The sequence below is a fragment of the Paracoccus wurundjeri genome (assembly GCF_030678915.1).
GTDB classification, from domain to species: domain Bacteria; phylum Pseudomonadota; class Alphaproteobacteria; order Rhodobacterales; family Rhodobacteraceae; genus Paracoccus; species Paracoccus onubensis_A.
Genome location: NZ_JAUUTZ010000002.1, coordinates 115,344 through 173,014, shown reverse-complemented (window position 1 = coordinate 173,014; position 57,671 = coordinate 115,344). Strand labels below are relative to the sequence as shown.

Annotated in this window: 48 protein-coding genes (2 of these 48 cut by a window edge); 20 read left to right on the top strand and 28 right to left on the bottom strand. The window is 59.4% G+C overall.

Annotation, left to right across the window (positions count from 1 at the left end; translation table 11 throughout):
* The 8 genes from Q0601_RS03150 to Q0601_RS03115 all read right to left on the bottom strand — a co-directional run.
* Positions 1–192 carry the 5' end (the start) of an ABC transporter ATP-binding protein gene (locus Q0601_RS03150; protein ID WP_305287042.1) on the bottom strand. Its footprint begins 1,644 nt before the window's first position, so the window shows 192 of its 1,836 coding nt (coding positions 1–192); its start codon is at positions 190–192; its stop codon lies off the left edge, out of view.
* A 41-nt stretch (positions 193–233) separates the two neighbouring features.
* The gene (locus Q0601_RS03145; protein WP_305287040.1) at positions 234–1,565 is read right to left on the bottom strand and encodes a M20/M25/M40 family metallo-hydrolase; all 1,332 of its coding nucleotides are present in this window, start codon (positions 1,563–1,565) and stop codon (positions 234–236) included.
* Positions 1,562–2,443, bottom strand: coding sequence for an ABC transporter permease (locus Q0601_RS03140; protein WP_305287038.1), 882 nt, complete (start codon positions 2,441–2,443; stop codon positions 1,562–1,564). Before Q0601_RS03140 ends, Q0601_RS03145 begins: the two co-directional genes overlap by 4 nt.
* Positions 2,436–3,356, bottom strand: coding sequence for an ABC transporter permease (locus Q0601_RS03135; RefSeq protein WP_305287036.1), 921 nt, complete (start codon positions 3,354–3,356; stop codon positions 2,436–2,438). The genes Q0601_RS03140 and Q0601_RS03135 overlap by 8 nt, the downstream gene beginning before the upstream one ends.
* Positions 3,357–3,407: 51 nt before the next feature.
* Positions 3,408–4,931: an ABC transporter substrate-binding protein gene (locus Q0601_RS03130; protein WP_305287034.1), complete on the bottom strand. Its 1,524-nt coding sequence runs from the start codon at positions 4,929–4,931 to the stop codon at positions 3,408–3,410.
* 37 nt (positions 4,932–4,968) lie between these two features.
* Positions 4,969–6,327, bottom strand: a complete 1,359-nt coding sequence (locus tag Q0601_RS03125; protein ID WP_305287032.1) for a M20/M25/M40 family metallo-hydrolase — start codon at positions 6,325–6,327, stop codon at positions 4,969–4,971.
* A gap of 232 nt (positions 6,328–6,559) precedes the next feature.
* Positions 6,560–7,516 carry a LysR family transcriptional regulator gene (locus Q0601_RS03120; protein WP_305287030.1) on the bottom strand — a complete coding sequence of 319 codons (957 nt, stop codon included), beginning with the start codon at positions 7,514–7,516 and terminating at the stop codon, positions 6,560–6,562.
* A gap of 191 nt (positions 7,517–7,707) precedes the next feature.
* Positions 7,708–8,646 (bottom strand): alpha/beta fold hydrolase, encoded by a 939-nt coding sequence (locus Q0601_RS03115; RefSeq protein WP_305287027.1) that lies wholly within the window; start codon positions 8,644–8,646, stop codon positions 7,708–7,710.
* 185 nt (positions 8,647–8,831) lie between these two features.
* On the opposite strand from Q0601_RS03115, the gene Q0601_RS03110 reads away from it, so the two are divergent.
* Positions 8,832–9,869: a PdxA family dehydrogenase gene (locus Q0601_RS03110; RefSeq protein ID WP_305287025.1), complete on the top strand. Its 1,038-nt coding sequence runs from the start codon at positions 8,832–8,834 to the stop codon at positions 9,867–9,869.
* 56 nt (positions 9,870–9,925) lie between these two features.
* Here the strand turns inward: Q0601_RS03110 and Q0601_RS03105 are convergent, their stop codons facing one another.
* From Q0601_RS03105 to Q0601_RS03085, 5 genes are all read right to left on the bottom strand, one after another.
* Positions 9,926–10,618, bottom strand: coding sequence for an FCD domain-containing protein (locus tag Q0601_RS03105; RefSeq protein ID WP_305287023.1), 693 nt, complete (start codon positions 10,616–10,618; stop codon positions 9,926–9,928).
* A 117-nt stretch (positions 10,619–10,735) separates the two neighbouring features.
* Positions 10,736–12,472, bottom strand: a complete 1,737-nt coding sequence (locus Q0601_RS03100) for an ABC transporter permease (RefSeq protein ID WP_305287021.1) — start codon at positions 12,470–12,472, stop codon at positions 10,736–10,738.
* A 12-nt stretch (positions 12,473–12,484) separates the two neighbouring features.
* The gene (locus Q0601_RS03095) at positions 12,485–13,528 is read right to left on the bottom strand and encodes an extracellular solute-binding protein (protein ID WP_305287018.1); all 1,044 of its coding nucleotides are present in this window, start codon (positions 13,526–13,528) and stop codon (positions 12,485–12,487) included.
* Positions 13,529–13,572: 44 nt separating this feature from the next.
* Positions 13,573–14,634, bottom strand: a complete 1,062-nt coding sequence (locus Q0601_RS03090) for an ABC transporter ATP-binding protein (RefSeq protein WP_305287016.1) — start codon at positions 14,632–14,634, stop codon at positions 13,573–13,575.
* Positions 14,635–14,722: 88 nt separating this feature from the next.
* Positions 14,723–15,469 carry an SDR family NAD(P)-dependent oxidoreductase gene (locus tag Q0601_RS03085; protein ID WP_305287014.1) on the bottom strand — a complete coding sequence of 249 codons (747 nt, stop codon included), beginning with the start codon at positions 15,467–15,469 and terminating at the stop codon, positions 14,723–14,725.
* A 178-nt stretch (positions 15,470–15,647) separates the two neighbouring features.
* On the opposite strand from Q0601_RS03085, the gene Q0601_RS03080 reads away from it, so the two are divergent.
* From Q0601_RS03080 to Q0601_RS03070, 3 genes are all read left to right on the top strand, one after another.
* Positions 15,648–17,063, top strand: coding sequence for an MmgE/PrpD family protein (locus tag Q0601_RS03080; protein ID WP_305287011.1), 1,416 nt, complete (start codon positions 15,648–15,650; stop codon positions 17,061–17,063).
* A gap of 131 nt (positions 17,064–17,194) precedes the next feature.
* On the top strand, positions 17,195–18,538 hold the full coding sequence (locus Q0601_RS03075; RefSeq protein ID WP_305287009.1) for an MmgE/PrpD family protein: 1,344 nt from the start codon (positions 17,195–17,197) through the stop codon (positions 18,536–18,538).
* A 16-nt stretch (positions 18,539–18,554) separates the two neighbouring features.
* A complete protein-coding gene (locus Q0601_RS03070) occupies positions 18,555–19,643 on the top strand; it encodes an isocitrate/isopropylmalate dehydrogenase family protein (RefSeq protein ID WP_305287007.1) in 1,089 nt (362 codons plus the stop codon).
* Between the two features lie 20 nt (positions 19,644–19,663).
* Here Q0601_RS03070 and Q0601_RS03065 read toward each other — a convergent pair whose 3' ends face one another.
* From Q0601_RS03065 to Q0601_RS03040, 6 genes are read right to left on the bottom strand one after another with little or no spacing between them, the layout of a single operon-like run.
* Positions 19,664–20,902, bottom strand: a complete 1,239-nt coding sequence (locus tag Q0601_RS03065) for a four-carbon acid sugar kinase family protein (RefSeq protein ID WP_305287005.1) — start codon at positions 20,900–20,902, stop codon at positions 19,664–19,666.
* Positions 20,903–20,907: 5 nt separating this feature from the next.
* Positions 20,908–22,164, bottom strand: a complete 1,257-nt coding sequence (locus Q0601_RS03060) for a RuBisCO large subunit C-terminal-like domain-containing protein (protein ID WP_305287003.1) — start codon at positions 22,162–22,164, stop codon at positions 20,908–20,910.
* 4 nt (positions 22,165–22,168) lie between these two features.
* Complete coding sequence (locus tag Q0601_RS03055) at positions 22,169–22,708, bottom strand: VOC family protein (protein ID WP_305287001.1); 540 nt, start codon at positions 22,706–22,708, stop codon at positions 22,169–22,171.
* Between the two features lie 3 nt (positions 22,709–22,711).
* Positions 22,712–23,989, bottom strand: coding sequence for a TRAP transporter large permease (locus Q0601_RS03050; protein ID WP_305286999.1), 1,278 nt, complete (start codon positions 23,987–23,989; stop codon positions 22,712–22,714).
* Entirely contained in the window at positions 23,986–24,498 is a 513-nt protein-coding gene (locus Q0601_RS03045) for a TRAP transporter small permease (RefSeq protein WP_305286997.1), read from the bottom strand. The genes Q0601_RS03050 and Q0601_RS03045 overlap by 4 nt, the downstream gene beginning before the upstream one ends.
* Before the next feature lies 1 nt (position 24,499).
* Positions 24,500–25,513, bottom strand: a complete 1,014-nt coding sequence (locus Q0601_RS03040; protein ID WP_305286995.1) for a TRAP transporter substrate-binding protein — start codon at positions 25,511–25,513, stop codon at positions 24,500–24,502.
* A gap of 109 nt (positions 25,514–25,622) precedes the next feature.
* Between Q0601_RS03040 and Q0601_RS03035 the strand changes: the two genes are divergently transcribed.
* The 14 genes from Q0601_RS03035 to Q0601_RS02970 all read left to right on the top strand — a co-directional run bounded on the left by Q0601_RS03035 (position 25,623) and on the right by Q0601_RS02970 (position 45,330).
* Entirely contained in the window at positions 25,623–26,639 is a 1,017-nt protein-coding gene (locus tag Q0601_RS03035) for a LacI family DNA-binding transcriptional regulator (RefSeq protein WP_305286993.1), read from the top strand.
* 319 nt (positions 26,640–26,958) lie between these two features.
* Positions 26,959–27,879 (top strand): LysR family transcriptional regulator, encoded by a 921-nt coding sequence (locus Q0601_RS03030; protein WP_305286991.1) that lies wholly within the window; start codon positions 26,959–26,961, stop codon positions 27,877–27,879.
* Between the two features lie 278 nt (positions 27,880–28,157).
* Entirely contained in the window at positions 28,158–29,786 is a 1,629-nt protein-coding gene (locus tag Q0601_RS03025) for an amidohydrolase (protein ID WP_305286989.1), read from the top strand.
* Entirely contained in the window at positions 29,783–30,724 is a 942-nt protein-coding gene (locus Q0601_RS03020) for an ABC transporter permease (RefSeq protein WP_305286987.1), read from the top strand. The genes Q0601_RS03025 and Q0601_RS03020 overlap by 4 nt, the downstream gene beginning before the upstream one ends.
* A complete protein-coding gene (locus Q0601_RS03015; RefSeq protein WP_305286985.1) occupies positions 30,721–31,629 on the top strand; it encodes an ABC transporter permease in 909 nt (302 codons plus the stop codon). The genes Q0601_RS03020 and Q0601_RS03015 overlap by 4 nt, the downstream gene beginning before the upstream one ends.
* 18 nt (positions 31,630–31,647) lie before the next feature.
* Positions 31,648–33,219 carry an ABC transporter substrate-binding protein gene (locus Q0601_RS03010; RefSeq protein WP_305286983.1) on the top strand — a complete coding sequence of 524 codons (1,572 nt, stop codon included), beginning with the start codon at positions 31,648–31,650 and terminating at the stop codon, positions 33,217–33,219.
* Positions 33,220–33,272: 53 nt separating this feature from the next.
* A complete protein-coding gene (locus tag Q0601_RS03005; protein WP_305286981.1) occupies positions 33,273–34,721 on the top strand; it encodes an amidohydrolase family protein in 1,449 nt (482 codons plus the stop codon).
* Positions 34,714–35,715 carry an ABC transporter ATP-binding protein gene (locus Q0601_RS03000; protein WP_305286979.1) on the top strand — a complete coding sequence of 334 codons (1,002 nt, stop codon included), beginning with the start codon at positions 34,714–34,716 and terminating at the stop codon, positions 35,713–35,715. Before Q0601_RS03005 ends, Q0601_RS03000 begins: the two co-directional genes overlap by 8 nt.
* Entirely contained in the window at positions 35,712–36,770 is a 1,059-nt protein-coding gene (locus Q0601_RS02995) for an ABC transporter ATP-binding protein (protein WP_305286977.1), read from the top strand. The genes Q0601_RS03000 and Q0601_RS02995 overlap by 4 nt, the downstream gene beginning before the upstream one ends.
* Entirely contained in the window at positions 36,767–38,320 is a 1,554-nt protein-coding gene (locus tag Q0601_RS02990) for an acetolactate synthase large subunit (RefSeq protein ID WP_305286975.1), read from the top strand. Before Q0601_RS02995 ends, Q0601_RS02990 begins: the two co-directional genes overlap by 4 nt.
* Complete coding sequence (locus tag Q0601_RS02985) at positions 38,317–39,909, top strand: gamma-glutamyltransferase family protein (RefSeq protein WP_370656086.1); 1,593 nt, start codon at positions 38,317–38,319, stop codon at positions 39,907–39,909. The genes Q0601_RS02990 and Q0601_RS02985 overlap by 4 nt, the downstream gene beginning before the upstream one ends.
* 538 nt (positions 39,910–40,447) lie before the next feature.
* Entirely contained in the window at positions 40,448–42,202 is a 1,755-nt protein-coding gene (oxc, locus tag Q0601_RS02980) for an oxalyl-CoA decarboxylase (protein ID WP_305286973.1), read from the top strand.
* Positions 42,199–43,473, top strand: coding sequence for a formyl-CoA transferase (gene frc, locus Q0601_RS02975; protein ID WP_305286971.1), 1,275 nt, complete (start codon positions 42,199–42,201; stop codon positions 43,471–43,473). The genes oxc and frc overlap by 4 nt, the downstream gene beginning before the upstream one ends.
* A 120-nt stretch (positions 43,474–43,593) precedes the next feature.
* The gene (locus Q0601_RS02970) at positions 43,594–45,330 is read left to right on the top strand and encodes a DEAD/DEAH box helicase family protein (RefSeq protein WP_305286969.1); all 1,737 of its coding nucleotides are present in this window, start codon (positions 43,594–43,596) and stop codon (positions 45,328–45,330) included.
* A gap of 612 nt (positions 45,331–45,942) precedes the next feature.
* Here the strand turns inward: Q0601_RS02970 and Q0601_RS02965 are convergent.
* The 4 genes from Q0601_RS02965 to Q0601_RS02945 all read right to left on the bottom strand — a co-directional run bounded on the left by Q0601_RS02965 (position 45,943) and on the right by Q0601_RS02945 (position 49,657).
* Positions 45,943–46,641 (bottom strand): TerC family protein, encoded by a 699-nt coding sequence (locus Q0601_RS02965; RefSeq protein ID WP_305286967.1) that lies wholly within the window; start codon positions 46,639–46,641, stop codon positions 45,943–45,945.
* A 185-nt stretch (positions 46,642–46,826) separates the two neighbouring features.
* Complete coding sequence (locus Q0601_RS02960) at positions 46,827–47,345, bottom strand: hypothetical protein (RefSeq protein WP_305286965.1); 519 nt, start codon at positions 47,343–47,345, stop codon at positions 46,827–46,829.
* 11 nt (positions 47,346–47,356) lie between these two features.
* Entirely contained in the window at positions 47,357–48,862 is a 1,506-nt protein-coding gene (locus Q0601_RS02955; RefSeq protein ID WP_305286963.1) for an Nramp family divalent metal transporter, read from the bottom strand.
* Positions 48,863–49,306: 444 nt separating this feature from the next.
* Entirely contained in the window at positions 49,307–49,657 is a 351-nt protein-coding gene (locus tag Q0601_RS02945) for a hypothetical protein (protein WP_305287408.1), read from the bottom strand.
* Positions 49,658–50,050: 393 nt separating this feature from the next.
* Here Q0601_RS02945 and Q0601_RS02940 point away from each other — a divergent pair, with 393 nt between their 5' ends.
* On the top strand, positions 50,051–50,488 hold the full coding sequence (locus Q0601_RS02940; protein WP_370656085.1) for a ketopantoate reductase family protein: 438 nt from the start codon (positions 50,051–50,053) through the stop codon (positions 50,486–50,488).
* The gene (locus tag Q0601_RS24680; protein ID WP_370656084.1) at positions 50,437–50,781 is read left to right on the top strand and encodes a ketopantoate reductase C-terminal domain-containing protein; all 345 of its coding nucleotides are present in this window, start codon (positions 50,437–50,439) and stop codon (positions 50,779–50,781) included. The genes Q0601_RS02940 and Q0601_RS24680 overlap by 52 nt, the downstream gene beginning before the upstream one ends.
* Here the strand turns inward: Q0601_RS24680 and Q0601_RS02935 are convergent.
* From Q0601_RS02935 to Q0601_RS02915, 5 genes are all read right to left on the bottom strand, one after another.
* Positions 50,669–51,403 (bottom strand): GntR family transcriptional regulator, encoded by a 735-nt coding sequence (locus Q0601_RS02935; protein ID WP_305286961.1) that lies wholly within the window; start codon positions 51,401–51,403, stop codon positions 50,669–50,671. The genes Q0601_RS24680 and Q0601_RS02935 overlap by 113 nt on opposite strands.
* A gap of 169 nt (positions 51,404–51,572) precedes the next feature.
* A complete protein-coding gene (gene sucD, locus Q0601_RS02930; RefSeq protein ID WP_305286959.1) occupies positions 51,573–52,490 on the bottom strand; it encodes a succinate--CoA ligase subunit alpha in 918 nt (305 codons plus the stop codon).
* Positions 52,490–53,689, bottom strand: a complete 1,200-nt coding sequence (gene sucC / locus Q0601_RS02925; protein ID WP_305286957.1) for an ADP-forming succinate--CoA ligase subunit beta — start codon at positions 53,687–53,689, stop codon at positions 52,490–52,492. The genes sucD and sucC overlap by 1 nt, the downstream gene beginning before the upstream one ends.
* Positions 53,690–53,773: 84 nt before the next feature.
* The gene (locus Q0601_RS02920) at positions 53,774–55,900 is read right to left on the bottom strand and encodes an acetate--CoA ligase family protein (protein ID WP_305286955.1); all 2,127 of its coding nucleotides are present in this window, start codon (positions 55,898–55,900) and stop codon (positions 53,774–53,776) included.
* 331 nt (positions 55,901–56,231) lie between these two features.
* A protein-coding gene (locus Q0601_RS02915) for an SLC13 family permease (protein ID WP_305286953.1) crosses the window boundary here: on the bottom strand, positions 56,232–57,671 show its 3' portion. The gene runs 162 nt beyond the window's last position; 1,440 of the gene's 1,602 nt are visible here — the last part of the coding sequence; the start codon falls outside the window, past its right edge; its stop codon occupies positions 56,232–56,234.

Here is a 57,671-nt window from a genome sequence, read left to right as displayed (position 1 = left end):
GATCGAAAGCGCGGTGACGCTTTTTCCCGAACCGGATTCACCAACGATCGCAAGCGTTTCCTTTGGAGCGATATCGAAAGTGATGTCGTCGATGATCGTATGGAAACCGCCATCCCGCTGACGCAGGGCAGTTGTGAGATTCGCGACCGACAAGACGGGTCTAGCTGAGGCGGGGCTGTGGGTTTCGGGCATCTCGTTATCCTTGGGAAATTCTTGACCGCTCGCCATCGTCATCACGATAGCCCGACACGGCTGGCGTGGGTGCGCAGAAACTCTTGCATCAGGGAGATATTCTGCTGGAAATGCGCGATCCTGATATTCTCGTTGGCGGCATGGTCGTTGGAGCCTGCCCAACTGCAACCGGGATCCTGCACCAGATTGAACCCCAGATGCCGCCGGAAAAGGTATCGCGGACCTGAACCCGCTCCCATGGGGTGCAGACAGCATTCATCATGCACCCGCAACGCGGCTTCATGCAGGGATTGAACAACCGGATCGCCAAGATCGCATTTATCGGGTTCACTGCCGCCGCTTGCTTCGATCCCGACATCGGCAAAACCCGCATTGGCAAGATGCGTGCGGATCATCTGCTCGACCTGCGCCGGGGTTTGGCCCGGCACCAGACGCAAATCCAGCATCGCCGACGCATTGCCGGGCAGGACGGTTTCCCCACCCGGCCCACTGCGCAACCAGGCGATATTGAAGGTCGGCTCGAACATCAGGAGCCGCAGGGGATCGGCCACGATATCGCCACGCAAACCTTCATATCCCGACGAAGCCAGAAAGGCATTCGTATCGAAATCCAATTTGCCCAGCGCGGCCTCATCCGCCGCATTCGGGCCGACGCAGGCATCCCTGTAACCTTCGACAAGAACCTGCCCGCGCTTGCCGTCATAAAGCGTGGCAAGCGCCGCAATGAGCCGCCAGGCGGAATTTTGCAAAAGTCCCGCCCATTTGGAATGATTGTCACGCGGCGACAGCGCCACCGTCAGTTTCAGGCCGATCCTGCCCTTGCAGCCAGCGCGGATCACCGGCTGACCGGATTCGGTGCGTGCGCCCCCCGAATACAACCCGCCCCCGGCCCGCAGCAGGTCGCGATTTCGGATGATGATCCCCTTCAGCGAGGTGCTGCCCTGCTCTTCCTCTCCTTCGACAAGAAAGCTGATGCCCAGAGGCATGGCATTTTCCGATTGCAGGCGACGGATCGCCTCTAGCCGCGCGATGAAGGTCGCCTTGTGATCCGATGTCCCGCGCCCGTGCAATGTCCCGTCCACGACCTTGCCTGAGAAGGGCGGATGATCCCACGCGGCAGGATCGCCCGGGGCGACAACATCGTAATGGCTGTAGAACAAGAGCCGGTTCGGCGCGTCGGGATTGAGCGTGGCAATCACTGCGGGCGCCTTTGCCGGGCCATCGAATTTCACGGTGAATCCTGCGGCTTCCAACAATGCCCCGCAATATCGGGCGGCCTCGGTCTTGGCATCAGCGGTGCCCGCATGGCTGGGGATGCGGACCCATTCGATCAACTCGGCAAGCGCGCGATCCGGTACATCATTTACGCTCACTGATCGCTCCTTGTGTCCAGCCTGTCGCGCAGCCAATCGCCCAGGAAGATCAGGGAAAGTGTCAGCAGCGTAATCATCACCCCGGGCAGTGCCGCCAGCCACCATGCGGTCGCGACATAGTCGCGGCCATCCGCGAGCATGCGCCCCCAGGTGACGGTAGGCGGCTGGACGCCAAGGCCCAGAAAGCTGAGCGTCGCCTCGAGAATGATCAGCATTGCGACATTCATCGTTGCGATCACGATGATCGGGCCCAGCACATTCGGCAGGATATGGCGGATCATGGTGACGATGGGACGTTGCCCGATGGCGCGGCTTGCCTCGATGAATTCGCGCTGCTTGATGCTGAGAACCTCGCCCCGGACGACGCGGGCGAAGGTGGTCCAGTTGATGCAGCCGATGACAATGATCAAAAGTGTGAGGCTTTGTCCGAAAACCGCCAGAACGGTGATGTAAAGCAGCGTATTCGGCACAGCGAGAAGCGTGTTGACCACCGCCATCAGGACCGAGTCCACAGCACCGCCGACAAAGCCCGCGATAAGGCCGATTGCCGTTCCGATCAGGGATGCGACGATCACGCCAAAGAAGCCGACAAGCAGTGCGATCCTGGAACCGTAGACCAGACGCGAAAGCATGTCCCGCCCCAGATGATCGGTGCCGAGGATATGGGCCATGGTGCCGCCCTCGTTCCACACCGGTGGCGCGAGGCGGGCGCGAAGATCGGGCAGCGACGGTTCATAGGGCGCAATGAAAGCGGCGAAAATCGCCATCAATATGAAGATGGTAAGAATGCCGATGCAGACGATCGCTACCCCGGAAAGGCGCAGATCCGCCAGCCGGCTTGATGCCCGCCCGGTGGCAAGAATGTGAATGTCAGCCATGCTGGATCCTCGGATCGATAAGCGAATACAGGATGTCCACGATCAGGCTGGTCATCATCACGATGATTGCCGACAGGATGATCACTGCCTGCACCACGGCCATGTCGCGAAAATTGATCGCCTGGATCACCAGCAGACCGATGCCCGGCCAGGCGAAGACCTGCTCGGTTACCACGGCCCCGGCCATCAGTGCCGCGGTCTCCAGCCCGATCACGGTCAGATAGGACAGGATCGAATTCCGCAGGACGTGGCGAAAGATGATCGTTCGGGGGTGCAGGCCCTTGGCGCGGGCGGTCCGGATGAAATCCTGATTCATCACTTCAAGCAGGGAAGAGCGCAGCAGCCGCGTCAATACGCCCGCAAGGCTGGCCCCCAGGGCAAGGCCGGGCAGGATTACCGCGCCGGGCTGATCCTGCCCGGAAACCGGCAGCCATGACAAGGTGATGCCGAAGATGAGGATCAGCATGATCCCGAACCAGAAACTGGGCATTGCCTGCCCCAGAACCGACAGGAACGAGGCGATGTAATCCGGGATACGCCCACGCCAATAGGCCGCGATGATTGCAGCAGGCAGCGAGATGACAATCGCGACGAAAAGCGCCATTCCCGCCAATTGTGCCGTGGCCGGAAGCCGCTCCAGCACGACCTGCAGGGCCGGCTGGTTATTGTAGCGGATCGAGGTGCCGAAATCCCCACGCAGCAGGTCCGACATATAAGAGATGTACTGGACGTGAAGCGGCCGATCGAGGCCCATCGCGGCGCGCAGCTGGGCAACCTGTTCCGCCGTCGCATCCTCGCCCAGCATCAGCTGGACGGGATCGCCTGACACGCGCAGCAAGAGAAATACCAGCAGCGTGACCCCGAACAGTACCGGGATCATCTGCAGGATTCGCCGGATGATATAGTTTGTCATGGGGCAATATGCCTTTCTCTGGCACGACGCGGGCCAGACGCTTGCAGGTGCTTATTGCGGCTGCGCGTCATACATCCAGAGCTGCTCATCCGGAGAAGGTGACCAATCGACAGAGGTGCTGACGCCGATCAGGTTCTCGACCTGGAACAGATGCAGCACGGTATTCGATTCGACGAACAGATCGAAAGCGTCGGATATTTGCTGCGCGCGTTCCTTGGGGTCCACCGTGGCGGCGGATTGTTCGATCAGCTTATCGAATTCCTCGTCGCACCATCCGGTTTTCAGGCTGAATTCAAACCCGCAACGCGCGCGCTGGACCGCGTGATAGCCATCCTGCAATGAGTTTGCGTGACCGATCAACGCAATCCCGTCAATCGTGTTCGGAGTCCAGACGCGGCTTTCATACGCGCTCCATTCCAGGGTTTCGATATCTGTCTGGATACCGACCGCATTCAGCATCACCGCGACGATTTCCAGCGTCTCGACATCCAGCGGATATCGTCCGGCAGGGCCTTGCAGCTTGAGTTGCAGCTCGTTAGGGCCGTAACCCGCTTCTTCCAGAAGCTGCACGGCACGTTCGGGATCGAAATTGTAGGTGTCGTAATACGCCATCGGAACGGCACTGAGACCGGGGGTGACCGCGGCGCGCACCGGGGTTCCAAGGCCGTTCGTCACCGTATCGATCAGCATCTGATTGTCGATCGCCAGATCGATCGCCTCGCGCACCTTCGGATCGGCCAGCGGCGAGTCGTCCTTGGTGTTGAGGAACAGCTGCATGACACGAAAGGACGGCCACGGAACGGCATGAGCGATGCCCGAGCCCTCTACGCGGTCACGATCCTGACTGGGGATGTTGGTCGCGATATCGACGCCGCCGCTGATCAGTTCGCCCACCCGGGTGGACGCTTCCGGTATCGTGCGGTGGATCAGACGGTCCCAGGCCGGGGCGCCACGCCAATGCTCGTCAAAGCCTTCCATGATGATCCGGTCATCGCGCAGCCATTCAACCACTTTGAAAGGGCCGGTGCCGATGGGCTTTTGGGAAAAACCCTCCCAGCCCACCTCATCCACATATGCCTTGGGCACGATGCCCGATCCGATGCGGCTGATCCGGTTCAGAAGAATGGGATCGGGGCCATCGGTATGGATGATGATCTCGTGATCGTTCACGACTTCGACCTCGGTAATCGTGTCGTAGAAAGAGTGCTGCAGCACGGCAGGATCAAGCGCCGGCCGTTCCAGCGAGAATTTCACATCCTCGGCGGTCATCGTGGTTCCGTCATGGAACAGTACCCCCTCGCGCAGATGAAAACGCATCGCGCTATCGCTCACCTGTTCCCAGTCGGTCGCAAGTGCGGGCTGAAGCTCTCCGGCCTGATCACGCATCACCAGATAGTCGAAGATGTTGACATGGATCGCCTCGACGGCAGAGGTCGAATGATTGTGGATGTCGAAGCCCGGCGTATCGATGCCCTGAGCGATGACCAGTTCCCGGTCCTGCGCAAGCGCACCGCCGGTCATCAGTGCGGCAAAGACAGCGCCGAGCAGCATCCGCTTTGGGTTCAGTCTCGACATGATGTTCTCCTTGTTGGAATGAAGGCTTTCCGGGGACTTACGCCCCGGTTTCGGCCCAGTCGCGCAGGATTTGCGCCACATGTTTGGTGGTGAGGTGCTGATCTTCGACTGCGATGTTTTCGTCAGGCGCATGGGCACGGCTATTGGCATGGCCCACACCCAATGCTGCAATCGGCATTTGCGGCTGGTACCTGAAGACGAAGCGGGGACCGGTTCCCGGTGAACTGGGCAGGATGACGATATCCTTGTCATATACCTTGGCTGCGGCACCGGCGACCGTTTTGACGAAGGCATCGTCCGGCGCGGTATAGCTTGGCCATGCGCCTGCCTTTTGGCTGACAACCTCGATATCGTCATAGCCACGAGAGGCAAGATGTTTTTGGATCATGCGCTCTACCTCATCCGGATCCTGGTTCTTGACCAGCCGGCATTCCAGGCGTGCCAATGCTGTTGACGGATTGACCGTCTTGTGGCCTGGCCCCGTATAGCCGCCTTCGATCCCCTGAATGTTCAGCGAAGGCGTATAGAACAGCGCCTTGTTGACCGCGAAATCGTCATTGCCGGGCAGTAATGTTTCCAGTCCCAGTTTGCGCGCCTGCTGCGGACCGTTGGCGGGGGTGTTGCGACAGATTTCCGCCTCGGCCTCCGTCAGATCGCCCACCGCGTCCATCAGGCCATCTATGGCGATGCTGCCATCGGCGGCTTTCATGCTGGACAGGGCCATCACCAGTCGCCAGATCGCGTTGGGGTAAATATTTGCTTTGCCGGAATGGGAATCGGCGCTTGCCGTGCGGACCCTGAGCTCGAACGAGAACATGCCCTTGTTGCCCAATGTCGTGGTGGGATTCCCGGCGTCGTCGCGCCGCGCATTCTCCCAGATACAGGCATCGGCGCGCAACAGATCGCGATATTGCTGAACCGTTGCCGGCAGGCTGGCGGAACCGGATTCCTCTTCGCCCTCGAACAGGAATTTCACCGTCACCGGCAACGAGCCCCGTTCTTTCAATACAGCCTCGACCGCGTGGATTCGCGAGATGAGTGAGCCCTTGTTGTCGTCGGCGCCGCGGCCAAAAAGGATACCATCGCGGATTTCAGGTTCGAATGGATCCGAGCTCCATGCCTCCAAAGGCTCGACCGGCTGTACGTCATAATGGTTGTAGAACAGAACGGATTTGTCACTGTCCCCCTTGATTTCGCCGTAAACGATTGGGAAGCCGGTGCTGTCCAGCAGCTGCGTCTTGGCGCCCAATCCCTGAAGCCGCTTCATCAGCCAATAAGCGGCATCCTGCATCGGTTTCATCTCGCCCCGGGCCGAGACGGTGGGCATGCGAAGAAATTCGATCAGTTCCTTGATATTGCGATCGCGCACGTCCTCACGGTCAAGATAAGCGTTCATCTCTCGTCCCTCTTTTGAAAGCTGTGTCCGGAGCTTGATGCGTCCGGCTACTCGTCATCGCGAACTGCCGACAATTCACAATAACATTGCCTGGATGAGAAGACAGAGCGGGGCGTTATGTCAAATTGTTTCTAATCACGGAAATTTATTACTAATTCGCATAGATGAACATTTCGCCAGATATGCCAAACGCCGCAGCTCATATATATTCGCCGCCACTCATCCCCTGATTTCACAGATCGTCCGCGCTCGCGTTTGTGGTGGTTTCGCGGCTTTCAAACTGGCCGATCTTAAGCCCCTGCTCCACACAATTCTTAAGCTCCTGAGCGGCTGGCGTAAGCGTTCGGTCCCGATGCCGCATCATCGACAGCTTCGAACTCATGCATGGTTCGACCAGGGGCCGGGTTTCGATCATCGGGCCAAGATGAGAATCGACCGACAGGCTGCTTTGGATCGCGATACCCTGCCCGCTTTGAACCAAATCGAAGATGGTGCCGATAGTGTTGACCGTAACCGCATGATTCAGCCGAAACCCCTTTCGCGCGGCGGCGGCATCAAAAATGCTCCGCACGATCGAGGTGGGAGGTAAGGATATCATCGACTCGCCCTGCAATTCCGACAGGCTGACTTTGGCCATCCGGGCGAAACGGTGGTGATGGTGGAAAACGACATGATAATGCACGTCATACAGATCTTCGATCAACATGTCCTCGTTGCTTTCCATGAAAGAGCCAAGGGCAAAATCAACGGTGCCGTGCCTTACCTGCTGAATGACCGCACTGCGCAAAGCTTCCCGTATTTCTATCGTGACTCGCGGATGGCTTTGCCGGAATTGCTTGATAATGCCGGAAAGCATGCGATTGGCTACAGCAAGCGGGCAGGCCATGATGACATGCCCGGACTGATCTGACTGCATTGACGCAAGATGAGCCACCGACAAATCCATTTCAGCTAAAATGCGGTGGATGGTCGGCAGGAAGATAAGCCCTTCCTGTGTCGGCATGACATGGCGCGTACTGCGATGGAATAACCGGACACCAAGGCTTTCCTCGACGCCCCGCACAAGCCGCGAGACACCGGGTTGCGACATATGCAGCTCGACCGCCGCCGCAAGAAAGCTTGAATAGCGCGCGACCGCCTGAACAGCGCGAAGCTGTTTCAGCGACAGGTTGTAAATAGCGTCGTTCATGCGCGATCCCCATCATCAACAGAAAGCTTGCTCAACGCAGCCGTGGCAAGCTTAGTCGTGGTGGCGCCGATGACGAAACCCCAGCTTGCGAAGAACCGCGATTATGCATCACAATGCCGAATAATGACGGAACCGCCCTGCGACGCTGTGCATGCGTCGCAAGCATAATTGCATTTTCCTGATCGCTGTTGTCAGGCGGCCTCTGCCGGTTGCGGTTCGATGCCGGAAAAGAAGCTGCGAAACGGCGCCAACACCACTTCGGGACGTTCCTCGGCGGGATAGTGCCCGGTCGGAATCGCCCAGCCTCTCAGATCGGGCGCCCATGGCGCCCAGCCGTCCAGCGGGTGGTAATGACGGCCGCAATGACTGTTCGAGCCCCACAGAACCAGCACCGGGCATTCTATATGACGATGCCCGAAGTCGGCTTGATCCATTGCGAAATCCAGCGAGACCGTCGCGCGGTAATCCTCGCAGACCGCATGGATCTGTTCGGGGGTGGTGCAGCGCTTGTATTCGGCCATCGCGCGGGCATCGAAAATCGACAGACCAACGCCCTTCTTGTTCAGTTTATAATCAATATAATAATCAAGATCGGCACACAGCAGTTTTTCGGGGAAAGGTGCTTTCTGGGCCATGAAGAACCAGTGATAGGCTTCAAGCCCCCAGCCAAGGCTTACATTGGTCAGGGCGTGATAGGTCGGCACGATGTCAAGCGCGGCCAGCCGCCTGACCCGCTGCGGCGCGTCCAGCGCCATGCGGAACGCGACGCGCGCACCGCGATCATGTCCCGCCACCTGAAACTCCTTGAAATCCAGAACGCTCATCACTTCCAGATTGTCCTGCGCCATGGCGCGGAAACTGTAGCCCGCGTGATCCTCGCCGCCATCCGGCTTGGAACTGTCGCCATAGCCGCGCAGATCCGGCAAGATCACCGTGAAATCCTTTGCGAGCATCGGGGCCACGCGATGCCAGCTGATATGAGTAAGCGGATTGCCGTGCAGCAGAAGCAAAGGCGTACCCGTGCCGCCTACCGCAACGTTTATCTCGGCGCCGGTTGTCTTGATCCGCCGATAACTGAAGCCCGGCAGCAGCGGCGCAGAATCCTGTTCTGAAGCGATATCTGCTTGCATTTTTCCCCTCCTCATCATGTGCAGGCAGTAATCCTCGTATTTGGATTATTGTCAACAGTATCTCGTTGACAATAAGATCTGATTCAGTCATCACGGCGAAGCATCTGGCCGGGAACGATCGGAAGATTGCCAGTATTGCCGGTGCCGGGATCGGTAAGGAAGTTATGCGCGAAGGGATGATTGCCATGAATCATGACATTGACCAGAACCGCCCGATCATTGCTCTGACATCAGGTGATTGCACGGGTATCGGCCCCGAACTCACCGCCAAGCTCCTTGCCAATTCCGCGCTGCGGGAGGTCGCCCGCTTTCTGGTGATCGGAGATCGCCGCGTGATCGAGCAAGGCATGGAACAGGCCGGGACATCTTTCCCGGTCGCATTCTGCGCGACGCCCGCCGATGCGGACTGGAAAAGCGATGCCGTGCAGATGATCGATCTTGGCAATACCGATCCGGCGAAACTTCCGATTGGCGCGATCAGTGCCGAATCCGGTTTTCGCACCGGCGAGACGTTGGCCAAGGCAATCGAATTCGCGAAGACCGGGCAGGTGGATGCGATCAGCTTCGCCCCGCTCAATAAGCGCGCGATGTTCGATGGCGGCTGGAAATTCCCCGATGAGCACAAGATGTTCGCCAAGCTGCTTGGCCACAAGGGCTATTTCAGCGAGATGAATGTGCTGCACGGTCAATGGATGTCGCGGGTCACCAGCCATGTCTCACTGCGCGAAGCGCTTGAGCAGATCAACGAGACCTCGATTGCGGATGCGATCACGCTTGCGCATGAAACCATGCAGAGGGCAGGTATCGGAAGCCCGCGCATTGCTGTCGCCGCTCTTAACCCCCATGCGGGCGAGAACGGGTTATTCGGCCGCGAGGAAATCGACCTGATCGGCCCTGTTGTTCAGAGGATGGCCGCCGCAGGTTACGACTGTAAAGGTCCTTTCCCTGCCGACACCATCTATCTGAATGCCTTCGCCGGGGATTATGACAGCGTGGTTGCCATGTATCACGATCAGGGCCAGATCGCGACCAAGCTGCGCGGGTTTAATCAGGGCGTGACGGTGACGGCCGGCCTTGACGTCGTATTCACTACACCGGCGCATGGCACGGCCTATGATATCGTGGGTACCGGCACGGCTTCGCCAGAGGCATTCGAGACGGCAATTCGCCTGGCCGCGCAACTTGTCGTCAGCAAATCGGCGCAAGCCGCGACATCCGTCTGAAAGGAAACCTGCCGGATCCACAGGGGATCGGCCGGTTTTACCTCTCCGTCAAACGGTCACGGCTCTCCGGCCTTGCGGGTACGCTCGATCCCGTTGCGGATGTGATCGCGCCCGGCAAGGAAAGCGGCGACCGGATCACGATCCTTAAGTGCTGTGACGATCGCACGATGTTCGAGATTCGAAACTGCCAGCGTATCCGGGCTGGACAAAGCGCGATATCGCTGGATATGCAATTCGCGCACAAAGCTTTGATAGGTCGCTTCCAGCCGGTTGTTGCCCGCCATCTGTCCGATCTGGCGGTGGAATTCCAGATTCACCGGATAATAGTCATGCACGTCGCCGGTGGTGTTGACGATATCGTCCATCTTGTCCAGCAAAGCCTCGAGCATGGCAATCTGCTTGTCGGTAACATGTTCGGCCAGCATCGAGGCCATGCAGGCGAAAACGCTGGCACGCGCGACGGAGAGGTCAAGAGCCTCGTCATTGGTCAATGCTTTGATGAAGAAGCCGCGATTGGGAACGATCTCGATCAGTCCGATCGCGGCCAATCCGCTGCAAGCCTCGCGGATCGGACCACGGCTGACGCCCAGCCGCTGTGAAAGCCCGTTCTCGTTGATCCGCTCATTCGGCTTCAATTCGCCATCGATGATCATCCGTTCGATTTCCGCCTGTACGACATTCGTCAGGGATCGTGTTCGCAGGAAATCGATAGCTGCAAGGCCTTGAGTCTCTTCCGGGGGTTTTGACATGCGCGACCATTCCATTGGTAAACGATAGGCCCACAAGGGGCATCTGTAGAGGATTAACCGTAGACAGTCGGTTTGACCACCCGTTATTGGGGTGGTCAATGTTTTGGCACGGGCTGCTCATCCGCGCGGCACGACGTTTCTGGCCCTGCCCAATACCGGGATATTGTTGGCAATACAGACCACGGTGAAGGATACGGCCAGCAGGATGATGCCCAGCACACAGATCGCGCCCAGATCGCCGCTTTCGTTCAGATCGTAGATGATGACCGAGACGAGTTTGGTGTTGGCTGTCGTCAGCAGGATCGTTGCGGATAGCTCGCGGATCGTGCCGACGAAGACGAAACACCATGCGGCGATGATGCTGGTGCGCAGAAGCGGCGCGGTGATGTCCCAAAGTGTCCGCAGCCGCGAAGCGCCCATGATCCGTCCGGCGTCCTCGAGTTCCGGATGTATCCCGGCGAAAGAGGACGACATCTGCTGATATCCCGCAGGAAGCTCGATCGTCATGAACGCGATCAGCAGGATCCAGAGCGTACCGTAAAGCTGAAAGGTCGGGTTGGCGTAGCTTAAAAACAGCCCCACCCCCAGCACGATCCCGGGCACGGCGACCGGTGCAGTGGCCAATATACCCAGATAACCAGCGCCGCGGATCGATCGGCGGGTTACCAGATAGGCGGTCACCACGGCGATGGCGGTCACCGCGGTTGCGGTCACGATGCCAAGGAAGAACGTATTCTTCAGTGCAAGCTGCGTCGCCGAAAACTCGAACAATACGAAATTCCAGTGCCGCAGGGTGAAATTCTCCCAGTTCAGCCCGGCGCCGGGTGTCTGCATGAAGGCCGTCTTCAGGATCGCGCCATAGGGCAAAAAGATCGTCAGTGACAGGATGAAGAGAACAAAGGCCATCGACGGCCATTTCCACCGGCCCAGTTCCGTAATACGTGGCGTGCCGCTTTTGCCGCCCATCACCGTATAGCCCTTGCGCCCCAGAATTGCCTTTTGGGCGCGCAGCAGCATCACAGTTATGACCAGCAAAGGAATTGCCGCGGCTGCGGCGCCGCCCCGCCGCGGCGGAAACTGGAACAGGCTCCAGATCTTGGTGGTAATGACGTGAAAGCCTGCCGGCAGCGCCAGGATCGCAGGCGATCCGAACATCGTCAGTGCCTGAAGAATGGCGATCAGTGTCCCCGCCAGCATCGCAGGCAAGACCAGCGGTAATGTCACCTTGCGTACGGTTGTTAACGCCTTGCCGCCAAGAATGGCAGAGGCGTCTTCAAGATCGGACGGAACCCGGTCCAGCGCATTGGAAACCAGCGTGAATACATATGGAAAGGTGAAGCAGGCGATGGCGAAGACCAGACCGGAAAACGTGTAGATATTGAACATGACGAAGGACGAATCCTGCCCAAGCAGTTTGCGGGCCAGAACGTTCAGCACACCGCTGTTTGGCGCCGCCAGGATTTCATAGGCAATAGCGCCGAGAAAGGGCGGAGTCACAAAAGAAGCGGTCACAAGGATGCGGATCAGTTTCCGGCCCGGCAGATCGGTCCGCGAGACCAGCCAGGCCATCGGGGTCGCAACGATGCAAGACAGGATCCCCACTCCGAAGGACATGCCGATCGCCAATATGTAAGCGCGCAGCAGTGTCGGGTCGGTGACCAGCGACGCAAAGTTCTGAAGGGTAAAGCTTCCGTCCACATCGTTGCGAAAACTGTAGAAGATGATCCAGAACAGCGGCAGAACCACCAGAATCGTCAGCAATCCCCCCAAAAGGACGAAAGTCGGGATGGAAAGGTCGACGCGTTTGCGCCGACCCTCCCCCACGATTCCGTTTGCAGCCTGGGTTGCAGTCATTATTGGCCTCGCTCAGGTACCGAAGAATTTTTCGTAATTCGACTTGATCTCAAGGATCATCGCTTCAAGCTTTTCTGCATCGACATGAAGCAGCGGGATTTCACTCAGCGGGGTCCGCGAATCCTTTTCGACCACGTCCGGATGGAACGAGCGCAGCCCACCGGAATCGCTGTTAAGTTGCTGGGCCTCGTGCGAGAACAGGAAAGCATAGAAAAGCTTGGCGGCGTTCGGATGCGGCGCCCCGGCCAGCACCCCCGCATTTCCGACCGCGATCGGTGTGCCTTCTTCGGGATAGACAATAGTGATCGGAACGCCTTCATCCTGCAGACGGAAGATGTTGTATTCGTTCCCGTCGGCCTGGATGATCCGCTCGCCCTGCGCGAGTTTCTTCGGCGGCTCGGTCGAGGATTGCACCTGCATCACATCCTGGGTGCCAAGCTGCTCGAAATAATCCCAGCCCAGCAACTCGACCAGGCTATAGGTGGACGACATCACCGTACCTGAATAGCCCGGATGCGCCTTGACCATCTTGCCGCTATATTCCGGTTTCAGCAGATCGTTCCAGGTTTTGGGGGCATCGGCCTCGTCAAGCATGTCGCTGCGATAGGCAAGCACCGAAAGATGGGCGCGATAGGCGGCAAAGTAACCGTCCGGATCCTTTTCATCCTCTGGCCATTTGTCGGCGACTTCCTGTGGCACCATCGCCTCGAGCCACTCGTGACGCTTGAAATATTCGAAATGCACCGCGTCCGAGGTTTCGATCACATCGGCATTCTGAATGCCGCTGGACGCCTCCTGCCCGATGCGCTGGAACACGCGCTCGGAACCGGCACGCTCCACCTGAACCTCGATCCCCGGATAGGTGGACTTGAAAAGTTCAGCCAGCTGCTCGGCCACGGCGACATCCGTTGCGGTATAGAAGACAACGCTGCCTTCGCTTGTCGCAGCTTCGATCAGCTCGGGCGTGATGTCATAAGGAGCGGGCGCCTCGGCAAAGGCGCTGCCGGCGATTGCAAGGCCACAGGTAAGGGCCGTCGTTCGAATCAGTTTCGTCAACACGTGTAGATCCTCCCTTCTACATATCGAGAAATTGTCTTTTCTTACCGGGACAGCGCCCGGCATTTCTCCTTCGGGAAATGCAGCCAGGCACTGTCGCCAACCGGTAACTTGACCTCGACCGGCGCGATGGCGCGGATCGTTTCGCCGCCGGGAATGGTGACAAGATAATCGCGATGAGCGCCCATATAGATCTGACGCGCCACAGTACCCTGCACGCAATTGGCATCTGCCTGGCGCGTTTCGCCGACATGAATGTCGTGATGCCGAACGGAAGCGATAGCCTTGCCATCGGCGGCAAGCTTTCCACTGCCGCAGTCAAGCACGAAATCGCCATTGCAGCGCAAAGTGCTGTCCGACAATCGGGTTCCGGACAGGATATTCGTTCCGCCGATGAACCGGGCTACGAATTCGGATTCGGGCCGGGCATAGATATCCTCGGGCGATCCCGCCTGTTCGATATAACCGTCATTCATCACCACGATCACATCGGCCGTGGTCATCGCCTCGGATTGATCATGCGTGACATAGACGGTCGTGTATTTGAATTCGTCATGCAGGCGGCGGATTTCGAAGCGCATCTCTTCGCGCAGATTCGCATCGAGGTTGGAAAGCGGCTCGTCCAGAAGCAGGATCTCGGGTTTGACGACCAGCGCGCGTGCAAGCGACACGCGCTGCTGCTGACCGCCGGAAAGTTCGCCGGGATAGCGATGTTCCAATGGCAGAAGCTGCGTGACGGTCAGGATTTCATGCACCCGCCGTTTGACCTCGCCGGCCGGAAGCTTGCGCAGATTGAGCCCATAGGCCACATTCTGAAAAACGGTCATATGCGGCCAAAGAGCATAGCTCTGGAAGATCATCGACATGTTGCGCCCTTCGGGCGGCACCGTAGTCCCCGCGCTTGAGACGACCCTGCCCTCCACACGCACCTCGCCATTGCTGGCATCCACGAAACCGGCGACAAGGCGAAGCGTGGTCGTCTTGCCGCATCCGGACGGCCCAAGCAGGCAAACCAGCTGACCTCTTTCGACAGACAGATTTACGCCTTTGACAACGGTCAGTGCCCCGTATTTCTTCTCGACAGCGGCCAATTCGAGAAACGACATCACTCCTCCCATTCGTGATATTTCGCGGAACCGTAACAAGGTCTTTTAAATTGTCAACATTTTACTGTCGTCAATTATACGCAGATGCTCAACTCATCCACGCACCGCCATTGGCGTGCAGCGTCTGGCCGGTGACATACCGCATCCCTGATCCGGCCAGCGCGAGGACGACCCCGGCGATCTCGTCCGCCGTGCCGTGTCGGTCCAGAACATTCTGCATCGTAGAGTGATGTGCGGGTGTCCCACCGCTGCGCTTGGTGTCGATAAGGCCCGGCGCCACGCAGTTCACCGTGATACCTGCACGGCCCCATTCATGGGCCAGCGCGCGGGTCAGACCGCCTAATCCTGCCTTGGCGGCAATGACATGGACGCGGTCCGATGCACCGGTTTGCGCCGTCATTCCGCCGATGGTGATGAAAGCGGCCCGGTCACTTCCGCGCAGCGGTGCCTCTGCCGCCTTGGCCAGCAGGAACACGCTATCAAGTGCGATGCTCATCACAAGCCGCCATTCATCATAGCTGGTGTCCTGAAGCGTGCTATGGGGCCGGATCGCCGCATTTGCGACGACGGTATCAAGCCTTCCGAATCGCTGTATTGTCGCTTCGATCAACCGGGCAGGAACGTCAGGATCCGCCAGATCGCCCAGAATCACCTCGGCCTGACCACCCGCCCCACGGACTGCTTCGGCCGTCGCTTCCGCCGCTGCATGATCGCTATTGGCATGAATCATCACCGACGCCCCGCCAGCGCCAAAATTCGTCGCAATCGCGCGTCCGATATTGCGCGAAGCTCCGGTCAGCAGCACGGTCCGATCCGTGAATTCCCTGTCTTTCATTCCGTTCTCCCGATCTTGACTCGGTTTCAGTTGGCGGTCAATTGTTAACAATTGTCAATATGAATCACGACAACGGCTTTTTCATTTACTTTGATGACTGTCATTAGACGACTGTTGACAATTATTGGAAAGCTTTGCACAAGAACCCACAAAACCATCACGGATCGGAGAGGATTCAATGAACAAGGACGCCCGGATCGATATCGAGCTGACTAGATATGCTGCTGATTTCATAATAAAATCCAAGCCGGAGGACCTGCCTTTCGAGGTCGTGGAAAACGGACGCAAATCGATCCTGGATGGTTTCGGGCTCGCCGTATCGGGTTCGGTCGCGAAAAGCGGTGAATTGGTACGGCAGCACCTGTCCGATCTTGGGCTTGCCGACGGAGCCGCGACGGTGATCGGCGCGGGCCGCAAGGTCGCGCCACGCTTCGCCGCTTTTGCCAACGGGGTCGGAATTCACGCCGATGATTACGACGATACCCAGCTTGCGGTGGCGAAGGACCGGGTTTACGGCCTTCTGACCCATCCGACCGCCCCTGCCCTTCCTGCCGCCTTTGCCGTGGCGGAATCGAAGAAATCCAACGGTCTGGCGATGATGCATGCCTATCATCTGGGCGTGGAGCTGGAATGCAAGATCGCTGAAGCGATCAATCCGCGCCATTACCAGACCGGTTTTCACGCAACCGCCACCTGCGGCACCTATGCCGCCGCCGCTGCCGCCTCGAAGCTGCTGGGCTTCGATATCGACACCACGCTTCGCGCCCTTTCGATCGCCGGAAGCCAATCCGCGGGCCTGCGCGAAAATTTCGGCACCATGACCAAGCCTTTCCATGCCGGCCGCTCTTCCGAAAGCGGGGTTGCGGCCGCGCAGTTCGCCTCTTACGGCTGGACCGCCACAAGCCGCATCCTGGAAGCGCCTCGCGGTTTCTTCTCGGCGGCGGGCGGCGGTTTCGACATGAACGCCATTCATGGAAAGCTTGGCGCGCCCTGGACCTTCGCCGATCCCGGCGTTTCGATCAAACCGCATCCGTCAGGGTCGCTGACCCATCCCGGCATGACCGAAATGCTGCGTCTGATCACCGAGCATGACATCACGCCTGAACTGGTGAAGCATGTCCGGGTGGGCACCAATTCCAACATGCCGAACGCCCTGATCCATCATCGCCCCAAGGACGAATTGCAGGCCAAGTTCTCGATGGAATTCTGCATGGCGATCCTGCTGCTGGAACGCCGTGCCGGGCTGGCCGAGTTCACCGACGAGGTGGTGCTGCGCCCGGATGTGAAGGCGATGATCGAGAAGATCGATTTCGTGGTGGATGACGAGGCCGAAGCCGCAGGCTACCACCTGATGACCACGATCATCGATATAGAGCTGACCGATGGTCGCAAAATCTCGGGGCGCGCCGATTTCGGAAAAGGCTCGCCCGCTTTCCCCATGTCCTATGACGAGGTGGCCGGAAAGTTCCGCGAGAATTGCGAATTCGCCGGAATGTCGCGCGACCGGGCCGATGAGATCGTCGATCTGGTGCGCGAATTGGAAAACCTTTCCTCGCTTGACCGGCTTTCGGAATTGCTGATCTCGATCCGCTGATACCGAAGGAAGATCGCAATGATCTTCCTGCCCCTCAACTTCCGGCAGTTTGAATGGCTGTCGGACCGCATGGGGATTGGATGCTTTGAAATTCTGCCCCATCCGGGCAAACCACTTGGAAAGGCCTGTATATGACAAGACCCGTCACCAGGGAACTCGCGGAATGGACCGTCTCGCTGCGGGGAGACGACATTCCTGAACCGGTCCGCGCGGAAGGTGTGCGCAGCTTCGTGAACTGGCTTGGTTGCGCGGTGGGCGGCAGCGCACATGAGACCGTAGACCGCGGACTGGACGCGGTGCGTCCGTTCACCGGAACTGCCCGCGCACAGGTCATCGGCCGCAATGAGCGGCTGGACGAGTTGCATGCCGCATTGATCAACGGGATTTCCTCTCATGTTCTCGATTACGATGACACGCATCTGAAAACCATCATCCACCCGGCCGGTCCGGTTGCCTCCGCCGCCTTTGCCGTGGCCGAGTCGCGCGGGATCAGCGGCCGCGATGTCCTGACCGCGCTGGTGGTGGGAATGGAGGTTGAATGCCGTATCGGAAACTCGGTCTATCCGGATCACTATGATCGCGGGTGGCATATTACCGGCACCGCCGGCGTCTTCGGAGCAGCGGCAGCAGTCGGCCGGCTGTTGGAGCTTGATGCCCGGCAGATGACCTGGGCATATAGCCTTGCCGCCACCCAATCTTCGGGCCTGCGCGAGATGTTCGGAACCATGACCAAGAGTTTTCATCCTGGCCGGGCTGCGCAGAACGGCGCAATGGCCGCCTTTCTTGCGAAAGCAGATTACGACAGTTCGGAACAAGGGATAGAGGCACCGCGCGGCTGGGCCAATGTGGCGTCCACCAAGCAGGATTACGACGAAATCCTGGGCGATCTGGGCAAGACATGGGAAGCGGGGCTGAACAGCTACAAACCCTATGCATGCGGAATCGTGATCCATCCGGCTATCGACGGATGTCAGCAACTACGCACGAAACTGGGCGACCGTATCGCATCCATCGCTTCGGTCGGCCTTCGCACCCATCCGCTGGTGCTGGAACTGACGGGCAAGAAGACCCCTGCGACCGGTCTGGAGGGAAAGTTCAGCGTCTATCATGCGGCGGCAACGGCACTTCTTTACGGCGACGGCTCGCCCACCGCATTTACCGACGAGATAGTGCGCGATCCGCGCGTGATCGCCTTGCGGGACCGGGTGTCGGCCCAGACCGACAATGCCATTCAGGAGGATGAGGTATATATCTCGGTGCGTTTCGAGGACGGAAGCACAACCGATCTGCATGTCGAGCATGCCATCGGCAGCATTTCGCGACCGTTGTCGGACGAACAGATCGTGACCAAGTTCCGCAATCAGTCGATAGGCATTCTGGGTGAAGCGGCAACCGACGAACTTATCCGGACGGCGTGGCAACTGGAAGATCACGACGACATTACCGTGATCACCCGCCGTTCTGCGCCCGTCTGATTGAAGGAGAGTCGCAATGTCTTTCCACCTTACATTGGGGGTCCTGAACGGCGACGATATCGGGCATGAAATCGTCCCCGCCACTGTCAGGGTCATCAAGGCGGCCTGCGCCAGAACCGGGCTGAATATCGACTGGCGCCCGCTGCCCATCGGGCGCATCGCGCTGGACAGCCACGGCTCGACCTTTCCCGAAGGCACGATTGAGGCGCTGCGCGGAATGGATGGTTTCATTCTTGGCCCGATCGGGCATCAGGCCTATCCGAAGGTGCCCGGCGCCATCAATCCACATCCGATCCTGCGCAAGCAGTTCGATCTCTTCGCCAATATCCGTCCGACGCGATCCTATCCGGGGCTTGGCGCATTGCGCGACGATATCGATCTGATCATCGTGCGCGAGAATAACGAAGGCTTTCAGCCCGATCGCAATGTCGTGGCCGGCTCGGGTGAATTTCGGCCCACCAAGGATGTTACCGTTTCGGTGCGCGTCATCACCCGCGCTGGCTCGTCGCGGGTTGCCCGGGCGGCCCTGAACCTTGCCCGACAGCGTCGCCGCAAGCTGACATTGGTTCACAAGAACACCGTGTTCAAGCTTGGCTGCGGCATGTTCGTCGAGGAATGTTACAATGCGGCAAAGGATTTCCCGGATGTGGAAGTCAATGAGGTTATCGTGGATACGATGGCCATGCGCCTGATCCGCGAACCCCAGAATTTCGACGTGATCGTGACGACGAACATGTTCGGCGACATTCTGTCGGACGAAGCGGCGGGCCTTGTCGGCGGCTTGGGAATGGCACCGGGGCTTTGCATCGGCGAAGGAAACATCGCCATGGCGCAGGCGACTCACGGTTCGGCGCCCGATATTGCCGGCAAGGATATGGCGAATCCATTCGCGATGATCGAGTCGGGGCGCATGTTGGTGGATTGGTTGGGACATAACCGCCAGATCCCCGAGGCCATCGCCGCCTCGGGTCTGATCTCGAATGCGATCACGCGCATGCTGGCGGATCCGGCAAAGCGAACCAGGGACATCCGTGGAAGCGCCGGCACGAAAGCAGCAACCAGCGCAATCGTAGAGGAAATCGCCGGGGCCGTTACGGCTGGCTGAACGATACCGGGATCATTTCGTTATCGCACACCGTTCCGGGTCTGAGGCTTTACGCCCTGCAGGATCGCGCGAGCGCGGTCAAAGAAGTCAAGCCCGCCCATCTGCCCGCCTTTTAGCGCCAGCGGCAGTTCTCCTGCAGGGCCGTCGCTTCCAAGTATCGGCACACCGGGGCAAAGCATCCCCGCAAAATCAAGCCATGCCGGGGCAAGCCGATCGACGATGGCACTGGATGTGTCACCGCCCGCCACGATCAATGCGCCGGGATAGGCCTTTTCGACCAGGCGCGCCACGAATTCTGCCGAAGCCTCGGCCAGATCCGCCGGCGTGATAGGACCGGCGTGATCGGCGGTCAGGAATATGATGCAATTCTCGCGTCGGGCAAGTCGTTCGGCGGCCCAATCACGGGCCTCGGCGAGCCGGGAACCCTTGCCGATCATATCTGCGGGATTGATCGGAAGCCGGCTATAGCTTTCGGCAGCGGCGATCTGTGCGGTGGTCAAGGATGAACGGCTGCCTGCGAAGGCAAGGATCGGGCCGTTATTGATCGGGGTGTCAGGCGGCAAGACGGGTGCGGTATATCCGCGGGCTGCCAGCCAGGCTTCGGCAACCGAAGAGGCGCCGATCACCAGACAGCGGTTGGTGCCAGAGTGCAGGTCGTGCCCGGCGGCCTCGACATCGCTTTGATCCAGCGCATCGTAATAGCGCGGAAAGGCGTTTCCGGACATGCCGCGCGATACGAGGTTCAGGCCGTGCAGGCCAAGCGCTTCCAGATGATGCAGCATGTCGGCTTCGTGCATCGGCGTCACCGGATGGATCGACATCACCGGATGCCGGTCGATGCGATGTACGCGCCCGTCGGGTCCGCGCGCGAACAGCGTGCCGAAAATCGCATGACGACCCAGCGAGGGCTGCCCGCCGATCACCGCGATATCCGCGATCCCGAGCGCGCCCGAAAGGATCTCTGCCATCAGGACGAAATTTCCGGTTCCGGGGCTGCTGTCGAAAGTCGAGCAGATCTTGAGATGCAGGAAATCGGGCGAAAAAGCCGCGATTCCTTTACCAAGCCGCTGCCCAAGCGCAATCGTCGCCGCGCGGTCAAGCGCGCGCGCCTTGGTAGCAATTCCCCAGGCCTCGAGCCCGACCAGATCGGCCGGGGCAGGCAGGTCCCGGAACAGCCTTGCTTTCAGCCCCGCCCGCGCCAGCGTCGCCAGAGTATCGGAGGCGCCGGTAAAATCGTCGGCGATAAAGACATAGGCCACGGCTTTCAGCCCTTCGTGCCAAAATTGGCAATAGCCTGCGCCAGTTCCCGATGGGACTGCGCGTAATCCGCAAGCGGGATGCCTGCCATCATAGCCTCATGCGCCTGCCGCAGCGAGATCAGTCCCGCCGCCGGGCCGCCCGGATGCGCCATGATCCCGCCGCCGGACAGGAACATCAGGTCATCCGATCCCAGTTGCGTCAGCGTGTGCGGCAGCGTGCCAGCCCATTGGCCGGACGAAAAGATTGGCATCACCCGGTCATCGCCTGCCAGAAACGGGGTCAGGCAATGCCGCGCGGCGTCGGTCACATCTTCGTTGAGATCCGAGAATTTCCCGCCCATCCCATGCACATGCATGTGGTCTATCCCGGCCAGACGGTAAAGTGTCTGATAGGCGCGTACCCCCATGCCCAACAGCGGATGCCGCCCCATGCCGCCATAGCCGTTACGATGGCCGTGGATGGCAAGGGGGCTGTGGCGCCGCAGCGATTGCACTGCTGCCATGCCGACCCAGTTCAGCGAGACCATCGCGCAAGAACCCTCTTCGGCAGCCAGAAGATCGGCGTGACGACGCATCGCATCGGTTTCGTCGGTGATATTGAAGGCGACCATGACAAGCTTGCCGGTCCTGTCCCGATATCGGCGGATTGCGGCCATCACCGCGCGTATCCTCGCATCGACCGGCGCATGGGGATGGGTTCCGGCGATCTCGTCATCCTTGATGAAATCGGCACCGGCCTCGCATAGCCGTCCGACCAGATCTGCGATCTCGTCTGCCGAAAGGCCTATATTCGGTTTGATGATCGTGCCGAATATCGGACGATCCCCGACGCCCACCGAGGCCCGGGTGCCAGCGATCCCCATCGAGGGCTGATCGTAGCGTGCGCGATATTCGGGGGTCACCTCGACATCCATAAGCTTCAGCCCGGTCACTTCGCCCAGATCATAAAGATTACCGGCCACCACCGAGGCCAGCGTAGGAAGATTTACTCCCACATTGTCCTCGGGATAGTCGATCACCACGCGGAAGATGCCGCGCGGCCCGGTCAGCCCCTTGCGCTCTGCCCAGGCCGAGCGCAGCGTAGGCGCTTCCGACTGTCCGATTTCTTCGGCGGTAATCACGGTTGCACCAAAGCGGGCGCGCAGATCGTCGGTTTCGCCTTCGACGCGGACAAAGGTACCCGCGCTTTGTTCCCCGGCCATCATTGATGCGACTTCGGCAATCGGACAGGGCGTTTCGACGTGATAAGTTGCACGGATCATCTGGTCAGATCTTCGAAAGATCGGGGAAAGGGCGGACACGATCCTGACCGTCCCAGCCTTCCGAGGCGGCGCGGATCAGATCGAACATGCGGCCCTTGGGGCCCTTGACCTCGGACAGTTCGATACAGGTGCCGGGATGCGTCTCGCGGTCGAAATAGGCAAAACGCCCGTTTTCTCCAACCTTGCCGGACATCTTCACGCGGAAGCCCTCGGCCTCCATCAATGCCAGATCGCGGTCATAATCCTCGGTCCAGCAGGCGGTATGTTGCAGGCCCCAATTCCCCGCATCGGTGAATTCCTTGTAGCATGACGGGACCGTGTTGCGGCACTGGATCAGCTCGACCTGAATGTAGCCGGAGTTCGCCAGCGCGACCGAATTATGCGGCTCGTAGCTTGTGCCTTCGAAAACGTAATCTTCGATCGGCACCCGTGGATTATAGAAGAAGGGGCCGATGCCCATTACCTCGGACCAGTGCTTCATCGCCGCTTCGATATCCGGGACGACGAAGCCAAGCTGGCGGATCGGGCCAATAAGACGGCTCATGGGTTACTCCATCAGATAATTGGGCAACCAGGCACTGAGGCCCGGAAACAATGTGACAAGCGCAAGCGCCACGACAAGCGGCAGGAAGAACGGCGCCACGCCGCGCACGACCTCGCCGAAGGGCATCTTCGCAGCGATGGACATCATGTAGAGGCTCATCCCGACCGGAGGCGTCAGCAGGCCGATCATCAGGTTCAGCACCATGACCACGCCGATCTGCTCCGGCGGGGCTCCGGCCTCCAGAAGCGCAGGCGTGACGATGGGCGCAATGATCAGGATCGCGGCGATGCTTTCAAGAAACATGCCGGCGACCAGCAGGACCAGATTCAGGATCAGCAGCAACACCAGCGGATTATCTGAAATCCCCAGCATCCATGCGCCGGCTTTGGCAGGGATCTGATCCATCGTCAGCACCCAGGCAAAGACCGCTGCCGCTGCCACCACGAACAGAATATTCGCCGTGGCAAGAACCGTCTCGCGGGTGGTGTCGATCAATGCGCGCAAGGTCAGCGTGCGGTAGACCAGAATGCCGATCAGGATCGCATAGGCGACGGTGATGCCTGCCGCCTCGGTCGGGCCGAACATTCCCGAAAGCAATCCGCCGATCAGCAGAACCGGCGTCAGCAATGCCGGAAACGAAATCAGCGAAAGTTTCAGGAAGGCAGGAAGCGTCGGAGAGACATCATCGCGCGGCAGATTCTGCCGTCTGGCGACAAGCGCGATATAGCCCATCAACATCATGGTGATCAGCAAGGCGGGTACAATGCCGGCGAGCAGCAGTTTGACACCTGACACCTCGGCAGCGGTGGCGAAAATGATGAGCGGGATCGAGGGCGGAAAGATCGGGCCGATGGTAGCCGCGGCGATCGAAAGGCCTGCGGCAAAGCGGCGGTTGTAGCCCTGCGCCTGCATTTCACGGACCTGCATAGCGCCCATCGCCCCGATATCGGCCAGCGCAGCGCCCGACATGCCGGCAAAAACCAGCGAAAGCAGCACGTTCACATGCGCCATGCCACCGCGGACCCGCCCCACCACCATGCGTACCAGATCAAACATGTAGCGCGTGACGCCGGTGGCGGTCAGCAGCCCGGCAGCAAGGATGAACATCGGCACGGCCAGCAGGGGTGAGCTGTCGATGGAGTTGACGGCGCGTTGCAGAAGCACCGAAAGCGGCAGCGAATACCAGAAGATGGTAATGCCCGAAGACAGGCCGAGCGCAACCGAGATCGGCGCGCGGATCACAAGAAGGATCGCGAAGATAACCAGAAGTGTAAGGGTCACGCCGAGCCCCTTTCATTGATCAGGATCGACCAGATCCGCCAGGCCGCCATTACGATCACAAGCCCAAGGCAGAGAAGGATCGGAGAATAGAACCAGATATTCTGCACCCCAAGCGCGGGCGTCCGGAATTTCCAGGCACGGAACAGATAGAGATATCCGCCCAGGATACTTAATGCGGAGAAGGCGATCACCGAAAGCTCCGCCAGGATCAGGCACAGTTTTTGCGGCATGGGCGGCATCAGGTCGACAAAGACGTCGACGGCGACATGCTGGCCCCTTAGCGCCAGAACCGGCGCCGCCAGATAGACGCAGAGCACGCCCGCCACCCGAGAGATTTCCTCGGCCCTGGGCAGACCCATGTTCCAGACGTTGCGGGCCACGATCTGGGAAACGATCAGTCCTACGATCAACAGCATCAGCCCGGTCGCGACCGCCAGCAGCGCATCGGAAATCCGCACCAGCGCCCGCGGCGCGGGCACCGGTTCAGGAAGGGCAACGGGATCGGTCATCTCAGGAGATCGCCTCGACCTGAGCATAGAATTCGCCATACTGACTGTCGAATTCCTGGGAGATCCGCGCGGTCACCTTGTCGCGGAAGGCAGACAGATCGAGACCCGCGGCCTCGTCCACGACGGTCATTCCCTTTTCTTGCAGCGCCTCGAGGTCGGATGTTTCCGAAGCCTGCATCTCGTCAGAGGCACGAGCGCGCGTCTCGGCTGCCGCCGCGGTGATGGCCTCTTTGTGGGGATCGGCCAGACCTTGCCAGACATCATCATTCATCATCACCATCTGCGCCGCGGAGGTGTGCCCGGTCAGCACCAGATGCGTCTGCACATCGGCCAGATTTGCCGTGAGGATGACATTCAACGGGTTTTCCTGACCGTTGACAACGCCGGTTGCCAGCGCGGTCGGTACCTCGGACCAGTCGACCGGGACCGGAACGGCGCCCAGGCCCTCGACCGTCGCCATATAGATCGGGAACGGGATCGCCCGGACCCGCTGACCCGCCAGATCCCCGGGGTTCTGCACCATCTGGTTCGTCGTCAGATGCCGGGTGCCGAAATAGAATCCATAGACAACCCGGGTCCCCGAAGCCGCCACCAGTCCCTCATTGAGTTCCTGCATGAGCGGTCCGGAAGTATCGGTCACCTTCAGAAGGTGGTCCACATCGCGATAGAGATAGGGCGTATCGAATGCGGCAAACGGTGCGTAAAGAGAACCGATAGCGCCTGCGGTATTGTGCGAGAAGGCGATGGAGCCGGTCGAGACGGCTTCGGCCAGTTCCTGCAATTTGCCAAGCTGCGAATTCGGAAAGATCTGGATGGTGATCTCGCCGCCGGTCTTCTCGGCCACGGCCTCGGCGAACCATTCGGCCTGAGCGCCGGCAATCGAGTTGGGCGTGTGCATATGGCCGTAACGCAAGGTTGTCGCGGCATTGGCGCCCTTGCCCAGCATGGGCATAGCCAAGGCGGCGCCACCGGCGATGATCAGGCCACGCCGCGAGATGCGGATCGCGTTCGTCATTATGTCCTCCCCCTGTTCCATTTTGCGCAGAAAATCCGCTCTGGCGCATTGACCTGCAAGCTAGGCGATGCACATATGCGTCACAACGAAAGTTTTTTGATGGATTTTGATGGGTTCTTCCCGACCAGCCCGTTCCGGTATCCGCGACATTGCCCGCGCGGCGGGCGTTTCGGAAGCAACCGTCGATCGTGTTCTGCACGGCCGGCCGAATGTGCGCCGGGCCACAGCCGAACGGGTCCTAAAGGCCGCCGCCGAAAACCGCTATCTGCCCGATGCCGAACTGGCGAAACTGGCCCGCAGGGACAGAAAACGCCTGATCGTGGTGCTTCCCGGCAGCGCCAACTCCTATATTCGCGGCCTGAACGACGAGTTGCGGATATGGGCACAAACACGCGATCGCGGCGCTCGGATCCAAAGCTTTCTGGTGGATTCGATGGAACCGGGCGAGATGGCCCGCTGTTTGCGACGGCTGGGGCGCAAGGCAGATGCGATTGCGTTCTTTGGTGTCGACCATCCGGTGGTGCGCGATGAGGCCGATGCTCTGGTCGATGCCGGCAAGACGGTGATGACACTGATCAGCGACGTCACCGGCTGCCGCCGGCAGGCATATATCGGCATCGACAATCTGGCCGCGGGACGCACGGCAGCCTTTCTGATGGCCCGCGCCGCGCCGCCCGGGGGCGGTAAGGTGGCAGTGGTCGCCGCCACCCGCCATTATCGCGCCCATGTCGAGCGGGAGCTTGGCTTTCAGGAACTGATCCAGCGTGATTGGCCGCATCTGCAATTCGCGGGTACGGTCGAAGGGCAGGACGACCCGCAGATCAACGCCCGGCTTACCGCCGAATTGCTGGAAAGATCGCCCGATCTGATCGGCATCTACAATGTCGGAGGATCATCCGAGGGGATCGGGGCGGAACTGCGCCGCCGCACGAATACGGGACGTGTCCAGCTGATTGGCCACGGTCTGAGCCCGGGAACCAGAAGGATGCTATCGGAGGGCGTCATGAGCGCCGTACTGACACAGCGAAGCCAGACTTTGCTTGAGGTCATGGTCGATCAATTGCATACGGCCGCGGCACCCACATTTCTGCCGCTTCAATTCGTGTTTCCGACCAACCTGCCATGACCGGCCCCGCGGAAACCGATTCCGTCGTGATGCCGACACCAGAGCGAAGATCGGGCAGACAAGGGCTTAAGCAGGCAAGGGCTTGAAACGTCATCTCGAAAATGCGCGTCCGAACCATCCGGAAACACCGCTTGCAGAACCAATCGGCGGCGGCCTAAACTCGAACAGAATCCGAAACAGGGGCCCCGTTCCCAGACAACCTATGCGTTCCGGAAAACTCTGATGACGGACAGTTCCGACCGCCCCTGCATCCTGATCCGACGAGACAGGAAGCCTGCGCCAGCTTCACCGCCTCCCAGCCCTTGCCAGGAAAAGCACCATGCGCATCGACCGACGAAACGACCTGGACCTGCGCCTTGTAGAGTCATTCGTTGCGGTCATGGAGCGAGGGACGACGCCGGCGGCCGCCGAATATCTGGGACTGTCGCAATCGGCGGTCTGGAATGCGATCCGAAGCTTTGAGGCTCAGCTTGACGTTACGCTTTTCCAGCGTCAGGGGCGACGGTTGGAGCCGACGGATGAGGGCAGGCTGATCTATGATGACCTTCGCCCACTGATCGGGGTTCTTGAGGATCTCTCGAAACGTCTGCATGCGCTTAAACACAGGAAACGCGGGCGAATTCGGATCTTCGCGAGTCCGCCGATGGGGCATGCAGTGCTGCCGCCTGCATTGCTGCGTGCCGTCGCCGGTTGCGAGGGCCTGGATGTCGAAGTCACCGTTCAGGAACCCGAAAGGGTCAGGCATTCGGTCGAACTCGGCCTCGCGGATCTGGGGCTGGCGATGGGTCAGCTGGAGAATCCGGGCGTTCAAACCAGACGATTGGGCGAAGCCGAGCTTGTCGCGATCCTGCCGCGGGACCATTTGCTGACCATGCGGGCCGTGCTGGGGCCTTCGGATCTGGCTAAATATCCGGTGATCGGTATCGGGCCGGTTCTGTCCACGCTGGTCGTCGGCGCTTTCGCTCAACAAGGTGTCCGCTACGAGCCGCGGCTTGAAACGGCTCAGGCGCAGACCGCTTGTGCGATGGTCAATGCCGGCCTTGGGGTGGCGGTGGTCGATCCATATACGGCAGCCCTGTCTGCCGGCCTTGGTATCGTCACCCGCAAATTCGCGCCGGTCACGCGGGTCGCCGCGATTGCCATGTTACCCGAATGCGCCGAACCGAATGAGATGATGAGCCTGCTGCTTGAAAATCTTGCCGCGACCGTCGCCGAAATGGAACCGGTCGGCTGGGGCTGAGCATATCATGAAATCTTCTTAAAAATTATCAAATCTGAATAATAATTCATAAGCTCATGCCGAAGGATGAGATGGCGAACGGATCCTCATAAGATAATTTTATATATTTCAATAAATTAAAAGTTTATTGCTTAATATTTTAGCTGCGTCGCAGCAAGGCTCTGGTTTTCGTTGACGGATCAGCTGCGCCCCCGCGTATCATGGAACCATACAAATAACATGATCGGATCGGAGGGCGGAATGAACCCGGCAACCACGGTGATCCAGCGGTGCGTCTCATGAATGATCACGCTGATTTTCTGCTCGTGAATGGCAGGATCTGGAAGGGCTTGGGACTTGGATTCGCAGAGGCGCTGGCCTGCAGGCAAGGAAAGGTTCTTGCGACGGGTGCGGATGCCGAGATCATGACGCTTGGCGGGCCGGATACGCGCGTTATCGATCTGAACGGGCGATTGGCGACTCCGGGACTGAACGATGCACATCTGCATCTGCACATGTATGGGTTGGCCATGGCCGAGGTCGATTTGCGCCCCAAATCCGCGCCTACACTGGCGGCCCTGCTTGATGCGCTGCGGACCAAAGCGGCCGACACACCGAAAGGAAAATGGATCACCGGTCGCGGTTATGATCATTTCAAGCTGGAGACCGGTCGCCATCCTTACCGCGAAGAGCTGGACGAAGCCTGTCCCGATCATCCGGTCTATATCGTGCGCACCTGCGGACATCTGGCTGTCGCCAACAGTGTGGCGCTTGAACTGGCGGGCATTACCGACGACACGCCGTCTCCGGAAGGCGGGCTGATCGAACGGCAGAATGGCCGGCTGACCGGTCTTCTGGCTGAAACCGGCCGCGAGGCGGTGATTGCGGTGCTGCCGGAACTCACAGTCGAGATGCTGATCGACGCCATCGAACGCGGCGGCAGGGATCTGCTGTCTTACGGCATCACCTCTTGCATGGAGGCCGCTATCGGCATCCGTGAAGGCTGGCCCGAGATGGAGGCTTATCTGGCCGCGAAAAAGCAGGGACGACTGCCGCTGCGCGTCTATGGCTGCGTCATGGGCGACAAGACGCGCTCGATTCTGGAAAAGGCGACCGAAGCGGGGATGATCACCGGTACGGGTGACGAGATGTTCCGGCACGGACCGGTCAAGATCTTTACCGATGGTAGTGCAGGCGGGCGGACGGCAGCGATGACCTGGCCCTATCTTGGCGACGATCCCGACGACAAGGGGCTGTTGTGCATCCCGGATCAGGCAGAGCTGACCGGCATGGTCGTGGCGGCCCATCGCGCGGGCTATCAGATGGCCATCCATGCCATTGGCGATGCCGCGATCGATCAGGTGCTGGAGGCCTATGAGGCGGCCCTGACCGATATGCCCGTTGCCGACCGCCGTCACCGGATCGAGCATTGCGGATGGCTGCGCCCCGATCAGATGCAGCGGATGATCGACATGCATATCATCCCGGTGCCTCAGCCGTCTTTCCTTTACTGGTTTGGCGACCTCTACTGCACGGTGGCGGAACAGGAGCGGGTCGAGGCTTCGCATCCGATGCGGACCTGGATCGAGGCGGGGCTGAACCCGTCGGCTTCGACCGATTGCCCGGTGACCGAGGTCGACCCGATGCCGGTGATCTACAACATGGTCACGCGCAAGACGTCGAACGGCACGGTTCTGGGCCCCGAACACCGGCTGAGCATGGAAGAGGCGCTGCATGCCTATACCGGTGCCTCTGCCTACGCCTCGCATGAAGAGACGATAAAGGGGCGGCTGGAACCCGGTCAGCTTGGCGATATCGCGGTGTGGGAACGCGATCTCTTCAGGATCGATCCCGAAGAGATCACCGCCACGCGCTGCGATATGACGATCCTTGGCGGGCGGATTGTTCACGAGCGGGAAGGACAATGATCGAAACGATCCTCAACCGGATACTGGTATCCATCCCGGTTCTGTTCGGGGTGCTGTTCCTGGGTTTCGCCCTGGTTCAGCTTGCCCCCGGAGATCCCGCGCGGGTACAGGCCGGGCCGACCGCGCCGCCCGAGGTGGTCGAACAGATCCGGGCGGAAATGGGGCTCGATCAACCCGTGATCGTGCAATTCGGCAAATATATGGAGCGGCTTGCCCACGGCGATCTGGGTCGTTCGCTGATTTCGAACAAATCTGTCACAAGTGAGCTTGCCGCGGCGATTGTTCCGACGATCGAGCTGATGGTGGCCAGTCTGTTCTGGTCGATCCCGCTTGGTATCGCGATGGGAACGCTGGCGGCGGTCTGGCGCGGCTCGCTTTTCGACCGTTTCATCATGGCGATTTCGGTTGCTGGCGTATCTCTGCCGATCTTCTTCATCTGCCTGATCCTGATCCAGTTCCTGGGCGTCAAATTTCCGCTTTTTCCGTTTATCGGGCGGGGCGGACCGCTTTGGACGATGGAAGGGCTAAGCCATATCGCATTGCCTGCATTGTCGCTTGGGATGATCTTTATCGGGCCGGTATCGCGCATGACCCGCTCTTCGGTGCTCGAGGTGCTGCGGCTGGACCATGTCCGCACCGCCCGCGCAAAGGGATTGCCCGAATGGCAGGTCATCCTGCGCCACGGGCTTCGCAACGCCCTGATCCCCGTCGTCACGCTGGTGGGCTTGCAGATCGGTTATCTGCTGGGCGGTGCGGTCGTGACCGAAACGATCTTTTCCTATCCCGGCATCGGCAGGCTTGCCGTCGGCGCAATCCTGTCATCGGATTTCCCCTTGACGCAGGGAACCATCCTGGCCCTGGCAGTGGGGTTCATCCTTGTGAACCTGATCGTCGACATTCTCTATACCCAGCTTGATCCAAGGGCGCAGAAAACATGACCGCAACCGGGACAGAAGGCGGCGACCAGGCGATCCTGCCCGAAGCGCCGGCGCCCGCCCGACGCCGCGCATGGTGGCGGGCATTGCTGCGCGATCGTGCGGCGGCCCCTGCCATGCTGTTGCTTGCCGCGATCGTGCTGGCAGCAATTCTGGCGCCGTGGATCGCGCCCCATGATCCCAGCGCGAACTCGCGGGCGGTCATGCAGCCCCCCGCATGGACAGAGCGCGGGACATGGGAATATCTGCTGGGGACCGACAGTCAGGGACGCGATATCCTGTCGCGCGTCCTTTACGGAACACGGCTGACATTGCTGATCGGCCTCGTGGCGGTCGGGATCGGCGGTATCGTCGGCTCGGCTCTCGGTTTGTTGTCCGCGATGTATCGCCGGATTGACCCGTGGATCATGCGGCTCAACGACATGATGCTGTCATTTCCCGCGATTCTGCTGGGGCTCGCGCTGGTTGCAGTGGCGGGGACCGGGGTCCTGCCGGTTATCGTCGCGCTTGGTATCGCATCGATACCCGACTGTGCCAGGATTGCCAGATCGATTGGTATCGGCGTGATGGGTCAGGAATATATCGAGGCCGGACGCGCCGTCGGCCTGTCGGATCTGGCGATTTTCCGGCGTTACCTGCTGCGTAACTCGATCTCTTCGATCATGATCTTTCTCAGCCTGCGTTTCGGGCAGATCATCCTGATCGGCGCGGCGCTCAGCTTTCTGGGACTTGGGGCACAGGCGCCTGCCTCGGAACTGGGGATGATGGCGGCACAGGGGCGCGACACGCTGCTGTTTGCGCCACATATCGCCACGATCCCCTCGGTTGTGATCTTCGTTATCGTGCTGTGCGCGAACATCACCGGCGATGCATTGCGCGATGTTCTGGACCCTCGCCTTCAAACATAAACAACAGGGAAGCCCATCATGAAGAAATCATTGCTTTACGGAGCCATCGCGCTGGCGTTGGCACTGCCGGCCTCTGCGCAGGAGATCAATATCGTGCGCGAAGTGGACAGCAACAATTACGATCCGCATAAATCGACCGCGCGATCCGCATCGGAAGTGCTGTTCATGCTGGGCGATACATTGGTATCGCTTGAGCCCGACATGAGCACCCTCACCGACGGGCTGGCAAAGGATTGGGAGGTCTCGGATGATGGTCTCACCTATACTTTCCATCTGAAAGACGGAATCAAGTTCTGCGACGGCCGGGAAATGACCGCCGAGGATGTCGTCTATTCGTTCGAACGCTGGATCGATCCGGAAACGAATTCGCCGGTGGCCTGGCGCGCGGGCGAGGTCAAGAGCATCACTGCTCCGGATCCCAAAACCGTCAAATACGAGTTGGAGGCGCCGTTCTCTGAATTATTGTATCAGCTGACGCAAAGCTTTGCGACGGTGGTCGACAAGAACAATGTCGAGGAACTGGGAGACGATTTCGGCGTAACGGGGTTCAACGGGACCGGCCCTTTCTGCTGGCAGGAATGGCTACCGCGCGACCGGCTGACCATGACCAGGCATGAGGAATACAGCTGGGGACCCGAATTCTACGAGAACAAGGGCGCTCCGCACATGGCCGCGATCACCTGGCAGATCGTGCCCGAAGGCAATACCCGGACGGTGGCATTGATGACCAATCAAAGCCAGATCACGCAATATATTCCCGCCATCGCGCTTGAGCAGGTGCAACAGGCCCCGACCCTTGAGACGGTTCGCTCGGACGCGGCATTCTGGACCTATTTCATTGGTTTCAAGATCGACAAGCCGGCGGTCGAGGATCCGGCGGTGCGCAGGGCGATCAATCTTGCCGTCGATCAGGAGGCACTGGCCCGCGATATCATGTTCGACGAGGTGACCCCCGCTTACAGCTATATTTCCGAGAATGCCCTCGACTGGGACAAATCTCTGGAAGACAAGCTGCTGCGCTATGATCCGGAAGAGGCGAAACGGATCCTCGACGAGGCCGGCTGGATGCCGGGATCGGACGGGGTTCGCGAAAAGGATGGCGTAAGATTGGCACCGGTTGCCTATATCCAGGGCGGTTCAACCTGGCAGGGCCTTGCGGAATTCGTACAGGCCGAGCTGCTGAAAGTCGGGATCGGGATGCAAATCCAGACCTTCGACGCCACCGTCTTCTGGGGCAAGATTTCCACGCAGGAATTCGATATGTTCGGCATGAGCTATCCCTATATTTCGGCGGGGGACGCCCTGAACCTTTATTTCCTGTCCGAGAATATCCCGACGCCGAACCGGATGAACTGGAACGATCCGGAAACCGATGAATGGCTGGCCGAAGGGCGTCACGCGACCGACGACAACACCCGTGCCGAAGCCTATGCCAAGGTGCTTAACAAGGTGCATGACGCCGCTGTCTGGCTGCCGCTTTATCACGAGCCGATGACCATCGTGCAATCCGCGGAACTGGAGACGGTCGTGCCGCACAACATCTATGGCTCGGGTCTCTACAAAGGGCTGGATTTGAAGTTCCGGGAGTAACGGATCCGGCGGGGCGTTGCTGCGCGCCTCGCCTCTGACAACAGGAGGCTTGAATGGACAGTGCAGAAGTCACCGTTATCCGGAAGGCGGACTGGATTATCGGCTGGGACGGGAAATCGAACCGCCATAATTTCCTTCGCGGGCAGGATGTCGCCTTTGCGGGTGACCGGATCTTGCAGGTCGGCGGGCGCTATGAAGGCCCGGCTGCACGCGAAATTTCTGGCGCGGGGCGGCTTGTCGCTCCGGGGCTTGTCGATATCCATTCGCATCCGCTTTCCGAGCCGCTGAACAAGGGTTTCCTGGACGAACTCGGCAGTCCCGGCCTGTACCAAAGCTCGCTTTACGAATTCATGCCGCTGTTCGGTGCCGATGATGAAGGACGCCTTGCCTGCACCGAGGTCGCGCTGTCCGAACTGATGCTGTCGGGGGTGACGACGCTGGTCGATCTGTCGGTGCCCTATGATGGCTGGCTTGATTTGCTGTCGCGCTCGGGTCTGCGGGCTGTGGCGGCGCCGATGTATCGCTCGGCCAGGTGGTTCACCAAGGACGGCCATGTCACGGAATACGAATGGGACAAGGCGGGCGGCGAAGCGGCGATGGCGGCTGCGATGGAGGTCATCGACAGGGCGGCTGCGGATCCTTCGGGACGCCTGTCCGGCATGATCGCTCCTTCGCAGATAGACACCTGCACGCCCGAACTGATCCGCGACAGCCATGCCGAAGCGGTCCGTCGCGGTCTGAAGATGCAGATCCACGCCGCGCAATCGGTTGTCGAATTTCACGAGATCACCAGACGCCACGGACGGACCCCGATCGAGTGGCTGGACGATCTTGGCGTGCTGGATGGCACGACTATCATAGGACATGGCATCTTTCTGAACGATCATCCCTGGGTGCATTGGCCACAGGCGCAGGATCTGGACCGGCTGGCAAGATCGGCCGCGGCGGTCGCCCATTGCCCCACGGTTTTCCAGCGTCGCGGGATCGCCCTGCGCAGCTTTGGCCGCTATCGCCGCGCCGGTATCCCGATGGGGATCGGCACCGATACCTATCCCCATAACATGCTGGAAGAGATGCGCCATGCATTGATCAATTCCCGCCTGATGAGCGGCGATGTCTTCGATCTGCGCACCTCGGATGTCTTTGATGCGGCCACGGTCGGCGGCGCGGCGATCATCGGGCTCGAGGATATCGGGCGGCTGGAGGCCGGAGCCAAGGCGGATCTGCTGATCGCCGATGTGACTCACCCGGCCATGCGGCCTGTCCGCGATCCGCTGCGCTCGCTGATTTACGTGGCGGGGGAACGGGCGGTAACCGACGTGTTCATAGATGGCCGTCAGGTGGTCGCGGATGGCCAGGTCGCGGCATTCGATCTTCCGGCCGCGCTGGACCGGCTGGAAGCTGCCCAGCGCCGGGCGGAAAAGGCGTTTACGTCAAAAGACTATGCCGGCAGATCACATCTGGCCGCATCACCGTTATCCTACGAGCTTGCCGATGGTTGACCCGGTTCTGTCGCTGCGCGATCTCGACGTGCGGTTCAACTCGGACGGCCATCAGCTGCGGGTGGTGAACGGCGTCGGTTTCGATCTGATGGCTGGCCAGACGCTGGGACTTGTCGGTGAATCGGGCTGCGGGAAAAGCGTGACCTCGCTGGCGATCATGCGGTTGCTGGCCAGCCCGCCGGCAGAGATTGCCGGTGGCGAGGTGATCTTCGAGAACCGCGATCTGCTGAAACTCTCGAAACGCGAGATGCGCGAGATGCGAGGCGGTCGCATGGGCATGATCTTTCAGGAGCCGATGACAAGCCTGAACCCTGTCTATACATGTGGCAGCCAGATCATCGAAAGTCTCAGGCGGCATTCGGGGCTTACCGGCAAGGCGGCGCGTGAGCGCGCGATAGAACTGCTGGACACCGTTCGCCTTCCCTCGCCCGAGAAGCGGGTGGATGATTATCCGCATCAGCTTTCGGGCGGGCAGCGGCAAAGGGTGATGATCGCTCTGGCGTTGGCCAATGATCCCACCGTGCTGATCGCCGATGAGCCGACGACCGCGCTGGACGTGACGATTCAGGCCCAGATCCTTGATCTGCTGCGCGACCTGCAAGAGCGCACCGGAACGGCGGTACTGCTGATTACCCATGATCTTGGGGTCGTGGCCGAGACCTGTCAGGCGGTGGTCGTCATGTATGCCGGGACCGTCGTCGAACGTGGCGAGGTCGGCGCGATCTTTGCCGATCCGCAGCACCCCTACACGGTTGGCCTGATGGCGGCGGTTCCGCGAATGGATGCGCTTCAGGGCCGGCTGACGGCTATTCCCGGATCGGTGCCGCCGCCATGGGAGCGCGTGGTCGGATGCCGCTTCGCGCCAAGATGCCCATTGGCAGACGATCGCTGCCGCAATGAACGCCCCACCCTGCGAGAGATCGCGCCGGGGCATGAGATCGCCTGCTGGAAAGCACCTATCGAAGGCGTCTCTGCGACAGGAGGACAATCATGACCGCGCTGCTGAGGACCGAGGGGTTGACCAAGCATTTTCCCGTTCGGCGCGGTACTTTGCGCAGGCAGGCCGGAACGGTGCAGGCGGTGACGGATGTGAGCTTCCAGCTTGAGGCGAATGAGACGCTGGCCATCGTCGGCGAATCCGGCTGCGGGAAATCGACGCTTGGGCGTGCGCTGCTGCGTCTGCACGAACCCAGTGGCGGCAAGGTCTGGTTGAAGGACATGGACATCACCGCACTGAACCGGCAGGGGCTGCGCGAAGCGCGAAAGCATATGCAGATCATCTTCCAGGATCCGTTCGGTTCGCTCAACCCGCGCATGACGGTGCGCGAAACGCTGTCCGAGCCGTTGCTGCTGCACGGGCTGGCGACATCCGCCACCGTCCGCGCCGAGGCGGATCGGCTGATCGATCTGTGTGGGTTGGCACGCTGGCATGCAGAGCGCTATCCTCATGAATTCTCGGGGGGGCAGCGGCAACGGGTCGGCATCGCACGCGCACTTGCCACCCGCCCGATGCTGATCGTCTGCGACGAACCGGTTTCGGCACTTGATGTCTCGGTTCAGGCCCAGATCGTCAATCTGCTGCAGGATCTGCAGCGCGAACTTGGGATGGCCTATGTTTTCATCAGCCACGATCTGGCCGTCGTGCGTCATATCGCCAGGAAGGTCGCGGTCATGTATCTTGGGCGGATCGTGGAGGAGGCGACGACCGAAGCCCTGTTCACGGCGCCGCGCCACCCATATACCCGCATGCTGATCGATTCGGCGCCACGTCCGGATCCGGCGGCGCTGCGACACAAAGCCTCTGCCAAGGGCGGCACGCCAAGCGCCTTGGCGATGCCCTCGGGCTGCGCTTTCCATCCCCGCTGCGTGCTTGCTGATGACCGTTGCCGCGCGATACGACCTGAGTTACGGCAAGTTGGTCAATCCCGCGTGGCCTGTCATTTTGCTGAAGCCGCGATCAGTGACAATGTTGTCCCCATCAAGGCGGATAGTCCAGCATTGATGCGCCGGTTGGCGGTTCTGGAACAGGCAAGGGCAGGACAGAAATGAAGGATCAGACAGCCATGAACGGCGCGGAAAGCTTGGTGCGCAGCCTTAGCGCAGGAGGGGTCGAGGTTTGCTTCGCCAATCCCGGAACATCCGAGATGCAATTCGTCGACGCACTTGACCGGACACGCCTGATGCGCTGCGTGCTGGGGCTTTTCGAAGGTGTCGTCTCGGGTGCGGCCGACGGTTATGCAAGGATGGCGGGCAAGCCGGCGGTGACGTTGCTGCATCTGGCGCCGGGTCTGGCGAATGCCGGAGCAAATCTGCACAACGCCAAAAAGGCGCGTTCGCCGATGCTGAATATCGTCGGCAACCATACTTTGCGGCATCTGCGTTATGATGCGCCACTGACGGCTGACGTGCCGGCGACGGCTTCCGTCTTTTCCGATTGGGTCCGCACGGCACAGACCGCGGATACGATTGCACGGGACGCGATCGAAGGACTGGCCGTCGCAACCGGTCATCCGGGCCGCATCGCAACCCTGATCGCACCGGCCGATATCGGTTGGCAGGAGGGCGGGGTAATCGCCCCGCCGATGCAGCCGCACGGGCCACGCGCACTGGATCCGCAGGTCATCGCCCGCGCTGTGTCCGCGCTTGGTCCCGATGCATTGATCCTGTGCGGAGGAACGGTGCTGGAGGATCCCGCCTCCACCCGGCTTCTGGCGGGTATCGCCAGACAGACCGGCGCGAAGCTGATGGCGCCGGGATCGAACCGCCGGATCGAACGCGGGGCAGGACGGGCGAATATTCCGCGCATTCCCTATCCCATCGACATGGCGATCGAACAGCTGGCTCCGTTTCGCCGCGCAGTGCTGATCGAGGCGCAGCCCCCGGTGGCTTTCTTCGCCTATCCGAACCGACCCAGCCTGTTGCTGCCAGAGGCATGCGAAGTCATCCAGCTTGCCGAATTCGATCAGGATGGCAGGGCGGCGGTGCAGGCATTGGCCGACAGTATCGGCGCAAAATCCGCACGTCTGACGGATCCTTCCCGCGCCGAAATTCCGCAAGCCGGACCGTTACAGGATCTCGCCCTGTCGGCGGCCATTGCCTCGGCGCTGCCCGAAGGGGCGATCATCATCGATGAAAGCCTGACCAGTGCCAATCAGGTCGACAGCATGTCGGCCGGGGCACCCCCACATTCCTGGTTGTCGATCACCGGCGGCGCGATTGGGATCGGCCCGCCTCTCTCTGCCGGGGCGGCGGTCGCCTGTCCCGATCGGCCGGTAATCGCGCTGCAGGCCGATGGCTCGGCCATGTATACGCTGCAGGCATTGTGGACGCAGGCACGCGAGGGACTGAATGTCACCACCATCATTTTCGCCAATAAAAGCTATGACCTGCTGAAACACGAGTTGTTCAAGGTAGGCGCCAATCCCGGTCCCGACGCCCTGAACCTGCTGGATCTGCGGCGGCCCGAGCTTGACTTCATATCGCTTGCTGCGGGTATGGGCGTACCGGGCCGCCGGGTCGATTGCGCAGCCGAGTTGCACCGTACCCTGTCGGACGCGGTTATCGAGCCCGGCCCATTCCTGATCGAGGCAATCCTGTGACCCATTTCGACTTTCTTTCCGGACGACGCCCGCCAAGCTATGCCAGCCAGGCGATGATCGCGACGTCACATCCCCTGTCGACCTCAGCAGGGCTTGCGGTTCTGTCCGAAGGGGGCAATGCGGTCGATGCGGCGATCTGCGCCTGCGCGGTCCAATGCGTCACCGATACGCATATGACCGGGATCGGCGGAGATTGCTTCGTTCTGTATGCGCCGGCAGGCGGCGGGGTTCGGGCGTTGAACGGGTCGGGCATGGCCCCCGCCGCCGCCTCGCCAGAGGCGTTGCGGGCAAAAGGGATCACCGAACTGACCCAGACCAGCCCGCATTCGATCACCATCCCGGGGGCGATCTCGGCATGGTGTCTGCTGCATGACGAATACGGGACATTGCCGCTTGACCGGCTGTTCGCTCCGGCGATCCGTTATGCGGAAGAAGGATTTCCGATCACCGCGCGGGTAGCGCGTGACTGGGCAGCCTTTGGCGACAGCCTGCAGCCGGGCGATCACGCCGCGCGTCTGTTCCTGCCCGATGGTCGTGCCCCGCGCGCCGGTAGGGTTCTGCGCCAGCCTTTGCTTGGTGCAAGACTGCGTGAGATCGCGTCAAAGGGTGCCGCAGCGTTCTATACCGGCGAAACCGCCGCGAAAATGTGCCGCTATCTGCAAGAATTGGGCGGGCTGCACAGCGAACAGGATTTTCATGATTCACTGTCGGTCGCGCGATGGGAAGAACCGATCTCGGCGTCTTATCGCGGTTGTGAGGTTCTGGAATGCGGGCCAAATGGTCAGGGGCTGGCGGCGCTTCTGATCCTGCGGATCCTCGAAGGCTTCGACATGGGGCCGCAGGTTTCGCAAGCGGATCGGATCCATCTTCTCGCCGAGGCGACCAAGCTTGCCTATCATCACCGCGATGCATTGATCGCCGATCCGGCATATTGCGAAGGACTGGCGCAACAGCTGCTATCGGACAAGGTGATCGAAACGCTTCGGGCGCGCATAGATCCCTTGCGGGCGGGTAAGCCGGTCCTGTGGACCGAGCCCGAGCACAAGGATACGATTTATCTTTGCGTGATCGATGCGGAAGGCAACGCGATTTCCTTTATCAATTCAATCTTTCACGCATTCGGATCGACCCGGCTCGATCCCGAAACGGGTATATTGTTCCACAGCCGGGGCTTGTCCTTCAGCCTGGACCCGTCGCATCCGAACGCCATCGGGCCAGGCAAGCGCCCGATGCATACGATCATTCCGGGAATGCTACGGGAAAACGGCCGGGTGACGATGCCGTTCGGAGTCATGGGTGGGCATTATCAGGCAGCCGGTCATGCGGGTTTCCTTTCGGCGGTTCTGGATCGCGGGCTGGATATCCAGTCCGCGATGGAAGAGCCGCGCAGCTTTGCCTTCAACGGCGAGTTGCAGATCGAACCCGGATTGCCGGATCCGGTTTGTCGGGAACTCGAAGAGCGCGGCCACCATCTTTCCGTGCAGGCGGGACCACTCGGAGGGGCTCAGGCGATCCGGATCGACAGCGAAACGGGGGTGCTGATCGGCGCGTCCGACAGCCGCAAGGATGGAATGGCTGCGGGTTATTAACAAGCGTCGACCGAGAGGCAGCCATCCCGGCGGGTTAACCTGTATGGTACCTTAACACATTCATAAAATTAATAAAATCTGAATTGCATTTGAGCATATCTGCACTGACAACCCGATAGCAACAAAATGCACCGGATTTGTTTTAGCTCATGATGACACCGTCATCTTCCCATATTGGGAAGCCCGTCGTTATCCCGATTGACGATGCCTTGTATTGACCCTGTCTGCCTCGGATCGGACAGGGCTATGCATGCTTTGTTTCTGGAAGCGTCAGTTCCCGGATTTGACGCAATTTCCACATCCTTCCAGCAAGAACATCCCGCAGTTACCCGAAGGGCGCAGGCTGCCTTCGATGCCTCCTGTCAACAGCTGATACCAAAGGGGGAGATTCTGGTGAGGTTTCGGTTGAAAGGTGGCATTGATTATGCCAGAGTTTGCCGAGGGGAGCCCCGCGGCCTTGTCGAATCAGAACCTGACGACGGCAACTGCCCTGCGGCCAAGAGACAAACGACACGTTGAACAGGAGGAGCAATAGCACATGACTGTCGTCACAAAACTCGAACCGTCCAGGGCCGATGCAGAGCCGGAACTGACGGATGGTTTTCATCTCGTCATCGATGCACTCAAGCTTAACGGTCTTACCACGATCTATGGTGTACCCGGCATTCCGATCACGGATCTGGGACGGATGGCGCAGGCGGAAGGCATGCGCGTTATCTCTTTCCGGCACGAACAGCACGCCGGTTATGCGGCGTCGGCTGCGGGGTTTCTGACGAAAAAGCCCGGGATCTGCCTGACGGTCTCGGCGCCGGGCTTCCTGAACGGGCTGACCGCGCTGGCCAATGCGACGACGAACTGCTTTCCGATGATCCTCATTTCGGGATCCTCCGAACGCGAGGTCGTCGATCTGCAGCAGGGCGATTATGAAGAGATGGACCAGCTGGCCATCGCCAAGCCGCTTTGCAAGGCAGCCTTCCGGGTTCTGCATGTCGAGGATATCGGCATCGGCATCGCGCGGGCAATCCGTGCCGCCGTTTCGGGACGTCCGGGCGGGGTTTATCTTGATCTGCCCGCAAAGCTGTTCCCGCAGGTCATCGAAAAGGAAGCCGGGCGGAAATCGCTGGTCAAGGTCATCGATGCCGCGCCGGCGCAATTGCCCGCACCGTCATCCGTCGAACGTGCTCTGGAGGTTCTGAAACAGGCCAAGCGCCCGCTGGTGATCTTCGGTAAGGGCGCGGCCTATGCTCAGGCAGATGATGATATTCGCGAATTCGTCGAGAAAAGCGGCATTCCCTTCCTGCAAATGAGCATGGCAAAAGGTCTGCTGCCCGATATTCATCCGCAATCCGCCGGGGCGGCACGGTCCACAGTGCTGAAGAATGCCGATGTGGTGATGCTGGTCGGCGCACGCCTCAACTGGCTGCTGTCGCATGGCAAGGGCAAAAGCTGGGGTGAGCCGGGCTCGAAGAAATTCATCCAGATCGATATCGAACCGAAGGAAATGGATTCGAATATCGAGATCGCCGCGCCAGTCGTGGGCGATATCGGCTCCTGCATATCCGCGCTGCTCAAGGGGTTGGGCGAGAACTGGCAGAAGCCACCCAGTGACTGGACCGACATGATCGATGCCAAAAAGGAAGAAAATGTCGCCAAAATGGCAGGGCGGCTGAAAAAGAACTCTACGCCGATGGATTTCCACGGCGCGCTTGGCGCTTTGCGCACGGTCATCAAGGAACGTCCCGACGCCGTTCTTGTGAACGAGGGTGCGAATACGCTCGACCTTGCCCGCGGCATCATCGACATGTACCAGCCGCGCAAACGGCTGGATGTCGGCACATGGGGCGTGATGGGCATCGGCATGGGATCGGCAATCGCGGCAGCGATCGAAACCGGCAAGCCCGTGCTGGCGATCGAGGGCGACTCTGCCTTTGGTTTCTGCGGCATGGAGGTGGAAACGATTTGCCGGTATAATCTGCCGGTCTGCATCGTGATCTTCAACAATAACGGCATCTATCGCGGCACCGATATCAATCCGTCGGGCGGCTCGGATGTCGCCACCACCGTTTTCGTCGATAATGCCCGCTATGATCAGATGATGACGGCCTTCGGCGGCAACGGGGTGAATGTGACAACTCCCGATGCGCTGTATAATGCGGTATCCGAGGCCATGGATTCGGGGAAACCCACTCTCATCAACGCGGTCATCGACCCGGCGGCTGGAACCGAAAGCGGCCGGATCGGCAATCTCAATCCGCAAAGCACGGTTGGAAAAAAGGCAGGAGGCACGAAATGAAAGCTCTTGAAGGAGTCCGCATTCTCGATTTCACCCATGTTCAGTCGGGCCCGACCTGCACGCAGCTGCTTGCATGGTTCGGCGCCGACGTGATCAAGGTGGAACGTCCCGGCGTGGGGGATATCACCCGCGGTCAGCTGCGGGACATTCCCGATGTGGACAGTCTGTATTTCACCATGCTCAACCACAACAAACGCTCGATCACGCTCAACACCAAGAACGAGAGCGGCAAGAAGGTTCTCGAAGAGCTGATCCGGAAATGTGATGTGATGGTCGAGAATTTCGCGCCCGGCGCACTTGACCGCATGGGCTTCACCTGGGAGCGGATTCAGGAAATCAATCCCTCTATGATCGTGGCCTCGATCAAGGGTTTCGGCCCGGGGCCATATCAGGATTGCAAGGTCTATGAGAATGTCGCGCAATGCACAGGCGGCGCGGCCTCGACTACCGGTTTCCGCGACGGCCTTCCGCTGGTCACCGGTGCGCAGATCGGCGATTCCGGAACCGGGCTGCATCTGTGCCTTGGAATCGTGACGGCATTGTACCAGCGAACCCGCACCGGGCAGGGCCAGAAGGTCTCGGCGGCGATGCAGGACGGCGTTCTGAACCTTTGCCGCGTCAAGCTGCGTGACCAGCAGCGTCTGGAGCATGGCCCGCTGAAGGAATACAGCCAGTTCGGCGAAGGGGTCGAATTCGGCGATTCCGTCCCGCGCGCAGGTAATGATTCCGGCGGCGGCCAGCCCGGTCGCATCCTGAAATGCAAAGGCTGGGAAAACGATCCGAACGCCTATATCTACTTCATCACCCAGGCCCCGGTCTGGGAGGCGATCTGCGACGTGATCGGCGCACCCGAATGGAAGACCGATCCCGATTATGCGACGCCGAATGCCCGCCTGCCGCGTCTCAATCAGGTGTTTGGCCGGATCGAGGATTGGACCCAAACCCGCGACAAGTTCGAGGTGATGGAGATCCTGAACGCGCGCGACATCCCTTGCGGGCCGATCCTGTCGATGAAGGAACTGGCAGCCGATGCGTCGTTGCGGGCGACTGGCACGATTGTCGAGGTCGATCACCCGACGCGGGGCTCTTACCTGTCGGTCGGCAACCCGATCAAGCTGTCGGGAAGCCCGACCGAAGTCACCCGCTCCCCTCTGCTGGGAGAGCATACCGACGTCATCCTGCGCGAAGTGCTGCAATTCGACGAGGGCATGGTTAAGGAATTGCAGCAAAGCGGGGCGCTTGGCGATCCTGCCAAGCTTGCAGCGGAATAGGCAATCGCCCTGTTCTTCAAGACGGGCCGCCATCTGTTGCGGCCCGTCTTGTTGTCATAGGAATGCCGTATCCCCGGCAAGGCACTTCTCACGACAACCCGCAACAAAAGGCGGCAGAGAATGTCAAAACCCGATGTCAGCTTCGATGCCTGGAACCCGGGTTTAAACTCGGCACTTCCCTCGGAACTTATGCCGGCGATCACGCTTTTTCGCCCGGAAAATTCTGAAACGGGATATCACGATGCCAAACAGGCCGCTGATTTCTGCGGACTGAAACCCGAAGAGATGATCGCATTCAAAGCCGAGCGATTGGCAATGCACGACATCCTGATCCGGGTAACGACAGAGCTTTTCGTACCCGACGGGCCGAATTACGAAGAATTGGGGATCAACCTGCGGGGCATGGCAAGCCGGATCCTGGACAACTGGATCCAGCCAAGATTACCGGAACTCGAAGCCGAATTCGCCAAGCTCCGCACCCGGGTGGAACAAAGCCTGGCAGATCGCCTCGACGCGGATATATTCAAGCGACGAGCCCCGAACCCGATTAACGACAAACCGGGGCTTTTGGGAAAGCTTTTCGGAAAAAAGCAGCCCTTGGCAAAGGCTTCAGTTCTGCCAGAACTTGCGGCGCTTTCGGAATGGCAAAACCGTGTCGACGCGACAGATGATCCGCTGGAGCAGGCATGTCTCAGGGCGTTGCTGGCTACCGTTGGCGGGATTGTCGGCCAGCGTGGCCGTCTGATGGCCGACAAGGATCTTGTGATCTCCCTGACCTCAAGGCTGGTCTGCAATTCATATGGCAGCCGCATGATCAGTTCGCTGATAGAGCCCATATTTCTGGAAGCAGTGGACAAGGAGGGATACAGGCTGCTGCCTTACCAGGCACGCCCCTTCGTCATGAATGTCAAAGGCGCCTCTGCTGCGGGCAAAAGTACGATCCGGCCGCTACAGTTGCAGCTGGCGGAACGGCTGGGCATAGATTGGAAGGATTTCGCCCTCGTCAGCCCTGATTACTGGCGCAAGTTCCTGCTGGATTATAACAGTCTGGGCGAACATTTCAAATATGCCGCCATGCTGACCGGACATGAGCTGGAAATCATCGACAGGAAACTTGACAGCTACATGGAAGAAAAGGCGGCCAATTCGAACATGCCGCATTTGCTGATCGACCGCTTCCGTTTCGACAGTTTCAAACTGTCGACCAATCAGCAGACCGACGGTCGGTTGCTCAGCCGTTTCGGCCATACCGTATTCATATTCTTCATCATCACACCTCCGACCGAAACGGTGGAGCGGGCGTGGAAACGAGGTCGGGAAACCGGCCGCTACAAGGCCGTCGATGATCTCCTCTTTCACAATGTCGAGGCCTATACAGGCATGCCCGAACTGTTCCTGACATGGGTCGGCAAGAAAAGCCCCAAGGTGCATTTCGAATTTCTCGACAATAGCGTAGCTTTCGGAGAACGTCCCCGCACCGTCGCATTCGGATGGAACGGCGAAATCACCATCCTCGATCCGGACTGCATCCGCCGGATGAATGATTACAAGCAGATCAATATCGATGCCCAATCTCCGGCAGAGGTCTATCTGGACATCGCGGACAATCGCGACATTCTTGCGACCTTCATCGCGCGGATTCCGAAGGTCTCGTTCATTCACAAGGACAAAGGGGATCTTCTCGCGCAATTCCTTGGCGGTGAATGTCAGTTCGAGTCAGGGGATTTTCTGAAGCAGGTCGGATTGGAAAGAATGTCTCGTGAGGAAACAGCGGGACTGTCCGGGCAAAAACAGGTTGCCGATATGGTTAAGATCGATTGTGACCGCGAACGGCATTACACTCTCGGAGACTGGTAAGGCGCAGCTATGCGCGGGGATGCGCATAGCATCGGTCTCCTAGGAGGAAAAGCAGGAACAAGGGCCGCATCGGCGGGCAATTCCCGTCATATGGTGCGCTTATGGCTTTCCGCGACAAGAGCGCAGAATCCGCATGCAGTCCCTACAACTTGTTTCGCCGCTTTTACCCGGCGTTGAAGTTCTGTTAACACGCTCGTAAGGCCATGTTTTTATTTTGTTAAGGGTCTTGCTCTGCATGCATAGCGGACTTGCGCCAGACGACCCTACCGGATCGGAAGAGCCTTCTTATATGCGGGGCATGAACGGCATGAAATATGTAGAAGGTAGAGTATCATGACCTATGCAGACCCCAAACACTACGCCTCCGCCAGCCAAAAGCGCGGTGGTTTTTTTGCAGCTCTTTTCAATGCTCTGCGGGCTGGTGCTGCGGTCAGAAGCGGGCGCAAATCCGCTACCGGGCCTCTTCGTTTCCACGGCTCACCCCGGGCTTTCTGAGCTCTTCGAGGCTTCGCCCTCGCCGGGTAACTGATTTGCAACCCGGCTTTCTTCCGGAAAACCTGTAAATGCTTTCGGTTGGCCGATCACCGGCCAACCTGATCAATTGTTTACCCGCTAGTGAAGAAATACGGCTGCAGCCGCTGACTTGATAAGCGGGATGGCTGGCAGAGTATGCCCCATCAGCTGATCGGCGCCTTCGTAGAGCATCTTAACGGCCACATAAAGGATGAGGATAAGCCCGACCCATCCGATCCAGCGAAAGCGATGAAGAAGCCGCGCGATGAAAGTCGCGGCAAATCCCATCATGACCACTGACAGCGCAAGACCAAAGATCAGGGCTTCAATGTGGTGTTGCGCAGCCCCGGCCACAGCCAGCACATTGTCGAGCGACATGGAGACATCGGCAATGATGATCTGGGTGGTTGCCTGACGCAGGGTCTTGCGCGGCGCTCCGCCAGCCACGGTGCCGTCCGCGTTCGTGTCACTGTCGGACAGCGCCTCGGTCGCGCCATGTTCATCCTCGTGGGAAACGCTGAGTTCGCGATACATTTTCCAGCAAACCCAAAGCAGCAGGACGCCCCCGGCAATCAGCAGGCCACCGCCAAGTGACAAAAGCTGAGTCGTAATGAGCGCAAAGAAGATACGCATGAGCGTCGCGGCTAATATGCCGATCATGATGGCCCGTTTGCGCAATTCAGGGGGGAGGCCGGCAGCAGCCAGGCCGATAACAATCGCATTATCCCCGGCCAGTACCAGGTCGATCATGATCACTTGTAGCAGGGAAGAGATAAAACTCGGGTCAATGCCAAACATAGGCACTCCTCAAAACAGCGGCTGAGGTGTGGTGGTTCCCGACATCACGAATCGCCGCCTGAATCGCCAGAGGGGCCCGGTCACCGTTATTTTAATCCGCATAAAGCGGAAAGATTGTATTCAGGTCTTCTGACTAGATCCTCTGTCGCCTTTCTGCAATTGGATAAATTTCCTTTCAGTTCTGCTCAGGTGCGCGTCGCCTGTTCCTTGGTTTGCTTCGTGTACACAGCCTGTTGCGTATATGCGGCCACATACGCGGCAGCAATCGGGTTGCGGTCGCGGATATGCACCCACCACATCGGGGCGATGTTTTCATGAAGCCACATGAAGCCTACCGCGAAACCCGTGCTGACGAGAAGCTGAAACCCGAAGAACGCAAGCACGCCGTCGGAAAGGAGGGACGGGCTGCCGAGATAGAGATTGATCACCACCTCGTAAATGGTGCGTGAGACCGTGTAGCCGATCAGCCAGTAACCAACGGCCGGAGTAATGCCCCCGATCCGGATCCGGGCCTGGGCCAACAGTAAACTGTAGCCCGCCCCGAACAGCGCCAGTGGGATGCCGAGAGCCAGCACCGAAACCACAACGTAGCCGATAGGTAGCCCTCCATAGAGGGCTACCCCGCCGACTGCAAATGACGCGATGACACCGAGCATAGAGCCGGGTAGCAGAAGCTCGGTCATTCGCTTGACGGAATTAGTCATTGCATTTCACCTTAATCCGGCAGCGCGCCAAAGACGACCAGACTGATAAACAGCGCACCGAAGTACAAAAGCGCGCCAAGCCCGATAATCACGTTGAACACGATATGTGGGCGAATTGCTTTCGGCAACAGCAGGTTGTTGACCAGCAGAAGCACGATGCAGTAGCCGCCCATCGAGAACGCCGACAGGAATGCCAGCATGCCCAGGATTGCCGTAGGTCCGTCGGCGGGTCCGAACAGCAGGATAAGGATCCCGAAGATCGTCGCTCCCCACAGGAAGCCGAAATAAAGGTGGCCCATTTTGAACTTCTGCGCCCCCGGGACGAAGAAATAGGTCATATCCGCCTGACCGCGGGCAAACGCGTCGACGATACCCATTGTTCCCTTATAGCCGACCAATATGATGAAGATGAAGAACAGGGTGCCAAGGAACGCACCGCCCGCTTCCGAGAACGCGTTGGCCATCGCGCTCAGCGCGGCTTCCTGGTTGCCCTGCTCGAACTGTGCCACCACTTCGGGGCTTATCCGTGATGCGGCCATGGCAAGAATCGTGAAGATGATGGTCACGATCATGGTGGTGCCGAAGAACATCAGGATCGCGTCATAGCGTACCCAGCGATACCAGCCCTTCCACTTTTCCAGTTCTTCCGCGTCGTCAGTGTCGACCATGTAACCGGCAACGGGATAGGTTTCCTCTTCCTCGCTATGCGCAAGTCCGCGGATTCTCGGGATATGGGCACCGTTACCGGCTCCTTTGTCACGCAGCCACAACGTGTACCACATCTGCTGCATGCCGGATGGCCCTGCAAAGGCGATCGAGCCGACGATGATCGGGAACCAGGCCGCCGTCATCATCTCATCGGGAATATAGCCAAATGCCACCATGCCGGTCAGGGTAAGCCAGAGATCGTTCCACGACCCGATTATCCCCGCGATGACGGCAGAACCGATGACCAGAAAGCCGATCAGGAACGCCATCAGTTTTTCGAGCAGGTCATACACGTATTTCGCGTAGCTGAAGACCAAGGCGATGGAGAGTAGGCCGAGACAGGCGAACCATAACCAGTTGATCCCCGTGATCTTCTCGAACGCCAGCGCGCCCGCCGAGATATGCCCGGGCCAGATATAGGTTACCATGGCCAGCGCGAAAAAGAACCACATGAGGGGCTTCCAGACACGCGCGGCGCCCATGAAGATGCTTTCACCCGTGGCCATGGCCCAGCGGGCCATTTCCATCATCACAGCCGTCTGCACCACGACACCGATCAGGAACAGCCACCGGATTTCCGGCCCGAACATCAGTACCAGTCGCGGCCACATATAGGTCTCACCGAGACCCACGCCCACCGCAACAAGGATCATCGCCGGTCCGACAATATGGATCGCCTGAGGTGCGACCGGAAGTTTGGCGATCCGCAATGGATCTAGCCCCCCCGCTTTCCAGTATCTTGGTTCGTCTTCGCCCGGCGCTGCTTTGCCTGCCTCGGGAAACGACGAGTCTTTGTTATCGTAATTCACAACAATTCTCCTCCCTAGGGTGAGTCCCTATAAACTTCTCTGCATACTAGTGCTTTGAGTGGTTCAGCCTGATCATGAGCAAAAGAGACACGCGATACTCCTGGCTGCGTGTTCGTCAGATGCGGCTTGAGGCCTTTTTCCTCAAGCTCCGGGGGGTCGCCCGATTCAACGGCTGCATATTGCTGAGCGGGATCATTTATACCGAATGGTATGGGTTCCGATGGCAGGATACGTCCGGAATCTGCGGACCTCGCGTATTCGCCAGAATATTTCAGGAACCGGCGTGGCATGGAACCCAAGGCGTTCGCCCGATGATCGACAGCGCATTCGTAAAGGCGCACCGCAACAAGCTTGAAAAAACGGTGGCCACCCGAAAGCGATCGGACGTACCGGGGGCGGCCCGAATCCCAAGCCGACATGCTCAGCATTGGCAAGGGCGGCCCGTTATCGCATCGCGAACGCCTTCGGAAAGCTGAAGGACCGGCACAGCATCGCTATATGATACGAGCGATGCGATGACATCTTCCCCAGCCTCATTCTCCTCCTTGCAATCGTCATTCTATTGATCTGCTGCTCACCGTGACCAACGCCGAGTTCATGCATGACGTGGCTGGTACCGGTTTTGTTCATCCTTACCGCGACACCGGGCCCCATCATCTTCCATGACGGCTCCCCTGCTACGGTATGCAGCGCTTCCAGCTTTATGATGTTGTCCTGTCCGGGTGATTCAGCCCCCTCTCCCCGGGCCGAAGCATCCATCAGGTCATACGTATCCAACTGAGATGCAGTATTCACATCATCCCTCCCCGTTTGATGTTTCCTACAACTGGTTACTCCTTCAATTGCAGGGCCGACTCGTTAAGCACTTTTCCCGGGGCAAGTTGTCCTGCGGCAAATCGCCTCATGGCAAACACTTCTGGTATAACGTATTACCAATTTGTCATACATGCAACAGATTTGATCAAGCGCTATAGCCAGCTTAAAAATTCGCGGGATCAACAACATCAAATTCCGGAATACTTCATTTCTGACTGCATTGTTCCTGCACATCCAGTCCTTTTTCACCCACTCACGAATCAACTCGGCATAATCAGCAGAGATTGACTTGGTAAATTTTCTGGTATTACATATACCAGAAATATCTCGCAGTATCCCCTTACCCACGCAATCCTTGGTCAGGAGATAAATATGAGAATCTGCGTTTATGGCGCCGGTGCTATCGGTGGTTACATGGCAGTCATGCTGAAACGTGGTGGCGCCGATGTTTCGCTTATTGCCCGCGGACCGCATCTCAGGGCGATTCAGGAACGCGGCCTCACAGTGCGAGCTGATGGCGAAGAGATCGTCGAGCGGATGACCGCCAGCGAGGATCCTGCCGCAATCGGCCTGCAGGATTACGTGATTATTGCGCTCAAGGCGCATCAGGCATGGGAAACCGCCGCAGCGATCACTCCGCTATTGCGTGACGAGACAGCGGTAGTGACAGCGCAGAATGGGCTGCCGTGGTGGTATTTCCACGGGCTCGACCCAGCCTATGCGGATCTGCAGCCAAGGTGGGGGCGCATCGCACATCCATGTTGCAGGATGTTTCTCGCGGCAGGCCCATCGAACTGGACGCCCTGCTGACCTCTGTCCAGGAAATGGGCCGCCTTGCCGGTGCCGAAACACCGCTGATCGACAGCGTATTGGCGCTGGCCCAACAGATGGGACGCGTAAAGGGGATTTACCCCACATTCCCGGAAACTGATCCGAACGACGGGATTGGCGCCCCGAAGCCCCCGCTAATCCCGGCTGCGAGCGGTTGTGTCAGTCGAACAAGTCTGCGCTATGATTCTCGATATAGTCGGCCAGACCAAGCGTATGATCGCGGCAAAGCTTCTCTGCCAGTACGGTGTCACGTTTTTCCAGGGCATCGATAATTGCCAGATGATCACTGATCGATTGCTTTGCGCGATCGTGACGGCCAATCGTCATTTTGCGGATGCCGCGCACATGCAGGACGATATCCTCGATCATTTCCTGAAGAATGGGGGCTCCGGCCATCTGGATCAATGTCTGGTGAAATAACAGATTGGCCTCGGAATATTCGCTCGGATAATCCTCGGGGGCGTGACCGTCATTGAATTTCTCGAAGATTTTCCGCAAGCGGCCGATGTCGGTTTTGCCGGCATTCAAGGTGATCAGCCGGGCCGCCATGCTTTCAAGAGCCGCCCATATATGGATCATTTCGATCACTTCGCGCTTGGTCTTGCGCAAAACGATGATCCCCCGCCGCGGGACGGATTTCACAAACCCCTGCTGCTCAAGCATGGCCAGTGCCTCGCGGATCGGGGTTCGGCTAACCCCCAGGCGCTCCGCCAGTTGCCGTTCGTCAAGCCAGGTGTCCTCGGACACGCTGTAGATATCCATCCCCGTAATCGCCTGTTTCAGCATCGCATAGATACGTGTCTTGAAATTAGGCTCTGCAGCGAAAGGCTCCAGTACAAGGTCCGGGCCTGTCTTGTCGGAAACCGGCCAACGCGTCTGAGATTTGGAACTCACAAGTGTCTCCTGCAGTCAACGGGTGGAATTTATAATAACATATCTCAACTGGAACAGATCACTGGATAATGCAAGGATTCGGGCTCCGGGCAAATCCAAAGGGACTGCCCGGGACAAGCTTGCAATCGCGACCAATATCCGGGACGAGGAACCAGCCGCATTGGGTTCGCTATTCCGCAGCTGTTGGCTGCGCCTCTTCCGGTTGACCCTTGAGCAGCCCAACCAATGTCTCGCCGATCTTTGCGGGCGTGGGCGAGACCCGGAGTCCCGCATCCCGCATGGCCGCGATCTTGTCCTCGGCCCCGCCTTTGCCGCCCGAGATGACCGCCCCGGCATGTCCCATCCGACGTCCCGGCGGCGCAGTGCGCCCGGCGATGAAACCGACTGTCGGCTTGGAGCGTCCTCGTCGCGCTTCATCGGCAAGGAACTGGGCGGCGTCCTCTTCCGCCTGACCGCCGATCTCACCGATCATGACAATGGATTCCGTCGCCGGATCCGCCAGGAACAGCTCAAGCACGTCGATGAATTCCGTGCCCTTGATCGGATCCCCGCCGATCCCGACCGCCGTCGTCTGGCCCAGCCCCTGCTGCGATGTCTGGAACACCGCCTCATAGGTCAGCGTTCCCGAACGCGAGACGATCCCGACCGAGCCCTTGCGGAAGATCGAGGCGGGCATGATGCCGATCTTGCACTCATCTGTGGTGATCAGCCCCGGGCAGTTCGGACCGATCAAACGGGATTTCGAACCGGAAAGCGCCCGGTTGACCCGTTGCATGTCCAGAACCGGAATGCCCTCGGTGATGCAGACGATCAGCGGAATTTCCGCCTGAATCGCCTCGCAGATGGCGTCGGCGGCGAAAAGCGGCGGCACATAGATGACCGAGGCATCGGCATCGGTCGCCTGACGCGCCTCCAGAACCGTGTCGAAAACCGACAGGTCCAGATGCGTCGATCCGCCCTTGCCGGGGGCCACGCCGCCAACCATTTTCGTGCCGAATTCCAAAGCGGCCTTGGTATGGAAAGTGGCGGTCTTGCCGGTCATGCCCTGGCACAGAACCCGGGTATCCTTGTTGATGAGAATGGACATCAGCTTAAATCTCCGACTGCCTTGACTATTTTTTGCGCGGCATCGTCGAGATCATCGGCGGAAATGACATTCAGTCCCGACTCTTCGATGATCTTCTTACCCTCGGCGACTTTCGTGCCTTCAAGGCGCACCACCAGCGGTACCGAAAGCCCGACCTCTTTCACGGCCGTGATGATCCCCTCGGCGATCACATCGCAGCGCATGATGCCCCCGAAGATATTGACAAGAATGCCTTTTACATTGGGATCCGCCGTGATGATCTTGAACGCCGCCGCCACTTTTTCGGCAGTCGCGCCGCCGCCGACATCAAGGAAATTGGCAGGCGTTCCGCCGTGGTACTTGATGATATCCATCGTTCCCATGGCCAGACCGGCCCCGTTGACCATGCAGCCGATATCCCCGTCAAGCGCGATATAGGACAGGTCATGGCGCGAGGCCTCGATTTCCTTGGCGTCCTCTTCGGTTTCGTCACGCATTTCCGCGATATCCGGATGGCGGGACAGCGCATTGGAATCGAAACCCATTTTTGCATCGAGACAGCGCAGTTGGCCGTCACCGGTCAGCACCAGCGGGTTGATCTCCAGCATCTCCATGTCGCGGGCCATGAAAGCCGTGTAAAGTTTACCGGCCAATGCTCCCGCCTGTTTGGCGAGATCGCCGGTCAGTCCCAGTGCCTTTGCCACAGCGCGGCCATGATGAGGCATGAACCCGGTTGCCGGATCGACGCCAAGCGTCAGGATTTTCTCGGGCGTTTCATGCGCCACCGTCTCGATATCCATCCCGCCCTCGGTCGACACCACGAAAGAGGTGAAGCCGGTCGCGCGATCGACCAGCAGGGACAGGTAGAATTCCTTGTCGATCTGTGACCCTGCCTCGACGTAAAGCCGGTTCACCTGCTTGCCATCGGGGCCTGTCTGCACCGTGACCAGCGTATTGTTCAGCATCTGCGCCGCGTGTTCGCGCACTTCATCCGCCGATCGGGCCAACCGCACACCCCCACCGGCATCCGCACCCAGTTCCTTGAAACTGCCCTTGCCGCGCCCGCCGGCATGGATCTGCGCCTTGACGACGAAAACCGGCCCGGGCAGCTTCCCCGCTGCGGCCTGCGCTTCATCGGCATCCATCGCGGCGAACCCGTCGGGAACCGGCACGCCATAGGATCTCAGGACATCCTTGGCCTGATATTCATGTATATGCATCTTGTGATTTTCCTTGTTCGGACAGCCCAAATCCCGAAGCGACCCGGCTCCGGCGCAAAGCCGGAACCGGACCACCCGAAAGGATCAAAGCAGGCCCGCGCCCCTAGCCCATTTATATTTGGCGCCCAGCACTTCGACCGGGAGTTCGGTGGAATAGGCATAGGCAGGGATGCCGTGCTGATAGAGATATTCCGCCGCTTCCTCGACCTCGACATCACCGGCAAGCGAAGCCACCATCGGCTTTTCGATACCTTTGGCGGCCATCTCTTCCTTCACTTCGACCATGAGCTTGGCGAAGACCATAGGCGGCGTGACGATGGTGTGCCAGTAACCAAGGATCAGCGAATGGATGCGGTCATCCTCCAGCCCCAGACGGACCGTGTTCTTATAGGTTTCCGGCGGCTCGCCCCCGGTGATGTCCACCGGATTGCCCGCCGCACCGAAAGGCGGGATGAACTTGCGGAAAGCCGCATCCAGATCGTCCGGCATCGACATCAGGTTCAGGTCATTGTCGACGCAGGCATCCGACAGAAGCACGCCGGAACCGCCCGCCCCGGTGATGATCACCACATTTTCGCCCTTGGGCACCGGCATGACCGGAATGCCCCGCGCGAATTCCAGAAGCTGTTTCAGCGACCGGGCGCGGATCACCCCCGATTGCTTGAAGACATCCTCGTAGATCTTGTCGTTGCCTGCCAAAGCCCCGGTATGCGAGGATGCGGCCTTGGCACCGGCCGAAGTGCGCCCGGCCTTCAGAACCACCACCGGCTTGGTTTTCGAGACGCGCTTGGCGACCTCGGCAAAGGCCCGCCCGTCCTTCAAATCCTCGCAGTGCTGGGCGATAATCTTTGTGTTGTCATCCTGTTCGAAGAAGGTCAGCAAATCGTCTTCATCGATATCGGATTTGTTACCCAATCCGACGATTGCCGACACACCCATCTTCGCCGAGCGCGAAAAGCCGATGATCGCCATGCCGATCCCGCCCGATTGCGATGACAGCGCCGCCGAACCCTTCACGTCAAAAGCCGTGCAGAAGGTCGCGCAAAGATTGTCGGGCGTGTAATAGAACCCGTAGATATTCGGCCCCATCAGGCGGATATTATACTTGCGGCCGATCTTTACGATCTCTTCCTGCAACTCCGGCTCACCCGCTTCGGCGAATCCCGACGGGATCAGCACCGCGCCGGGGATTCCCTTTTCGCCACATTCCGTCAATGCGCCGGCCACGAATTTAGCCGGGATGGCAAAGACAGCGGTGTCAATTTCACCCGGTACATCCTTGACGCTTTTATAAGCCTTGTAGCCAAGGATATCGTCAGCCTTTGGGTGGATCGGATAGATATCGCCGTTATATCCCCCGTCGATGAGATTGCGCATGACCGAGTTGCCGATCTTGCCCTGTTCGTTCGAAGCTCCGATGACGGCCACCGCACGCGGGCGCATCACCTTGTTCATGGCCGTCACGATCTCTTCCTGGCTGGGTCGGTGACGGGGCTCGGGCTGGTCATGATCAAGAACGATGCGCACATCCGCGGCAATTGCGCCGTCCTTGGTTGCAAAGACCGGGTTCAGGTCAAGTTCCGAGATTTCCGGATGATCGCTGATCAATTGCGAAACTCGCACGATCATATCGGCCAGCGCCTCGCGACTGACCGGGTCGCCGCCGCGGACCCCCTTGAGCATTTCAGAGGCCTGAATGCCGTCAAGCATCGACAGCGCCTCGGCATTATCGACGGGTGCAAGCCGGAAGGTGATATCCTTCAGGACCTCGACCAGCACACCGCCAAGGCCGAAGGCCACCAGCTTGCCGAAACTGCCATCGGTCACGGCGCCGATAATGACCTCTTGCCCCGCCGGCACCATCTGCTGAACCTGAACGCCACTGATATCGGCATCGGCCTTGTAGTTTTTCGCATTGGCGATGATCGTGTCGTATGCCTTGCGCGCATCGTCGGCCGTTTCCACGCCGACGATCACCCCTCCGGCATCTGTCTTGTGAAGAATGTCCTGCGAGACGATCTTCATCACCACCGGGAATCCCATATCAGAGGCCAGTCTGGCGGCGTCGTCAGCACTTGTCGCCAGCCCCTCGTCAGGGACCGAGATACCATAGGCATCGCATAACAGCTTGCCTTCAGGCGCGGTCAGAGCCGTGCGGCCCTCGGCCTTTACCGCCTCCAGCGTTTTCCGGACATTGGTCTTATCAAGCATGTTTCCCCCTCCTGACGGACATGTCGTCATCGAACCACGCCGCCCATGCCGGAGCATCGTAGTTCATCTTCTGGTATTATGAATGATGGATGCCAGAAAGCAATCCTGTCAACCCCAAGTTTCCGGAACAGGGAAAAGAAGACAACAACATGGCCAATTTTGGCCATTCCGGTCAGTGCTATAACCGGATTCCAATCATTTTTGCCGCGCCCTTGAAATACTCGTGGGCGCGACAGAGAAAACCCGGATCGCAGGCAATTCTTGGGTCAGGTGCTGATATCTTTCCGCGGATTCTTACCTGTCAACAAGGCCGAATGCCCCGAAAGCTACATCAGAACGTCAGCCCCATGGCGAAACCGCCGATAAGGTAGCAGGTGCCGGTAATCAGCAATATACCGATTATGTTCAGCACCACTCCGCCTCGGGCCATCTGGGCAATCGTCACCCTGCCGGTACCGAAGACGATAGCATTGGGCGGAGTGCCGACAGGCAGCATGAAGGCACATGTGGCGGCAAAGGCTGCCGGGATCAGCAAACTCATCGCATCAGCCCCGATTCCAAGCGCGACACCACCAAGAATCGGGATGAAGGTCGCCGCAGTTGCGGTATTCGAGGTAATTTCGGTCAGGAACAGGATAATCGTGACGACCGCCGCGATCAGAAGCAGGTTGGGAAGCGCACCAAGCCCCTGCACCTGGGCACCGAACCAGCTGTCCAGCCCTGAGGCCGCCACCGCCGAGGCAAGGCTCAGCCCCCCGCCAAACAGTAACAGCACTCCCCAGGGCAGACCGTTTTCCGCATCCCTCCAGTTCAGCACCATCTGAGTCCTTCCCTTGCCGGGCAGAATGAACATCGCTAGCCCTGCCGCGACGGCGATCGCCGTATCGTCCAGACTGCCAAGCCAGGGCAGTGCTGCATCGACGGCCGGGACGCTGCTCAGAAGGCCCGGCACCACCCACAGGACAGCCGCGGAAATAAAGACGAACATCACCATGCGCTCTCCCTGGCTAAGCGGGCCCAACGCGGCAATCTGATCGTCGATCATCTTCCGGCCACCGGGGATCTCGGGCAGATCGAAACGATAGAGAAAGCGTGTCATGAATATCCAGGCGATAAAGATGAACCCGAAAGCCAGCGGTACACCCAGAAGCATCCATTCCAGAAACCCGATCTGGCGGCCAAGCTCGTCCGAGGCATAGCCCGCGACGATGGCGTTAGGTGGGCTGCCAAGCAGCGTACCCAATCCACCCATCGAAGCAGACCATGCAATCGCCAGCAGCAGGCAGATACCGAATGACGCAATATTGCGATCCTCGGTCACGCGGGTAAGCTCCGCGCTGGCCGGTAGCGTCTGCGGTGATTCATCTTCCCCCTGATGTGCCTTGCTGCGATCCATCATCAGGGACAGGACCGACATCCCGATGGGCAGCATCATCAATGTCGTTGCGGTATTCGATACCCACATGGACAGAAAGCCGGTCGCCAGCATCATCCCCAGCACGATTTGTCGCGGCTGCACCCCTACCCTGCGCAGGGTCAGCAGTGCCACGCGACGGTGCAGGTTCCATTTTTCCATTGCAATGGCAATCAGGAAGCCGCCAAGGAAAAGAAAAACGATGGAACTTGCATAGGGTGCGGTGGCCTCGCCGACCGTGCGCCCGGTCAAAGCCGGAATCAGAACGATGGGTAGCAGGGCAGTTGCCGACAGGGGAATTGCCTCGGTCATCCACCAGATCGCCATCAACGTGCCAATCGCCGCGACGATGCGGGC

Excerpts from the sequence above, each read along its gene's own strand:
- Q0601_RS03140 (WP_305287038.1), bottom strand. The coding sequence starts at position 2,443 with ATGGCTGACATTCACATTCTTGCCACCGGGCGGGCATCAAGCCGGCTG.
- Q0601_RS03135 (WP_305287036.1), bottom strand. The coding sequence starts at position 3,356 with ATGACAAACTATATCATCCGGCGAATCCTGCAGATGATCCCGGTACTG.
- Q0601_RS03130 (WP_305287034.1), bottom strand. The coding sequence starts at position 4,931 with ATGTCGAGACTGAACCCAAAGCGGATGCTGCTCGGCGCTGTCTTTGCC.
- Q0601_RS03125 (WP_305287032.1), bottom strand. The coding sequence starts at position 6,327 with ATGAACGCTTATCTTGACCGTGAGGACGTGCGCGATCGCAATATCAAG.
- Q0601_RS03120 (WP_305287030.1), bottom strand. The coding sequence starts at position 7,516 with ATGAACGACGCTATTTACAACCTGTCGCTGAAACAGCTTCGCGCTGTT.
- Q0601_RS03115 (WP_305287027.1), bottom strand. The coding sequence starts at position 8,646 with ATGCAAGCAGATATCGCTTCAGAACAGGATTCTGCGCCGCTGCTGCCG.
- Q0601_RS03110 (WP_305287025.1), top strand. The coding sequence starts at position 8,832 with ATGAATCATGACATTGACCAGAACCGCCCGATCATTGCTCTGACATCA.
- Q0601_RS03105 (WP_305287023.1), bottom strand. The coding sequence starts at position 10,618 with ATGTCAAAACCCCCGGAAGAGACTCAAGGCCTTGCAGCTATCGATTTC.
- Q0601_RS03100 (WP_305287021.1), bottom strand. The coding sequence starts at position 12,472 with ATGACTGCAACCCAGGCTGCAAACGGAATCGTGGGGGAGGGTCGGCGC.
- Q0601_RS03090 (WP_305287016.1), bottom strand. The coding sequence starts at position 14,634 with ATGTCGTTTCTCGAATTGGCCGCTGTCGAGAAGAAATACGGGGCACTG.
- Q0601_RS03085 (WP_305287014.1), bottom strand. The coding sequence starts at position 15,469 with ATGAAAGACAGGGAATTCACGGATCGGACCGTGCTGCTGACCGGAGCT.
- Q0601_RS03080 (WP_305287011.1), top strand. The coding sequence starts at position 15,648 with ATGAACAAGGACGCCCGGATCGATATCGAGCTGACTAGATATGCTGCT.
- Q0601_RS03075 (WP_305287009.1), top strand. The coding sequence starts at position 17,195 with ATGACAAGACCCGTCACCAGGGAACTCGCGGAATGGACCGTCTCGCTG.
- Q0601_RS03070 (WP_305287007.1), top strand. The coding sequence starts at position 18,555 with ATGTCTTTCCACCTTACATTGGGGGTCCTGAACGGCGACGATATCGGG.
- Q0601_RS03060 (WP_305287003.1), bottom strand. The coding sequence starts at position 22,164 with ATGATCCGTGCAACTTATCACGTCGAAACGCCCTGTCCGATTGCCGAA.
- Q0601_RS03055 (WP_305287001.1), bottom strand. The coding sequence starts at position 22,708 with ATGAGCCGTCTTATTGGCCCGATCCGCCAGCTTGGCTTCGTCGTCCCG.
- Q0601_RS03045 (WP_305286997.1), bottom strand. The coding sequence starts at position 24,498 with ATGACCGATCCCGTTGCCCTTCCTGAACCGGTGCCCGCGCCGCGGGCG.
- Q0601_RS03040 (WP_305286995.1), bottom strand. The coding sequence starts at position 25,513 with ATGACGAACGCGATCCGCATCTCGCGGCGTGGCCTGATCATCGCCGGT.
- Q0601_RS03035 (WP_305286993.1), top strand. The coding sequence starts at position 25,623 with ATGGGTTCTTCCCGACCAGCCCGTTCCGGTATCCGCGACATTGCCCGC.
- Q0601_RS03030 (WP_305286991.1), top strand. The coding sequence starts at position 26,959 with ATGCGCATCGACCGACGAAACGACCTGGACCTGCGCCTTGTAGAGTCA.
- Q0601_RS03025 (WP_305286989.1), top strand. The coding sequence starts at position 28,158 with ATGAATGATCACGCTGATTTTCTGCTCGTGAATGGCAGGATCTGGAAG.
- Q0601_RS03020 (WP_305286987.1), top strand. The coding sequence starts at position 29,783 with ATGATCGAAACGATCCTCAACCGGATACTGGTATCCATCCCGGTTCTG.
- Q0601_RS03015 (WP_305286985.1), top strand. The coding sequence starts at position 30,721 with ATGACCGCAACCGGGACAGAAGGCGGCGACCAGGCGATCCTGCCCGAA.
- Q0601_RS03010 (WP_305286983.1), top strand. The coding sequence starts at position 31,648 with ATGAAGAAATCATTGCTTTACGGAGCCATCGCGCTGGCGTTGGCACTG.
- Q0601_RS03005 (WP_305286981.1), top strand. The coding sequence starts at position 33,273 with ATGGACAGTGCAGAAGTCACCGTTATCCGGAAGGCGGACTGGATTATC.
- Q0601_RS03000 (WP_305286979.1), top strand. The coding sequence starts at position 34,714 with ATGGTTGACCCGGTTCTGTCGCTGCGCGATCTCGACGTGCGGTTCAAC.
- Q0601_RS02995 (WP_305286977.1), top strand. The coding sequence starts at position 35,712 with ATGACCGCGCTGCTGAGGACCGAGGGGTTGACCAAGCATTTTCCCGTT.
- Q0601_RS02990 (WP_305286975.1), top strand. The coding sequence starts at position 36,767 with ATGAAGGATCAGACAGCCATGAACGGCGCGGAAAGCTTGGTGCGCAGC.
- oxc (WP_305286973.1), top strand. The coding sequence starts at position 40,448 with ATGACTGTCGTCACAAAACTCGAACCGTCCAGGGCCGATGCAGAGCCG.
- frc (WP_305286971.1), top strand. The coding sequence starts at position 42,199 with ATGAAAGCTCTTGAAGGAGTCCGCATTCTCGATTTCACCCATGTTCAG.
- Q0601_RS02970 (WP_305286969.1), top strand. The coding sequence starts at position 43,594 with ATGTCAAAACCCGATGTCAGCTTCGATGCCTGGAACCCGGGTTTAAAC.
- Q0601_RS02965 (WP_305286967.1), bottom strand. The coding sequence starts at position 46,641 with ATGTTTGGCATTGACCCGAGTTTTATCTCTTCCCTGCTACAAGTGATC.
- Q0601_RS02960 (WP_305286965.1), bottom strand. The coding sequence starts at position 47,345 with ATGACTAATTCCGTCAAGCGAATGACCGAGCTTCTGCTACCCGGCTCT.
- Q0601_RS02940 (WP_370656085.1), top strand. The coding sequence starts at position 50,051 with ATGAGAATCTGCGTTTATGGCGCCGGTGCTATCGGTGGTTACATGGCA.
- Q0601_RS24680 (WP_370656084.1), top strand. The coding sequence starts at position 50,437 with ATGTTGCAGGATGTTTCTCGCGGCAGGCCCATCGAACTGGACGCCCTG.
- sucD (WP_305286959.1), bottom strand. The coding sequence starts at position 52,490 with ATGTCCATTCTCATCAACAAGGATACCCGGGTTCTGTGCCAGGGCATG.
- sucC (WP_305286957.1), bottom strand. The coding sequence starts at position 53,689 with ATGCATATACATGAATATCAGGCCAAGGATGTCCTGAGATCCTATGGC.
- Q0601_RS02920 (WP_305286955.1), bottom strand. The coding sequence starts at position 55,900 with ATGCTTGATAAGACCAATGTCCGGAAAACGCTGGAGGCGGTAAAGGCC.